Raw genomic sequence first — 56,276 nt, forward strand, 5'->3', positions numbered from 1 at the left:
CGCACCACGTCGGGGCCGGTGATGAACATCTGCGAGGTCTCACGGACCATGAACACGAAGTCCGTCAGGGCCGGGCTGTAGGCGGCGCCGCCCGCGCACGGGCCGAGCATCACCGAGATCTGCGGGATCACCCCCGACGCCCGGGTGTTGCGCTGGAAGATGCCGCCGTAGCCGGCCAGCGCCGAGACGCCCTCCTGGATCCGCGCCCCGGCGCCGTCGTTGAGGGAGACCAACGGGGCCCCGGCGGCGATGGCCATGTCCATGATCTTGTGGATCTTCGTGGCGTGGGCCTCGCCCAGCGCCCCGCCGAAGATCCGGAAGTCGTGGGCGTAGACGAACACGGTCCGCCCGTGCACGGTGCCCCAGCCGGTGATCACACCGTCGGTGTAGGGCTTCTTGGCCTCCAGGCCGAACCCGGTGGCCCGGTGCCGCCGCAGCGGCTCCACCTCCCGGAAGGACCCCTCGTCCAGCAGCAGCCCGATCCGCTCACGCGCGGTCAGCTTGCCCTTGGCGTGCTGCGCCTCGGTCGCCCGCTCACTCGGGCCACGCCGGGCCTGCTCACGGATGGCGTGCAGCTCGGCGACCCGCCCGGCAGCGGCCGGCGGCCCGTCGGCCGTGGACACGGTTGCGGTCATGTGCGTACTCCCCCTGTCGGGTGCGGTGTGTGGGCCGTGGCGCGGGCGCGGACGGTGTCCAGGAGCGCGGCCTGTTCCAGGCACTGCGCGGCATCCGGCGACCCGGCGGTGCCGGAGCGGACGGCGCGGACGAACGCCCGGACGGTGGCGGCCACCTGGTCGTGCGGGGCGAGGGTCAGGTCGCGCGGGCCGCGGGCGTCGGTGATCCACAGGGTGGGCTTGTGGTCGGCGGGCGGAGTGAAGGCCGACTCGACGCGGATCGACCCTGCGCTGCCCCACAGCTCGTACGCGGAGCCGTAGGCGTGGTCCATGCCGAACGCCAGCTGGCCCAGCACACCGTCCGGGGAGCGGAGCAGTACCGCGCCGGAGGTTTCCACGGCCGCGCCGGGCGCGTGGTCGAGAGCCGAGCCGATGATCTCCAGGCCGCTGCCCAGGAAGTGCAGGGCGGCGCGCACGGGGTAGTAGCCGATGTCCAGGAGCGCGCCGCCGCCGAGCGCGGGGTTGTGCCGGATGTTGCCGGGCGGCAGGGCGGGGACGGTGAAGGCCGCGCTGAACGCCCGCAGCCGGCCGATCGCGTTGCTCGCGACCAGTTCGCGCACCACCGCGTGCTGCGGGTGGTGGAGGAACATCACGTTCTCCATCAGCACCAGGCCCGAGGTGCGGGCCAGTTCGAGCAGCGCCGCGGTGGCGGGGAGGTCGGTGGTGAGGGGCTTCTCGGCCAGTACGTGCTTGCCCGCGCGCAGGGCGCGGCCGGCCCAGGTGGCGTGCAGGGAGATGGGCAGGGGCACGTACACGGCGTCGATGTCGGGCCGTTCCAGTACGGCGTCGTAGCTCTCGACGGCGGCGCAGCCGTACCGGGCGGCCACCTCCCGCGCCCGCCCGCCGTCGCGGCTGGCCACCGCGGTCAGCTCGACGTCCGGGTCGGCCGCCATGGCGGGCAGCACCCGGCGGCGGGCGATGTCGGCGGTGCCGAGGACGGCGGTGCGCAGGGGGCGTTCAGTCATGCGGGTGGTGTCCCATGGCGTTGAGGCAGGCGAGGAGGGTGCGGGCCTGCACGTTCACGTAGTGGCCGTGTTTGACGAGGGCGGTGAGCTGGCCGACGGTGACCCACTGGTAGCCGGCCGGCGGGTCGAGCGGCGCCTCGTCGGGTGCCGCCTCGACGACGAGGTAGCGGTTCTCGGCGTTCAGGAAGCGGCCACCCTCCTCGGAGTGGACGGCGTCGTAGCGGATACGGCCGGGGGCGGCGGACAGGACCAGGTCGAGGAAGGGCGGCCGGGTGTCCAAACCCGCGAAGTTCTCCGGTGAGCACTGGACGGTGGGGGCCAGTTCGACGGTGTCCAGGAAGCCGCCTTCGACCTTGGCGTGGGCGAGCACGTGCAGCACCCCGCCGATCGGCCGGGCCAAGAACGCCGCGATACCGCGGCTGCGGGGCTCGATCAGCGGCTGGGTCCAGCCGGTGACCTCGCGGTTGCCGGCCTGTACCTCGACGGCGACGACGTCGAACCAGCGGCCGTCGTCCTTGCCGATGCGGTGGGTGTCGCGCGTCCAGCCGGGCAGCGCGCCGAGCGGGACCCGTTCGGCCCTGACGTCGTAGCGGGAGCGCTCGGCGGTGAACCAGGACAGCAGGTCCACGTCGCTGTGCAGGGCGCCGGCGCGGGGGTCGCGGGAGCGGGCCAGTGCCCGGCCGAAGGCGTCCGCCGCGGGGCCCGCGGGCGGCGGCTCGTAGGCGGGCAGGCAGGCCAGCACCGTGCGCGAGTCCATGTTGACGAGGTTGTCCCGGTGCAGCAACGCGGAGATCTGGCCGAGGGTGAGCCAGCAGAAGTCCTCGTCGGCGGGCACCTCGCCGTCCACCTCGACGATCATGTTGCGGTTGCTCTTCTGGTGGAACCACGAGCCGTGCTCGGACTGCAGGACGTCGGCGAGCACCCGGCCGCGGCCGGGCCCGGTGAAGTACCGGATGTACTTCACGTCGGTGCCCTGGTGGACCTTGGTGTAGTTGCTGCGGGTGGCCTGGACGGTGGGGGAGAGCTGGAGCACATTGCGGTTGCCCGGCTCCATCTTGGCCTGCATCAGAAAGTGCAGTACCCCGTCGAACTCCTTGGCCAGGATGCCGAGGATGCCGACCTCGGGCTGCTTGATGATGGGCTGGTACCACTCCTTGTGCGGCCCGTCGTCGACCGTGACGTGCAGCCCCTGCACGCTGAAGAAGCGCCCGCTGGCGTGCACCAGGTTCCCGGTGCCGGGCTCGAAGGACCAGCCGCGCAGCGCGGCGAAGGGGATGCGCCCGACGTGGAAGCGGCCCGCCGTCCCGCGCCCGGCGAACCAGCGGTGGAACTCCTCGGTGGACAGCCGGCCGCTGACCGCGGCGGCGGAGCGCCCGATCCGGCGGGCGGCCGATTCCGGCTCGCGGGGCCCCAGGACCGGCAGCGGCTCCGTGCGCTCCGCAAGATGCGTCGACATGTACGGTCTCTCCTCGTCAGGGTGCGTGGTCAAAGGGGGCGCGGCGGCGGTCAGCCCCGCGCGGCGACGAACTCGCGGACCGAGGCGGCCATGTAGTCGGTCATCTCGTCGGTCAGGCCCGGGTAGACGCCGATCCAGAAGGTCTGTTCGGTGATCACGTCGGAGTTGTGGAGGTCGCCGACGATGCGGTGCGGCACGTCCACGTACGCGGGCTGGCGGGTGAGGTTGCCCGCGAACAGGTTGCGGGTGCCGATCCTGCGGTCCTCCAGGAAGTTCACCAGCTCCCGGCGGGTGAAGGGCGCCTCGGGGTCGACGGTCAGCACGAAGCCGAACCAGCTGGGCTCGCTGCCCAGCGTCGCCTCCGGCAGGATCAGCCACGGCACGCCGTCCAGCGCCTCGCGCAGCCGCTGCCAGTTGTGGCGCCGGGCCGCGGTGAAGTCGTCCACCTTGGCCAGCTGGGTCAGGCCCAGCGCGGCCTGCAGGTCGGTGGCCTTCAGGTTGTAGCCGACGTGCGAGTAGATGTACTTGTGGTCGTAGCCGGCGGGCAGCGTGCCCAGCTGGTACTGGAACCGCTTGAAGCAGCGGTCGCTCTCGCCGGGCTCGCACCAGCAGTCGCGGCCCCAGTCGCGCAGCGACTCCACGACCCGCGCGAGCGCCAGGTTGGACGTCAGGACGCAGCCGCCCTCGCCCATCGTCAGATGGTGCGCCGGGTAGAAGCTCACCGTGGTCAGGTCGCCGAAGGTGCCGGTGAGCTGCCCGTTGTAGGTGGAGCCGACCGCGTCGCAGTTGTCCTCGACGAGGAAGAGGTCGTGCTCCTCGCAGATCTGCGCCACCTCGGCGGCCTCGAAGGGGTTGCCCAGCGCGTGGGCCACCATCACGGCCCGGGTGCGCGGCCCGACGGCGGCCTTGATGCGGTCCGCCGTCGTGTTGTACGTCTTCAGGTCGACGTCCACGAAGACCGGCACCAGGCCGTTCTGGAGGATCGGGTTGACGGTGGTGGGGAAGCCCGCCGCCACCGTGATCACCTCGTCGCCGGGGCGCAGCCTGCGGTCCTCCAGGTGCGGCGAGGTGAGCGCCGTCATGGCCAGCAGGTTGGCCGACGATCCCGAGTTGACCAGGTGGGCCTTACGGCGCTTCATGTAGCGGGCGAAGCGGGTCTCGAACCGCCGCGAGTCACGGCCGGCCGCGATCCGCATGTCCAGCGCCGCCTCGACCAGGGCCACCCGGTCCTCCGGGCCGAGCACCGCGCCCGACGGCCAGATCTCGCTGACGCCCGGCTCGAACGCCCGGTCCGGCTCCGCCGCCAGGTGGTAGTCCCGCACCTGGTCGAGAATCCGCGCCTTGATATCGCTCATCTTTTGTGCCTCCATGGTCAGTCCGGCACGAAGCCCGTCACACCGTTCCCGATGGGGACATGCTGGCCGCGCCGACTTGAACGGCACTGGACAACGGGTCGCAGCGCACCGCGGCACGGGCCTCGGCCAGCAGGTCGCGCAGCGAGTCGTCCAGGCCGCGGCGCGGCCGCCACCCCAGCAGGCGGCCGGCGAGGGCGATGTCCATGCGCTGCCACTCCGCCTCCGGGGGGCGCCCGCCGGGGGACGGCACCTCGGTGATCTCGGCGCCCCGGCCCGCCAGTTCGGTCAGCCGGGTGACCAGGGCGCGCACCGGCACGGCCCGGCCCCCGCCGATGTTGACGACCCGCCCGGTGGCGGTGGAGCCGGCCGCGGCCAGGACGGCGTCGGCGACGTCCCGTACGTCCACGAAGTCGCGGTGGGCGAGCAGCGGGGCGAGCCGCAGGGGCCCCGGGGGTTCCTCGGCGAGGTGGCGGGCGACCGTGCCCAGCAGGCTCGCCGGAGGGGTGCCGGGCCCCGACACGTTCGAGACGCGCAATACCAGCCCGTCCACCGCACCTGCCGCGGCCGCGTCCAGCAGCGCCAGGCCGCCGGCCAGCTTGGAACGGCCGTACGGGGTCACCGGCGCGGTGGGGGTGTCCTCGGTGATGCCGCGGCGCGGACCGGGCCCGTACTCGTGCACCGACCCGAGCTGCACCAGCCGCGGCGGACGGGGCAGGCTCGCCACGGCGGTCACCAGACGGCGCACCAGGCCGTCGTTGGCGAGCGCCATTTCCTCGGCGCTCACCCCCCAGACCGCGCCCGCCGCGTTGACCACCACCCGGGCGCCGTGGCCGGCCAGCAGCCGGGCGATCCGCTCCGGCGCCGCCCGCACCAGGTCGAGGGTGACCGTGCGACACGGCGGTGGTACGGGCGGGTGGGTGCGGGCCACGCCGGTCACCGTCCATCCCGCACCCGCGAAGGCCGCGCAGAGGTGCCGCCCCACGAACCCGGTGGCACCGAGCACCACCACCGAAGGGGCCGCGCCACCGCGCCCGCCGTCTGCTGTCCGGTCGATCACCGACACCGTCCCGCCTCCTGGTCGTCTGCTGGAAGGGGCACTGTGGCCCGGGCCGCTCGCGGGCCGCTGGACGGGCGCTCACGCGGCGCTACCAGGATTCGAGCCGGGCCGCCTACGGTCCGGAAGCCATGAGGATCGAAGAGACCGCCGTACCGGACGCGTACCGCGTCACCCCGCAGCTGCTGCCGGATCCGCGCGGCACCTTCCACGAGTCGTACAGATACGACCTCCTCGCCGCGGCCACCGGCCACCACTTCGTGCCGCGCCAGGTCAACTACTCGGTCTCGGCGCGCAACACGGTGCGCGGACTGCACGGGGTGGCGATCCCGCCGGGTCAGGCCAAGCTGGTCAGCTGTGTGCGGGGGGTGCTGCTGGACGTCGTGGTGGACGTCCGCCTCGGGTCGCCGACCTTCGGCAAGCACGAGTGCACGGTGCTGGACGCGCGGGAGGGCCGGGCGGTGTACGTCGCGGAGGGGCTGGCGCACGGCTTCGTGGCGCTGGCCGACGACACCTGCATCAGCTACCTGTGTTCGACCGAGTACCGGCCGGGCACGCAGCTGGACCTGCGGGCCTTCGATCCGGAGCTGGGGCTGCCGTGGGCGAGCTGGCTGACCGGCGAACCGCTGCTCTCGGAGAAGGACGCCCAGGCCCCGACCGTCGCCGAGGCGGCGGAGCGTGGCCTGCTGCCGGAGTACGAGACGTGCTTGGAGCTGTACCGATCCAACGGAGACTGAACGCGCAGGAGTTGCGCAAGAAGGCCCGCCCCCGGTGTTGCCGGAGGCGGGCTCTGTCGCGTGCCGGGGTCCGGCTCAGCGAGCGCCGGTCTCTTCGGCGGCCTTGGCGGCCGGGCGCAGGCCCAGGGCCGTGAGGGCGGCCGCCGGGCCCGCCGGGGACGCGCCGCGGGCGGCGAGGTAGCCGTCCGGCCGCACCAGCAGCCAGCCGCCCGGCGCCACGCCGAGGCCGGCGGCGAGCCGGCCCTCCGGGTCGGCCAACGGTTCCGCACCGTCCACCGGGGCGCCGCCGACGGTACGTACCCGGACGCTGTCCCCGTACCGCCCGGCGATGTCCCGCGCGTCCCGCTCGGTGTCGGGTGGCAGCTTGCCGAAGGTGAGCAACAGCCACGCCGGGCGCCGGAGTTCGTCCGTGAGCTGCTGCCAGCCAGTGTCGGCCGCGTGGTCGGCGCCGTCCACCCGGCCGATCCGCTCGCCCGGGCACAGCGCGCCGTCCGCGACGCCCGGTCCGGCCGTGTACGCGAGCGGGCCCCCGGTGTACGACAGGCCCAGCGCCGACATCCCGCCCATGATCTTGCGCTGGATGCGGGACTTCAGCGGGCGCAGCGTGCGCAGCACGGTGAAGGCCGCGCGCAGTCCCGCCGCGGCCCGGCGGCTGCGCAGCTGCACCAGCATCGTGGCCATACGGGTGGTGCGCAGCAACTCCGCGCCCACCGGCACCCGTTCCTCGCTGTAGGTGTCGAGCAGGGCCTCCGCGGCCTCGCCGCGCAGCACGGCGGACAGCTTCCACGCGAGATTCACCGCGTCCTGCACGCCGGTGTTCAGGCCCTGCCCGGAGGCGGGGCTGTGCACATGTGCGGCGTCGCCCGCCAGCAGGACGCGGCCCTGGCGCATCGTGCTGATCATGCGCTGCTGGATGGTGAACACCGACACCCAGGTGGGCTCCTCGACCCGGGCCGGCCGGCCCGTACCGGTGGCGATCTTCGCGGCGAAGCGCCGGGCCACCATGGCGTCGTCCCCGCCGTACGAGGTCTCCGCGGTGTCCAGCAGCCGCCACTTGCCGGGCTCGGGGAACGGCACCATCATGACCGTCCCCGCGGGCGTGCGCATCCAGTGGATGCTGTCCTGCGGCAGGTCGCAGTCCACCTGGGCGTCCGCGATGAGCCAGGTCTCGCTGCTCTCGCCGGTCAGCTTCAGACCGAGCTGCTTGCGTACCGTGCTGTGGCCGCCGTCGCAGCCGACCAGCCGGTCCGCGGTCACGGTCTCGGTCCGGCCGTCCGGGTGGCGCAACCGGGCCCGGACGCCGCCCGTACCGAGGTCCTCGAAGTCCACCAGGCGCACGCCCCATTCGACCGTGACGCCGTGCCGGGCCGCCGCGGTGCGCAGCACCTCCTCGGTGACCGCCTGGTCGACCATCAGGGTGAAGGGGAAGCGGGTGGGCAGCCTGCTGTAGTCGGTGTCGAAGCGGATCAGACGGCGGCCGTTCTGGTGCAGTGTGAAGTGCTCGACGCGGCGGCCGCGCGGCAGCAGGTCGTCCAGCACCCCCATCTGGTCGTAGGTCTCCAGGGTGCGGGCGTGGGTGGCCAGCGCCCGGCTGGTGGTGGCCGGGCCGGGCGCCGCGTCCACCAGCCGGACCCGTACGCCGTGCCGGGCCAGTTCGTGGGCGGCGCTCAGGCCGACCGGCCCGGCGCCCACGACCAGGACCTGCGGTCCGGGCACCGTCTCGTCGGTCACGGTCATGCGCGGTGCTGCCTCTCGGTGTCGTGCCGGCCCCGCTGTCCGGCGCGGGACGGGGCGTCGTGCTGTTCCTGCGCGTCCCGTACCGCCTTCCACCAGCCCGGGTTGTCGCGGTACCAGGCGGCCGTGGCGGCCAGGCCGTCCTCGAAGGAGACCCGCGGCGCGTAGCCCAGCTCGGTGCGGATCTTGCTCTCGTCCAGGGAGTAGCGCAGGTCGTGGCCCTTGCGGTCGGCGACCCGCACGACGTGCGACCAGTCGCGTCCGGTCAGTTCCAGCAGCCGTTCGGTGATCTGCCGGTTGGTCTGCTCGTTGCCGCCCCCGACGTTGTAGATCCCGCCCGCCCGGCCGCGCGTCAGCACCAGCTGGATCGCCCGGCAGTGGTCGTCCACGTGCAGCCACTCGCGGATGTTGCCGCCGTCCCCGTACAGCGGGACCGTGCCGCCCTCCAGAAGGCTGGTGACGAAGCGGGGGATCAGCTTCTCGGGGTGCTGGTACGGGCCGTAGTTGTTGGAGCAGCGGGTGACGGAGACGTTCAGGCCGTGGGTGCGCCAGTAGGCGCGGGCCACCAGGTCCGAGCCCGCCTTGGACGCGGCGTAGGGGGAGTTGGGCAGCAGTGGCCACTCCTCCGTCCAGGAGCCCTCGTCGATCGAGCCGTACACTTCGTCCGTCGAGACGTGCACCACGCGCGGGACACCGGCGCGCAGGGCCGCCTCCATGACGTTCTGGGTGCCGCCCACGTTCGTCGCGACGAACTCGGCCGCGGACTCCAGGGAACGGTCCACGTGCGACTCGGCGGCGAAGTGCACCACCGCGTCGTGGCCGGGGAAGACGTCCAGCAGCAGCGGCAGGTCGCAGATGTCGCCCTGTACGAACGCGAGCCGGGGGTGGGCGGCCGGCAGGTTGTCGCGGTTGCCCGCGTAGGTCAGCTTGTCGAGGACGGTGACCTCGGCGTCCTCGTACTCCTCGTAGCCGCCCTCCAGCAGGGTGCGGACGTAGTGCGAACCGATGAACCCGGCGCCGCCGGTGACCAGGATCTTCACGCGGCGACCTCCACGCGGGTGTGGTCGCCGACCACCAGGCGGTGGTGGCGGTGGGCGACGGTGGTGCCGGTGACGGCGGCGGACCGGCCGAGCAGGGAGCCGTGCAGGCCCCGCACCCCGGAGACGGTCACGCCGTCCAGGGCGATGGAGTAATCGAGGTGGGTGCCGGTCAGGACGCAGTCCCGGCCGATGGAGGTGTGCGGTCCCACATGGCTGTTCTCCAGCACCGTGCCCGCGCCGATCACCGCCGGGCCTTCGACGAAGGACCGCCTGATCCGGGCCCCGGGCTCCACGACCACCGCTCCGATCAGGACGCTCTCGGCGTCCACGTCGCCCTCGACGCGGCGCTCCATGCCGTCCAGGAGCCGCTGGTTGCACTCCAGTACGTCCTCGACCTTGCCGGTGTCCTTCCAGTACCCGGCGTACTCCTGGGCCCGGACGGTGGCGCCGTGCGACACCAGCCACTGGATGGCGTCGGTGATCTCCAGCTCACCGCGCGCGCTCGGCTCGATGGCGTCGACCGCCTCGTGGATGACGGGCGTGAAGAAGTACACGCCGATCAGAGCCAGATTGGAGCGCGGCACCGGCGGCTTCTCCACCAGGCGTTCCACCACGCCGCCGGCGTCCACCTCGGCGACGCCGAAGGCGCGCGGGTCGGCGACCTGCTGGACCACGATCTGGGCGGCCGGGCGCAGGGCACGGAACTCGGCGGCGGCCTCGGCGATGCCCTGCGGCAGCATGTTGTCGCCGAGGTACATCACGAAGTCGTCGTCGCCGAGGAAGTCCCGGGCCAGGGTCACGCACTGGGCGAGGCCGGCCGGGCTCTCCTGCGGGATGTAGGTGATCGCGACGCCGAGCCGGGAGCCGTCGCCGAGGGCGTCGGCGATCTCCTTGGCGTGGTGGCCGACGATCACCGCGATCTCGGTCACGCCGAGATCGCGGATGTTCTCCAGCACCCGTTCCAGTACCGGCTTGTTGGCGATGGGGATGAGCTGCTTGGGCATGGAGTAGCTGAACGGGCGCAGACGGGTTCCCGTCCCGCCGGCCAGAACCAGAGCCTTCATGGGTCCTCTTCTGTGGTGTCGGTGATGTCTGTCGGGGCGGCCGCGGCGCGGCGGGTCAGGCCGCCAGTGCCTGCCGTGGAGCCGGGTGGCGGACGGCGAGCGCGTCCACCAGCGCGGCGAACCGCCCGGTGACGCCGTCCAGCCGGGCGCCGGTCTCCGGGGCGAGGCCGCCAGGACCCTGCCGGGACCGGTCGGCGTGTACGAAGAAGCTCTCCGCCACCGCCGCCGGGCGCATCGACATCAGGACCGGCCGCAGCCCGTAGTCGAGGGCCAGTACGTGCGCCGGCGAGCCGCCGGTGGCGAGCGGCAGCACCACCTTGCCCGCCAGCGCGTACTGCGGCAGGACGTCGAGGAACGCCTTGAGCAGCCCCGAGCAGCCGGCCTTGTAGACGGGTGTGGCCAGCACGACGGCGTCGGCGCCGGCGAGGCGCGCGGCGGCCGCGGCGAGCTGCGGGTCGGTGGTGTCACCGGCCAGCAGCGGCGCCGCCGGCAGGCCGCGCACGGCGAGGGTGTCCACTTGGTGGCCCCGCTCGCGCAGCCGCTCGGCGGTCAGGGTGAGCACCTGGTGGGTGAAGGAGACCGGCGACGGACTGCCGGAGACGGCCAGGATCGTCGGCATGGGACAACCTCCTGTGGGAAGCGGGGTTCAGCCGGCCGGCGTGCGAACGGCGGGCACCGGCGACGCGGCGGGGTGCGAGGCGGCACGGCGCACCTCGTCGAGCAGTTCCAGCGAGGCCAGCACCTGCCGCGGGTCGGGCACGAAGTCGACCAGGCAGGCGATCTCGTCGGCGCCGGCGGCGCGCACCCGGCGGGCGGTGGCGGTGCACTCCTCGACCGAGCCGATCAGCGCGTTGCCGGACAGATAGCGGTCCACGGCCAGCCCCGCCAGCTTGCGCCGGGCACTGTCGGCGGCGAGGAGCACGTCGCTGCCCTCCTTGTCGCCGCTCATCCGGCCGCCCGCGCCCACCGCACGGGCCTCCAGGTCGATGGCGGTCAGCAGGTACTCCTTGAGGCTGCCGCCGCCCACGCGGCGGGCCTCGTCGGGGTCCCCTGCGACATAGGTGTGCATCATCACCGTGACCTTGCCGGGCGTCTCCCAGCCGGCCTCCACGCGGGCCGCCCGGTACAGCGCGGTCTTCTCCGCGAGCGCGTCCACGTCCTGGTTCTCCAGGTGGGTGAGGATGTTGCAGCCCATACGGCCGGCCTCGCGGAAGGTGCCCTCGCTGCGGGACGCGGTCACCCACACCGGCAGCTCGTCCTGCACCGGGCGCGGGTAGAGCGGCAAGGTGGCCTCGGCGCCCAGAGGGTTGGTGCCGGTCCACTGCCCGGTGCGCCACGCCCGGCGGATGTCCGCCACGTCCCGGACCAGCTGCTCGCGCCGGTTCGCGTACTTCTCCGGAGCGAGCACGAAGTCGTTGACGTTCCAGCCGGAGCCCACCGAGATGGCGACGCGCCCGCCGGACAGGCCGTCCACCACCGCGAAGTCCTCGACGACGCGGGCGGCCGGATGCAGCGGGGTGACCACGCTGCCCGCCCGGATCTGGATCCGGGCGGTCACCGCGGCGATGGCCGCCGAGGTGACGGCCGGGTTGGGGAAGGCACCGCCGAAACGGTGGAAGTGCCGCTCGGGCGTCGAAACGAAGCCGAAGCCCAGCTCGTCGGCGCGGCGGGCCGCGTCCAGCATCAGCCGGTAGGTCTCGGCCGTCCGGTCGCCGACCGCGGCGAAGAAGAAGACACCGAGGTCCAGCGGCTTTTCGCCCGCGTCCGCACCCGGGGTCCGCCGGGATTGCGCGTTCATCCTGTGCTGCCTCCTTGCCCGTCGGACGTCGTCGCGGCGGGGTCGTCTGAGAGCCTGCGTCATAATCCCGGCCGGGGTTATGACGCAGGCTCTGAATCGGGCTTGCTGTCCGCGGTCACCATCGGGCGGCCGCCTCGCAGCCCGCTTGAGCCCGGGCAGGCCGCCGGGGGACCAGCGCGGCTCAAGTCCGGCTCCAGCGGCCCGCGGAAGAGTCGCCGGGGATCACACCGACCCGAGCCGACCGAGGTTGCTGGATGACGACTCAGACACTGGTGACGCCGGACACCGACACCGGCACGGTCCACGGACTGCTGGCCGCGGCCGTCGCGGCCCGGCCCGGCGCGCCCGCGGTGCGCGACGCCTCGGGCAGCTGGACCTACGCCGAACTGGACGCCTGGTCGCGCGCGTACGCCGACTGGCTCGACGCGCGCGGGCTGCGCCGCGGGGACCGGATCCTCGTACGTATGGGCAATGTCCGCGCGTTCACCGCGCTGTTCTTCGGTGCGCTGCGGCGGGGCATCGTCTTCGTGCCGGTCAACCCGGCGATGAAACGGTTCCACCTGGCGACCGTGGTGCCCGACTGCGAACCCGCGCTGCTCGTCGCGCACGACGCGCAGGACGCCGCCGTACTCCGCGAGCTGACCGACCGCCCCGTGCACACACCCGAAGAGGCCCACCGGGCCGCCGGGGACCTGTACGCGGCCGGGCAGGCCGGCCACGACGGCACCGGCGGCGGGGCACGGACCGACGACCCCGTCCTGCTGATCTACACCTCGGGCTCCACCTCGGCACCGAAGGCCGTGCTGAGCACCCATGCGCCCGTCGTGTTCGCCACCAGGGCGATCGCGGCCCGCCTGCGCTACCGCGCGGACGACGTCGTCCTGGTGGCCGTGCCGCTCTCCTTCGACTACGGGCTCTACCAGATCCTGCTGTCCGTGTCCGCCGGCGCCGAGGCCGTGCTGACCGAACCCGACCGGCACGTCCGGCTGCTCGGCACCCTGCACGACCACCGCGTCACCGTCGTGCCGCTGGTGCCCTCGCTCGGCGAGATGCTGCTGAAACTGGCCGCCCGCGACCGCAGGGAAGCGCCGCCCGTGCGCCTGTTCACCAACACCGGCGCGGCGCTCACCGCGCCGGTCATCGCCCACCTGCGCGCCGCCTTCCCGCACGCCGCGATCGCCCCGATGTTCGGCACCACCGAGTGCAAGCGGATCACCGTGCTGGAGCCCGACGGCGACCTGGCACGCCCGGGCTCGGTGGGCCGTGCCCTGGACGGCACCGAGGTGCTGATCCTCGACGACGACGGACGGGCGCTGCCGCCCGGCACGGTCGGCGAGATCGCGGTGCGCGGCCCGCACGTCATGTCCGGCTACTGGCGCGCTCCCGAGCAGACCGCGCTGCGCTTCCGGCCCGACCCGGCGACCGGCGGCGTCACCCTGCACACCGGCGACTACGGACATCTCGACGCCGACGGACACCTCTACTTCGAGGGCCGCCGCGACGACCTGTTCAAGCGCAAGGGCGTCCGGATGGGCACCCTGGAGATCGAGACGGCCGCCCTGGACATCCCCGGCGTCTCGGCCGCCGCGGCCCTCGCCCCGGACGGCGGCCACGACCTGACCCTGTACGCCGTGACGGACCTGGCGGCCGACGACGTGCTGGCGCAGCTCACCGAACGGCTGGAGGCCGCCAAGGTCCCCGCGGCCTGCCACCTGCTGCCCGCACTGCCGCTCACCCCGAACGGCAAGACCGACAAGCAGCGCCTGCGCCGCGAACAGGACGCCCGCCCCGCCGGCTGACCCACCCGTACACCCCCGCACACCCCCGCACACAGAAGGAGATCACCATGACCGCCGCAGACGTTCCGTGGGACGCCGGCTTCGAGGAGCTGCTGACCTCGGTGCTGCCGCGCCGGGCCGGCGCCGGCCCGCTCACCGGCGACCTCGACCTCAAGAAGGCCGGCCTGGACTCGATGGCCACCATCGAGCTGCTGGTCCGCCTGGAGGCCGGCTACCGCGTGGAGTTCCCCGAGGACGCCCTCACCGCCGCGACCTTCGCCACCCCGGCGGCGCTCTGGGCGGTCCTGACCGCGCAGCGCACCGCCACCGTCACCGCCTGACCCGTACCCCGACCGCACCCCTGTCTCTCCCGGAGGACCCCCATGAGCCACCTCTTCATCGGTCTCGGCATCACCGTCGTCGCCTGCCTGATCATGAAGTTCGGCGGTGACGCGCTGAAGAAGCGCCGCCGCTGAACGGCCCGTACAGCAGTGAGCCCCCGGCTTCCTTGAGTTCTAGTGGTCGTCGCAACACCCCAGCTCAGGGGACGCGATGGACTTCGAGATCCGGAAGAACCGGGGGCCCGGGGGCGGGCGCCAACTGGCCCGCGAGCGGGCCGCATACTTCCTGCTCATGGAGCAGGGGTACAGCACGCGGGAAGCCGCCCGGATAGTCGGCATCAACCTGCGCACCGGCAAGCGGTGGCGCAACGGCTGGCACTCGCCGCCAGGCGGCCGGAAGGCAGTTCCTCCGATCTACCCGGTGCCGGGACAGGCCCGGCGACGGGATCGGAGGAACTGCCTCCCGCGCCGTCGCAGTATCTCCAGGAGCACGACCGCATCCACATCGCCGACCGTCTCCGCGAGGGGGCCTCGATCCGGCAGATAGCCGTCGAGCTGGGCCGCAGCCCGTCCACCGTCAGCCGCGAAATACGCCGCAACCGGCACACTCTGCACAACGGCGGCTGGTACTACCGACCGAGCATCGCCCACAACAAGGCCAAGGCCCGCCGGTCCCGTCCGAAACCCGGAAAGATCGGCCGGAATCCCGAGCTGCGGGACTTCATCCAGGATCACCTCACGATGCGCTGGAGCCCCGAGCAGATCTGCCAAGTCCTGCGGGCACGTTTCCCCGACCGGCCGGAGATGCACGTGACCCACGAGACCGTTTACCAGGCCCTCTACGTCCAGGGCCGCGGAGAACTCCGCCGGGAACTGACCCGAGCGCTTCGCACCGGCCGGGCCCGCCGGCGCCCGCACCGCCAGGCCCACAAGCGTGCCTCCCGCGCCATCAAGGACATGGTCCTGATCAGCGAACGCCCCGCCGAAGCCGCCGACCGGGCCGTCCCCGGACACTGGGAGGGCGATCTCATCATCGGCAAGGACGGCCGTTCCGCCATCGGCACCCTCGTCGAGCGGTCCACCCGCTACCTGATGCTCGTGCACCTGCCGGTCGGCCACAGCGCCATCGCCACCCGCAACGCGCTCGCCACGACCGTCCAGACCCTTCCACGGCACCTCTGGCGATCCCTGACCTGGGACCAGGGCTCGGAGATGGCCGCCCACCGGGCGTTCACCGTTGCCACCGACATCCCGGTCTACTTCTGCGACCCGGCCAGCCCCTGGCAACGCGGCTCCAACGAGAACACCAACGGCCTGCTGCGGCAGTACTTCCCCAAGGGCACCGACCTGGCCGTTCACACCCCCGGGGACCTGGCGGGCGTCGCCGCCGAGCTGAACAGCCGGCCACGCAAAACGCTCGGCTGGCAAACCCCAGCCGAGCGTCTCGCTAAGCTCCTGGCGACAGCCAGTTGACCTCTGTGTTGCAACGACCCCTGGAATTCGCCTTCCGCCGGGGGCTCTGTCCGTCTGCGCCAAAGGTCAGCCGGCGGCCAAACGCTCCAGGTCCGCCACGACGCGGGCCGGGCTCGGCATCGCCGCCATGTCGCGGCGCAGCTCTCCGGCGCCGCGGAGGTAGCGCGGGTCGTCCAGCACGTCCCGTACGGCTTCGCGGACGCGGGCCGGGTCGTTCTGCGGCGCGGCCTCGGCGAGGACACGCGCCGCACCGGCCTGCTCCAGATGCCCGGCCGAGGCGAACTGGTCGACCAGCTGCGGCAGGACGACCTGCGGCAGCCCGAAGGCACAGGCCGTCATGGTGGTGTTGGCGCCACCGTGGTGCACGACGGCGTGGCAGTCGCGCAGGATGAGGTTGAGCGGTACGGGCTCCACGACCCGTACGTTGCCCGGCACGTCGCCGAAGCCCGCGTGGAACTCCGGAGCCGCGGTGACCACGGCCGCCACGTCCGCCAGCCCCTCGAAGGCCGCGATGATCGAGCGGAACAGGCCGGTCCCGTTGAGCACGAGCGTCTGGCGGCCCAGGCAGACCGCCACCCGGCGCACCCCGTCGGCCGGGGGAACGCGCAGCCACGCGGGCGCGCTGCCGGCGCCGTTGAACGGAACGTACCCGATGGGTGCGCCCGGCGTCGCGCTCGGGTGGCGCAGCGCGGGCGGGCACGGGTCGAGCAGCAGGTCGGGGTCGGGCAGTCCGGCCAGGCCGAGCCGGGTGGCGGCCCCGTGCAGGAAGTGGCGGGCGGACGTGCGGGACGGGCCGCTGAGCGGATCGACGCCCCAGCGGTGCTGGACGGACGGGACGCCGAGGACTCCGGCGACGATCTGCCCGGCCAGCTCCATCTGCTCGGAGACGATCAGGTCGGGCCGCCAGTCGCGGGCGAACTCCAGGTAGGCGCCGAGCAGGTAACGGGCGTGGGTCTCCCACAGCTTGGCGCTGCCCGCCATCTTCTCCGGCGGGGTCGGGCCCATCAGCTCCAGCGGGCGCTTGCCGGGCGGCAGATGGCGCAGCAGGACGTCCAGGCCGTGGAAGCGGTCGCCGATGTCGACGGCGGAGATCCCGGCCGCCCGTGCCGCGTCGGTGACGTCAGGCTGCGCCGCGACCGTCACTTCGTGCCCCGCCCCCTGGAGCGCCCAGGCCAGCGGCACCATCGGGGTGAAGTGGGTCGGAAAGGGGGTGCTCAGCATCAGTACGCGCATGGTCTTCTTCCTGGAGGGGGGTGAGGGGCGGGACGGTGCCGGTGGGCGGGTCTTCCGCGTCCGTGGTGTCGTTGACGTTGACGTCCTTCATCAGCAGGGCCGTCAGCAGCGCTGCCAGCAGCAGTCCGGCCGAGGTCAGCAGCACGGTTGCGGTGGCGTGCGCGAAGGCATCGGTGACCAGGCGGCGGTGGGCCGGGTCGAGACCGGCGAGCCGGGCCGCGGCGGTGTCCGGGTCGCGGACCCCGGACTCACGGGCCGCCGCGGCGAACCGCGTGCTCAGGACGACGCCGAGCACCGTGCCGCCGATGGTGGTGCCCAGCATGGTGGCGAACCGGGACGTGGTGGTGACCACGCCCAACTGGTCCGTGGGCGCCGCCGACTGGGTCATGAACAGCGCGATCTGCGTGACGCCGCCCAGGCCCGCGCCGAGCAGCAGGAGCAGCGCGTCGAGCAGCCACGTGGGGGCGTCGGCCGCGGTGAGCCCGAGGGCGGCGGTGGATGCGGCCGCGGTGGCGGTGGTGGCGACCAGGACGGCCTTGCAGCGGCCGGTACGGGCGACCACCTTGCCCCAGCCCAGGAAGACCAGGACGACGCCGACGGCGAGCGGTATCAGGTGCAGGCCGACCGCGTCGAGGTCCACACCCCGCACGATGTTCAGGTGGTTGACGAGGAACACCGGCAGCGACAGCAGCGCGAAACCGCCGGTGAACTGGAGGATCGCGGCGGGTCTGAACACCCGGTCCTTGAAGAGTGCCGGCGGCATCAGCGGCTCCGCGGCCTTCAGCTGGCGCGCGACGAACGCCCCGGCCATCATCACGCCGCCGTAGAAGTACGGCAGGACCGGCCCGGAGAAGGAGTTCTGCTCGCCGTACGTCTTGACGCCCAGCAGCAGGGCGCAGGTGGCAGCCGCGATGAGCACCGAGCCGGGGACGTCGACGCGCTGCCGGGTGCCCTGGACCGGCAGCCGCAGCGCCCAGGCGATCCCGGCCAGGGCGAGGCCCGCGACCGGCACGTTGAGCAGGAAGATGCCGCGCCAGGACAGCTCCTGGCTGATCGGGCCGCCGATCATCGGGCCCGCGATGATGCCGGCCGCGATGAGGATGCCGCCCGCGTTGGAGCGCCCGGCGCGGGACTTGGGCGGGTAGAGCGTCGCGATGACGATCAGCGTCATGCTCATCAGCCCGCCGCCGCCCAGGCCCTGCACCGCGCGGAAGGCGATCAGCTGGGTGAGGGACCCTGCGGTGGCGCACAGCGCGGACCCGGCGAGGAAGGTGGCGAGCGCGGCCAGGTAGATGCGGCGCGGCCCGAAGCTGTCGCTGAGCCTGCCGTACAGCGGCTGGGTGGCCGTGGCGGCGAGGAGGTAGGCGGTGATCAGCCAGGGGAAGCGCTCGATGCCGTGGGCCGGGTCGAGGTCGCGCACGATCGGCAGCACGGCGGAGGAGACGATCGAGCCGTCCAGCAGGGCCAGGCCCATGGTCCCCATCGCGCACACGACGAAAACCAGCACCTGGATGTCGCTCATGCCGTACGGGTTCGGCTTCTTCTCCTTGGCGGACCCGGCGGGTGCGGACCCCTGCGCGTCCCCGGCGGACTTGACGGGAGCTTGCGTGCTCATGCCTTCACCCCCTTCCGGGCGGCCAGCTGTTCCAGTACGGACACGGTCTCGGCCGCCGACGGCATCGCCGCGATCTCCGCGCGCAGCCGCCCGGCGGCGTCCCGGTACGCGGACCCGGTGAGCAGGGCGGTGAGGGCTTCGGCCACCCGGTCGCCGCTGTTCTGCGCCTCGGCGGTGTCCAGGGTGATCCCGGCACCGGCACCGGCGACCCGGTCGCCCGCGACGAACGCGTCACCGAGCTGCGGGAGCACGAGCTGCGGCACACCGAGGGCGGCCGCCCCCAGCGCGGACCCCGCCCCGCCGTGGTGCACCACGAGGTCGGCGCCGGGAAAGAGCAGGCCCGGCGCGGTACGCGAGGTGTACGTCATGCCCTCGGGCAGGGCGCCCACCTCGTCCCGGTGCCCGGGCGCCGCGGAGACGACCGCCTCCACCTGCCCGGCGGCGGCCAGCGCGTCGACGACCCGGCGGAGCAGCGGCGCGCCGCCGAGGTCGAGGGTGTGCCCGCCGAGCGCCACCGCGACCCGGCGCCCCGGGGGCGCGGTATACGCCCAGGGCGTGCCGTCGCCGGTGTGCGGCTCGGGGCGCACCGGCCGGGCGGGCGGCGCCTGGGTGTCCGTCAGGGCGGGCGGCGCCGGGTCGAGGACCAGGTCGGGAACGGGTACGGTGGCGAGGCCGAGCCGTGCGCACAGCGGGCCGAGCCACATCCGGGTCTGGCCGAGCATGAACGTACTCGTCGGATTCACGCCCCAGCGGTGCCAGACGCTCGGGATGCCGAGCACCGCGCCGACGACCGCGCCCGTGTAGTCCATGTGGTCGGACAGCACCAGGTCGGCGCCCCAATCGCGGGCGGTCTCCAGGTAGTCGGGCAGGACGTACGGGGCGTGGTTGCGCCACATCTGGGCGGCGCCGTCGATCTGCCGGGCAGGGGGACGGCCGGTGACCTCGATGGGCCGCAGCCCCGCAGGGCGGTTGCCCCGGCGCAGGTCGAAGGCGTGGAAGGGGTCGCCGACGGTGACGGTGGCGAGCCCCGCCCCGGCGGCCGGCCCGGTGATGTCGGGCTGCCCGGTGACGAGCACCTCGTGCCCGGCGCCGGCCAGCGCCCGTACCACGGGCAGCAGCGGCAGGAAGTGGGTCTCGACGGGGCTGCTGATGATCAGTACGCGCATCGGAGGTTCTCCAGGTCTCGGACTACGGCGGCGGGACTCGGCATGGCGGCCATGGACCCGGCCAAGGCCCGGGCACCCTTGGTGAAGCGCTCCCCGGCCAGCAGGGCGCCGACGGCCGCGGCCACCTGAGCCGGGTCGTTCTGCGCGCCGGCGGTGCCGAGAGCCAGCCCGGCCCCGGCGGCGGCCAGCAGGTCGCCGCCCTGGAACTGGTCGACGAGCTGCGGCATGACGAGCTGGGGCACCCCCGCACCGGCCACGGTGAGCAGGGTGTTGGCGCCGCCGTGCGAGATGACCGCGTCGCAGGTGTGCAGGAAGCCGCGCAGTGGCGTCGGCGGGACGAGGGTGACGTTGGCCGGGACGGTGCCGAGGTCGTCGAGGAACTCCTCCTGCACGGTCATGACGGCCTCGGCCTCCGGCAGCGCGCCGAACGCCTCGATGATGCCGCGGAACATCGGCAGGCCGCCGAGTGCGATGGTCTGGCGCCCCATCGAGACGCAGACCCGGGGCCGGTCGCCCCGTCGGCGCAGCCAACCGGGCACCGGGCCCGTCCCGTTGAAGGGCACGTGGCGGATCGGGGTGCCGGCCGGTGCGCCCGGCACCAGGAGTTCGGGCGGCGCCGGGTCGAGCAGCACGTCGGGCGAGGGCAGGCCGCCCTCGATGCCGAGCCGTTCGGCGGCGCCGCGCAGCAGGTCCTCCGCGGTGGCCCGCATCAGGTGGCTCATCGGGTCCACGCCCCAGCGGTGCGAGACCACGGGGATCTTCAGGGCGCCGCCGACCAGGCACGCGGCCCAGTCGAAGATCTCCGAGACCACCAGGTCGGGCCGGAACTGCCGGGCCACCTCCAGGTAGCGCGGCGCCAGATAGCGGGAGTGCAGCACCCACACCCGCGAGCCGATCAGGGTCATCTCGGGAGTGAGCGGGCCGACGACCTCGATGGGCCGCTTGCCGGGCGGCAGTGGCGGGGTCAGCAGGTCCTTGCCGTGGAACTCGCGGCCCACCGTGACGGTGTTCAGGCCCGCCGAGCGGGCCGCCGGGACGATGTCGGGCTGGCCGGCGACCAGCACCTCGTGCCCGGCGCCGCGCAGCGCCCAGGCCAGCGGCACCATGCAGGTGAAGTGGGTGGATTCGGGACTGCTCAGGATCAGTACGCGCATGCGGTGTCCTCGGACGGGATGGGTACGGTCGGGCTCTGGGCGTGCGCGGCGGGGCCCCGGCGGACGGCAGCGGCGTAGGCGCGCACGAGCCGCCCGGCGGTGGCGGCGGGCAGCCGGTCGGTACGCACGGAAGCGGTGACGACGAAGCCCTCCGGCACGGCCCGTACGTCCAGCTCCAGTTCGGTGAACATCGACGGACTGCCGATCCGCGACACCTCGCAGACACAGCCGGGGAGGTCGAGCCGGGGATCGGGGTCGTCCTGCATCAGGAAGCTGGGCATCGGGCGCAGCGCCTCGCCGCCGCCGGTCAGCACCAGGGTGCGGGCCAGCCGGGCGCCGCCGGTCTCCTGCGCGGCGAGCGCGGCGTCCACGTTCGCCACCGCCTGCTCCAGCAGGCCGCGGCCCGTGTCCTGGTGCGGCGGCCAGAAGCGCAGGTACAGCAGGTCCACGCGGCAGCTGACGGCGGTGGCCAGTACGCCGCTGCCCCGGCGGGCCACCGGCACCTTCACCGCGATGTCCTCCTGGCCGCTCAGCTCCCGCAGAACGTGCCCGAACAGCGCGGCGAGCACGGCGAACCGGGTGGTGCCGAGCGTGCGGGCGTAGGCGTCCCAGCGGGCGACGTCCGCGGCGGACACGACGGCCGAACGGGAATGGCCGGGACCGGCGTTGCGGTCGGTGTCGGTACGGCCCGGCAGCTCCAGGGGTTCCTGGAGTTCCAGGTGCTCCTGCCAGTACTCCTGCTGGGCCGCCAGGTCCACCCGCGCGAGCACCCGGCGGTGGTCGGCGCAGACCTCGGCGAGGGTCGCGGCGGGCGCCGGGAAGGCGGGAGCGCGGCCCGCGAGCCGCGCGGCGTAGGCCAGGCCGAGATCGGCGGCGAGCACCGTCTCGGACGCGCCGTCGAAAGCGACGTGGTGCACGACCAGGCCGAACAGGGTGCGTCCGGTGGCGGCGTCGCGCACCGCGGCGCACCGCCACACCCGCGCGTCGTGCACCGCCAGCGGCCGCAGGGCCGCCGCGAGCCAGGCGGCGACGGCGGCCGCCCCGTCCGGCGCGTCGGGCAGGCGGACCATCTCGGCGTCCGACGGGGCGTCCGGCACCACGGCGTAACCGGTCTCGTTGTCCCGGATCAAGTACCGCGCGTGCAGCGCCTGGTGGCGCCGGTGCACGTCACCGACGGCCCGTTCCAGCGCGCCGGGGTCGAGGGGCCCGTCGATCCACCAGGCCACCCGGCACAGCCCGCCGAGCCCTTCGGTGTCGTGGGCGCCCGCGAACAGGAATCCGGCCTGCTCGGGCGGCAGCGGCAGCTCGCCGGGTCCGAGGCCCGCGACGGGCCCGGTGCCGTCCGTGGCGGCCGGCGCGGTGGCGTCCAGCCATGCGGCGAGTCCGCGGACCGTCGGCGTACGGAAGACCTGGGAGGGCTGGACGGCGGCGCCCAGCGCGGAGTCGAGGTGCTGGCACAGCCGCGCGGCGTCCAGCGAACTGCCGCCCACTTCGAAGAAGGACACGTCGGCGGTGACCCGGCAGCCGTCCAGGACGGTACGGAACGCCTCGGCGACCACGGCCGCCGTGCCGTCGAAGTCCTCGTCCGGTTCCGTGGCGCGGTCCTGCTCGGCGCGGACGAGGGCGGCGAGCGCCTGGCGGTCGATCTTTCCGTTGGGCAACTGCGGGAAGGAGTCGAGGCGGTGGACGCGGCGCGGCACCAGGTACTCCGGGAGGCGCCCGGCGAGCCGGGCGCGCAGTGCGTCCGGGTCCGGACCCGCCGCGTCGCCGCGCGAGTAGAAGAGCGCGAGCCCCTGGTACGAGCCGTCGGGCCGGGGCACCGGCACCACCGCGGCACCGGTGACCGAGGGCACCCGTTCGGCCGTGCGCTCCACCTCGGCGGGCTCGATCCGGTGGCCGCGGACCTTGATCTGCCGGTCGGCCCGCCCGGAGTAGTGGTACACACCCGCGGCGGACCGGTGCCCCAGGTCGCCGGTGCGGTACAGACGCCGGCGCACACCGTCCACCTCGGCCGTCACGAACGCGGCGTCGGTCGGCGCGGGGTGGCCGAGGTAGCCCCGAGCCAGCCCGGGGCCGCCCAGGCACAGTTCGCCCGTCTCGCCGGGTGCGCACCGCCGCGTGCCGTCCAGGACCAGTACGTCGGTGTGCGGCAGGGCGGTGCCCAGGGGGATGCCCGCCGGGTCGTCGCAGTCCCCGGGCCGTACGGTGTGGGCGGTGACCAGCGCGCCGCACTCGACGGGCCCGTACACGTTGATCAGTTGAGTGCCCGGGTGAGCGGCGAGGAAGGCACGCATCCGCGGGGGCGCGGCCCGTTCGCCGCCGATGGCCACCCACGCCATCCCGGCGAAGGCACCGACGTCGGTGGTGACCAGCATGTTGAACAACTGGGTCGTCAGGAAGGCCGCGTTGACGCCTTCCTCGACGATCAGCGTGCGCAGGGTGCGCGGCACCAGCACCGGCTCGTCCAGCAGGACGGTCGTCCCGCCGGTCAGCAGCATGCTCCAGCAGTCCAGCGTGAAACCGTCCCAGGTGGGCGGCGCGGTCTGCGGCATCACCGTGCCGGGGCCGAGCCGGGCGAAGGCGGCGGTGTCGAAGAGGCGGACCGCGTTCTCGTGGGCGGCGACCACCCCCTTGGGTGCTCCGGTGGACCCCGAGGTGAAGAAGACCGAGCAGGCGTCGGCGCCGGTCACCTCGACCGGCGCCGGGCGCGCCCCGCGCGCGGCGGTGACGGCCAGGCTCTCGGCGGGCGGACACCACCTCGGCACCGGCCGGTCACCGCCGGCGGTGGTCACCAGCAGCCGGGCGCCCAGCCGCCCGATCTGCTCCGCGACCCGGTCGGCGGGCCAGCGCGGGTCCACGTACGAGTACGCGGCCCCGCACTTGAACAGCGCCAGCAGCACCACGATCAAAGGCGCCCCGCGCTCCATGAGCACCGGCACCAGATCGCCGTGGCGTACCCCGCGCGCTTGGAGGAGGGCCGCGTACCCGTCGGAAGCGGCGTCCAGCTCGCGGTAGCTGGTGGTGATCCCGCGGTGGGACAGGGCGGTCGCACCGGGGAAGCGGCGGGCCGCGTCCTGGAAGAGGCCGTGCATCGTGCTGCCCCGGGTGAACCGTGCCGCGTCCGCCGCGGGTTCGAGGAGTGCGGTCATCGTCGGTCTGCCTTCCGTGGTGTGGGGACGTCCGTGTGACCGGCCCGTACGCACTCCTCCAGGAAGTCCACGAGCCGGCCGGGGGCGGGCATGGCGGCGATCTCGTCCCGCAGCGACCGGGACCGCTCCCGGTAGGAGGGGCGGGTCAGCAGGTCGCGGACGGCGACGCCGACCGCGTCCCCGGTGGCGCCGGCGGGCAGCGCGCTGCCCGCGCCGGACTCCCTGACCAGGTGCGCCCAGTGCTCCTGGAAGGCGTTGCGGGGGAGCAGCAGCTGCGGCAGGCCGCGGGTGACGGCGATCAGGCCGCTGCCGACGCCGCCGTGGTGCACCAGCGCGTCACAGTGCGCCAGCAGCACGTCCAGCGGGAAGGACTCCACCATGCGGACGCCGTCCGGCAGCGGGCCCGTGGTGCGGGCCTGCTCGGCGGTGACCGCGAGGACCACCTCGGCGCCCTGCTCCCGCAGGGCGGCGACCACCTGGTCGCGGACCTCGTCGAGTGCGGTGGTGGTCACGCCGCCGGTCACACAGACCAGCGGCCGCCCGCCGGGTCGTTCCTCGCGCAACCGGCGCGGCACTTCGGCGGGCCCCGCGTACGGTACGTACCGCATGTCGGCGCGGCGCACCCCGTGCGGCGGGCGCAGGCCCGGCGGGCACGGGTCGATCCAGACCGAGGGGCCGACCAGCGGCGCGACGCCGAACCGCTCGAAGAGCCGGGCGTACGAGGGGCGCAGCTCGCTCTCCCGCTCGCAGTGCACCCCCAGCGACACACCCCAGGTGTGGCCCACGGCGGGCACCTTGAGGACGGCGGCGGCCACCTGCCCGGCGGCGGCCGCGGTGTCGTGCACCACGATGTCGGGGCGCCAGAAGCGGGCGAAGGCGACCAGGTCGTCGGTGAGGGTGTCGGCGACCGCGATCATCTTCTCGACCAGCGCCTCGGCCAGGTCGGTGTCGAGGGCCGCCATGGACGCGCCGGTGGCCTTCAGCCGCCCGGGCCCCAGGTCCAGCCGGCGGGCCGCCGCGGCGCCCGCCACGGCCTCGTCGCCGACCGGAACGGCCACCAGCCCGGCCCGGGTGACCGGTGCGGCGCACTGTGGCCGCACCGCCACCCGTACGTCGTGGCCCGCGAGCCGGCAGGCCCAGGCGAGCGGAATGATCCAGGGGACATGGGCCGGACCGTGGCCCACGAACAACACGCGCATGGAAGGTGCCTCACTCTTTCGCGTACGGCCGGTGGCAGCAAAAGGGTGCGGCCGGCCGCTCGAATGCGGCTCGCATCCGCCACGAACGCGAAGGTGCCCGTGGGGACACGTCCCCACGGGCACCGGTGGAACAGGTCAGGCGCGGCGGCCGCCCCTGCGGTAGGCGAACGCGGCGAACGCCGCGAGCAGCGCCGTCCACAGGGCGAGCACACCCAGCCCCGCGGCGCTCGGCGCGGTGTGGTCGGCCGCGTGCCAGGACAGCTCGGCGTAGCGGTAGACCGGCGTCTGCTTCGAAATCGGCTGGAGCCACTCGGGCAGCGTGTCGGTGGGCATCATCAGCCCGCCGAGCAGCGTCAGCGACAGATAGCAGACGGTGCCGGCGATCTGCGCGAGCTGGGCCTTGAACAGGTAGCCGATGCCGATGCCGAGCATGGCCAGCGGCGCGATGCCGACCCACAGCAGCAGGAAGATCTCCAGCCAGGTGCCGGGCCCGAGGTCGACGCCCCGGTAGAACTTGCCGATCAGGCCGATGACCACGATCGGCAGGATGCCCAGGCAGGTGGCGACCGCGCCGCGCGCCACCACGACCTGCACGGGGGAGAGCGGGGTCAGCCGCAGCTGCCGCAGCCAGCCCAGTGCCCGGTCCTCGGCGATGCCCGTGCCGTTGGTGATGACCACACCCAGCGCGCCGAAAGCCGCCGCGCCGACCATGGCCCGTACCAGCGACTCCTGGTCGGGTCCGCCGCCCGCGAGGGTGACGTAGAGGCCGACCGGCATGATGAGGCTCATCATCAGGTAGCCGCCGTTGCGGATCAGCCGCAGGACTTCCAGACGGATGTATCCGAGCATCAGTGGGTCCGTCCTTCCGGAGCGGGCTCGTGGCGCGACCGGTGGGTCAGCGCGATGAAGGCTTCCTCCAGGCCGACGCCGGAGACTTCGAGGTCGGTGAAGGCATCGGCGCGCGACAGCGCGTGCACGGTGCTGTCGGAGTCGTTGCTGCGCAGGTGGACGCGGCCGCCGTGGAACTCCACGGAGCTGACGCCCGGCAGCAGCGCGAAGTCGTCGCGGTGCCCGCCACGTGGCACGAAGCTGACCGTACGACCCTCGATCATGGATTTGATCTGCGCCGGGGTGCCGTCGGCCACCACCTGCCCGGCCGCGATCACCACGACGCGGTCGGCGCTCTCGTCGGCCTCCTCCAGATAGTGGGTGGAGAACAGGACGGTGTTGCCGCGCTCGGCGTAGCGCTGCATCGCCGCCCACAGCTCGCGCCGCGACTCCACGTCCAGCGCGGCGGTCGGCTCGTCCAGCACCACCAGGTCGGGGTCGCCGGCCAGCGCGAGGGCGAACCGCACCCGCTGGGCCTGGCCGCCGGAGAGCCGGTCCACCTTGCGGTCGGCGATCTTGGTGAGCTGGGCCAGCTCCAGGATCTCCGCCAGCGGCAGCGGCTTGCGGTAGGTCTGGCGTACGAAGCCGACCAGTTCCCGCACCGAGACCCGGGGAATCATCTTCCCCTCCTGGAGCATGGCGCCCAGATGGCCCGCGCGCATGGCCAGTTCGGGTCTCTTGCCGAAGACCTCGATGGTGCCCTGCTCCGGCGGAAAGAGCCCGAGCAGCATGTTGATCGTGGTGGACTTGCCCGCGCCGTTGGGGCCGAGGAGGGCGACCGTCTCGCCGCGCCGGATCGTCAGGTCGATGCCGTCGACGGCACGGACGGAGCCGTACTCCTTGACGACGCCCTTGAAGACGACCGCCGGCGGGCCGTGGTGTTCTGCCATGGGGGATGGCACCTGCTCCCTTTCCTGGGTGAGTGGGGTCATGTCAGATCAGCCCTTCGACGGTGCGGACCAGTTCGGCGGGGCCCGGCAGGGCCGCGATCTCCGCGCCGACCCCGTGCGCGGCGGTGCGGTACCGCTCGTCGGCGACCAGGCCCGCGAGGGCTTCGTGCACGAGCCGGGCAGCGTGCTGCTCGGGCTCGGAGGCGAGCGTGCGGCCCGCCCCGGACTCCGCCACCAGCCGCCCGGTGGTCTGCAGGAACGGCTTGTCGCCCGGCAGGACGAGCTGCGGCACGCCGGACGCGAACGACGTCATGCTGGTACCGCTGCCACCGTGGTGGACGGCGACGGCCGTGTGCCGCATCACCGGCCCGATCGGGAAGCGGTCGACGACCTTGACCGAGGACGGGATGCCGGACAGCGCCGGGTGGTACTCCGCGTCGATCGGGAAGAGCACGTCGAGGCCCTGCGCGGCGCAGGCGTCCAGCACATGCCGGAAACCCAGCGGCAGCTCACCGGTCTCCGCGAGTACCCGGCCGTGCCACATGCCCAGGCACAGCAGCACCCGCGGCCGCTCCGGCCGCCGGACCGCCCAGTCGGGCAGTTCGGCGGTGCCGCAGTAGGGGACGTAACGCGTCAACAGCCCCGGGACGTTGTCGCCGCCGGGCAGCAGCGAGGCGGGACTCGGGTCGATCACCAGCGCCGGATCGGGGAAATCCGCGGCGCCGTGGGACACGCTCAGGTCGTGCAGCTGCTCCTTGGCGCGGCGCAGCAGCGGGCTGGTGAAGTCGTCCGGGCCCCAGCGGTGGACGACGCCGGGCACACCGAGCGCACCGGCCACGACCAGGCCGCCGAACTCCACCGGGTCGGTGACGACGAGATCGGGCTCCCAGTCCCGGCCGAGCCGGACGAAGTCGTCGAGATAGCCGCCGAGCCGGGTGCGCCAGCGCTCGCCGACCGCGTCCCACTCGCTGTCCGCGCGGCGGTCCATCGCCGCCCGGTCCGGCATCCGCACCGCGCCCGGCCGGGTCAGCCGCTGCCGGATCGTGTCACCCGCGCCCACCAGGCGCGTGTCCAGCCCCGCGGCGGCGGCGAACCGCACCAGTGCGGCGTCGCCGGCCACCAGCACCTGGTGCCCGGCGGCGCGCAGGGCCCAGGTCAGCGGCACCATCGGCACGAGGTGGCTGGGGACCAGGGCCGTCAGCAGGACGCGCATGTCTCCTCCTGGGCCGCCGCGGCGGCGAGGTGTTCGAGGTCGGCGACCAGCTGCTCCACGGGCGGGCAGGCGAGGATCTCCCGCCGCACCACCGCCGCGCGCCGCCGGTACGAAGGGTCGGTGAGCAGCGCGCCGAGGGCGTCGGCGACGGTCTCGGCGGTGGCGCCGTGGCTCGGCAGGCTGATCGCCGAGCCGATCGCGGCACAGCGTCCGGCGGCGTGCGGCTGGTCGTCGTACATGGGGGTGACGAGCATCGGGGTGCCGCTGCGCAGGCCCTCGCGGATGCTGCTGTGACCGCCGTGGGTGACGAACACGTCGGCGGCCTCCAGCAGTACGTCCTGCGGAACCCACTCGGTGACCAGCCGCACATGCTCCGGCACCGGCCCGAAGTCCGCCGGGTCGCGGCCCACGCCGATCGAGACGACGGCGGAGCAGTCGGTGGCGGACAGCGCCTCGATCACGGCGTGCAGGAGGTCGTCCGAGCGCCATGGCATCGACGGCGCCATGGTGCCGATCGACGCGTACACCAGCGGCTTGTCCTCGGGCAGGGCGGCGAGCCAGGGCAGGGTCACATCGTCGCTGCGAAACGGGGTGGTCTGGCGGTAGTGGCGCAGGGTGCGCGGGGCCAGGTCGTCGCCGGTGCAGCGCGGCGGCAGCCAGCTGACCAGCAGGTGCTTGTAGGCGGTGTGGTCGTCCGGGTCGGCGGGGAGGCCGAGTTCGGCGCGCAGGGTGTTGAGCCGCTCGTGCACCACGGCGGGCGGCAGCAGATGGGTGGAGCCGCCGGCCACCGCGACGTGCGGGATGCCGAGGGCCTCGGCGGCCAGGTAGCCGCCCATCTCCTCCCCCTCGCGCACGATCAGATCGGGCTTCCAGTCCGCGGCGATCTCCAGGATGTCGCGGGCGGCCAGCAGCGCGGGCGGCCCGAGCACACAGTCGACCAGGCCGTCCTCGTACGCCTCCTGGTCGTCCTGGAAAAGCGGCAGCGCGATCGCCTCGACGCAGAACGGGTCGGTTGCCCAGTCGCATCCGGCGGGGAAGAACCGGAGGCCGTACTGCGCGCACTCCTCGCGCATGGACGCGTCGTCGGCGACGGCAACGGTGTGCCCGGCCCGTACGGCGGCCTGGGCTAGGGGGATCAGCAGCCGCAGATGCGATTTGCCCGCATGGGCGGTGAACAGGATGCGCACGACGGGTCTCCGAATGGGGTGGGGACGGCGAGCCGCCCGTTCGGTCAGGCCCGAGCGTGACCGCCCGCGCTTGAGTCCCCCTGGAGCCGCACTGGGCCGCGCGCTCCCCTGCCGGATTCGAGCACGGTTCGAGAGCCGGCCGTGAGGGTGGGCGCATGCCGTATGCCCGAAGTACCGCCGAACCCGGCGAGTAGGGGAGCAATTGGATGCGTTGGGACGAGATCTATGTCGCCGGTCTGGGCACCTGGCTGCCCGAACCCGTACCGGTGCGCGAAGCCGTCGAGGCGGGTGAGTGCGGGCCGGAGTGGATCGACGACTTCGGTTACGAGGCTGTCCGTATCGCCCGCGAGAGGCCGGGGGAGCCGTGGACGGCGCCGCCGGACATGGCGGTCGCCGCAGCCCGCCGGGCCCACGAGCGGTCCGGCCTCGACCGGTCCGCCTACTCCCTGCTGCTGCACGGCAGCACGTGGTTCCAGGGCCTGGACATCTGGCCGGCCGCCTCGTACATCGCGGGCAGGACCGTCGGCAGGACGGTGCCCGCACTCGACGTGCAGCAGCGCTGCAACATCGGCATCAGCGCCCTGGACCTGGCCGCCTGCCATCTGAAGGCCGGATACGGCACGGGCGGCGCAGTCATGGTCACCACCGCCGACCGGTTCGGCGGGCCCGGCGCCGACCGCTGGCGCCTGCGCCACGGCAACGCGTACGCCGACGGCGGCACCGCCGTGGTCCTCTCGGCCACGGACGGCTTCGCCCGCCTGCTGGCCACCGCCACCGTCGCCGACAACGGCCTGGAGCCGATGGCCCGCGGCGACGAGCCGTTCGGCCCCGTCTCGCGCGCCGCCGACCGGCAGATCGACCTGACCGCGCGCGGCGACGCCCACAAGGCGGTGAGCGACGAGACCCGCACCAACATCCGCTTCGGCAAGGCGATGAACGAGGCCAAGCAGGCCGTGCTCGACGACGCGGGCCTGTCCATGGACGACATCGCGTCCGTCGTCATCCCCGCCACCGGACGGATCGACGGCCCCTTCCAGATCCACCACCTGCTCGGCGTCGACGCGTCCGAGACCACCTGGGAGTTCGCCCGCCGCAGTGGCCACGTCGGCGCCGGCGACTGGGCCGCCGGCCTGGAGAACCTGCTGCTCACCGGCGCCCTCGGGCCCGGCGACCACGTGATGCTCTTCGGCGGCGGCGCCGGCTACACCCTGACCGCCGCCGTCCTGGAGATCTCCCGGATCCCCGGCTGGGCCACCGGGCCCGCCGCGGCCTGAACCCGTCCACCGCAAGGAGTTGGCACAGCCCATGGAGATCGTCGGCAGGGGGTTCCTGGCCGGGCACCTGGCGGGCATCAGCGACCACCACCCCGATGTGGTGGCGCTCGCCGCCGGTGTGTCGGCCGCCGGAGACATCCCGCCCGAGCAGTACACCCGGGAGTCCGCGCGCCTGTACGAGGTGCTGCGGTACTGCGAGAAGCACCACAGGCGCCTGGTGTTCTTCTCGACGGCGTCCGCCGGCATGTACTCGGTGCCCGGCGCCTCGCCGGGCCGCGAGGACGGCCCGGTCTACCCGGCCACCCCGTACGGACGGCACAAGCTCGCCCTGGAGGCGGTGGTCAAGTCCTCCGACGTGGAGTACCTGATCCTGCGCCTCTCGCACGTCGTCGGGCGCCACCAGCCCGCCCACCAGCTGCTGCCCGCCCTGGTGCGGCAGCTGGTCGCGGGCCGGCTGCGGGTGTACCGGGGCGCGCAGCGCGACCTCATCGACGTCGAGGACGTCGTCAAGATCGTGCACACGCTGCTCGTCGACGGCCGCACCCGCGACGTCGTCAACGTCGCCTCCGGACACGCCCCGCACATCGAGGACATCGTCGCCCACATGGAGAACCTGCTCGGCACCCGTGCCGAGAAGACCTACGTGGCGGCGTCCGGCGCCCAGCCCGTCTCCATCGACAAGCTCTGCCGGCTCGTCCCGCCGGTGTACGGGCTCGGCTTCGGCCCGGACTACCACCGCGGCGTCCTCGACAAATACGTACCCGCCTACGCGGCCGGGGCCGGGCAGCGGCTCCTGTCCCGCTGACCGGCCCCACCCGTTCCCCATCCCACCGATACCCCCTGTCCCACCGATACCCCCTGCCCCACCGATACCCCCTGCCCCACCGATACCCCCTGCCCCACCGATACCCCCTGTCCCATCAATGAGAGGCACCGTCATGACCGAGACCACCCCGGCCGCCGACGCCCCCGTCGTCGCCGTCGCCCACTTCGTCCTCAAGGACAAGCACAAGGCCAAGGGCACCGAGTTCGAGAAGGCGTACGCCAAGTACCGCAAGACCGTCGCCACCAAGGACGGGCTGCTGCGCACCGCCCTGCTGCGCGGCATCGGCGCGCCCGACACGTTCGTCATCCTGACCTGGTGGCGGGACGCCGACGCGCACCGCACGGTGGTCGGCGACTGGCAGTTCTTCACCGCGGTCAGCAGCCGCTTCGTCTACCTGGCCGCGATCACCAGCGTGCACGGCCGGGTGCTCGCCGGACAGGCCGCGGCGGACGGCCTCGGCGGCGGCGCGGCGCCGGGGCCGGAGGCGGCGGTCGCGCTGACCACCTTCACGCTCAAGGACGGAGCCGACCGGCAGGCGTTCGAGAGCTCCTTCCTCGGCCACCTCTCCTTCGTGAAGGGCCACGACGGCTTCCTGGACCACCAGCTGGTGCACTCGGACCGCGAGGCCGGCGCGTACGTCAACATCGGCTGGTGGAGCGGGGCCGAGGCGTACCGTCCGGTGCTCGGCAGCCCGGAGATGGCGGCCGACGCCCAGGCCATGGCGGCCCACGCCGACGTCCGGGGCGGCCTGTTCGGCGTCGTGGTGGACTCGGCGCGTGCCGAGGCCGTCGCGGTCTGACCACAGATGAAGGCGGGCCGGGTCGAAGGACCCGGCCCGCCTTCCGGGTGTCCGCGGTCAGCCGGTGAACAGGTGCTCCGCCACCTGGACGGAGGGGTTGCCGAACGCGACGGTCCGCAGGATCTTGCGGTAGACGGGCGTGTGCTTCACCACGGCCGCCAGCCGCGGCCGGATGCGGTCGACGAGCCCGCCGGACCCCAGCATCGTCCTGCTCTGCATCTCCTGGAGCCGCATCACGGCCGCGATGTCCGGCGCCCGCCGCTCCTCGAACCGGGACAGGAACGCCGCGCTCGTCCTGCCCTGCGCCACGGCCTCCACCAGCAGCGGGTGCAGCACGACCGCGTCCTGTACGGCGAGGTTGATGCCCTGCGCGCCGATCGGGCTGTGGGTGTGCGCGGCGTCGCCCATCAGCACCAGCCCGTCGGCCGCCCAGCGCTCGGCGCGCCCGGAGAAGACGTCCAGCAGGGTCAGGTCGCGCAGTGCGGTGATCTGCTCACCGATCAGGCCGGCGTACTCCGGTACCGCGCGCGCCAGTCGGTCCTTGACGTGGTCCAGGCCGTGCCGGACGACGTCCCGGTAGCCCTGGTGCGGCAGCGTCCAGCCGACCTGCACCCGGTCCGGCCAGGACCCGTACACCAGCACCGGGCTGCCGCCCTCGCTCCGCAGCACCCGCACGTCCCGCGACCGCGGCGGCCCGGCGTCCGCCGGCGGCGTCAGCTTGAACCACAGGACGTCCTGGTCGAACGCCTCGGTGCGTCCTGCTCCGATGCCCGCCAGCCGGCGGACCTTGGAGAACCGGCCGTCGGCGCCCACGACGACGCGCGCGGGCACGGTCAGGTCGTCCGCCGTGACACCGGTGACCTGGCCCCGCCCGTCGCGCAGCAGACCGTTGACGCGGTGGCCCTCGAAGTACCGGAAGCCCTCGAACGCGTCGCACCGCAGGCGCAGCGCGGCCAGCAGATGGGGCTGCGGCAGGGACAGCAGGTGGTCGTACGGTGCGGGCAGGGCCCGGTAGTCGACGTCCAGCAGTACCCGGTCCCGCTCCAGCAGCCGGAACCTGGAGTGCTCGTGGCCGCCCGCCGCCCGCGCCCCGGCGAGCACCCCGAGCCGGTCGAGGACGGCCATCGCGCCCGGCTGCAGGATCTCACCGCGGAAGTCCCGGTCCTGCGACCGGGACTTCTCCACGACGGTCACCCGCAGGCCGGACCTGAGCAGCAGAAGGGCCAGCGTCAGGCCACCGGGACCGGCGCCGACCACGCACACGTCGGCCCGCTCCTGCGACGCGGTCACCGCTGCCCGGCCAGTGCCAGCGCGGCGCGTACCCCGGCGCCGGCCAGTGCGCGCACCCGGTCGCGGTGGTCCCCGGCGACCGCGAGCACGTCCGCCGTGACCCGGGTTCCGCCCGGTTCCTCGGCCAGCCGCCAGCGGAGCCGGTAGAGCTGCGCGGGCTCCGGCGGTGTCAGGAACTTCTGTACGAGGGTGTGCTCCTCGTGCGCGATCTGCACGGTCGGCGTGCCTTCCACGGTGCCGAACCAGGCACTGTCCGTGCCGTCGCGCCGCGGCAGCGCGTCCAGCAGCCGCGCGCGGACCGCGGCGGCCGGGCCGGGGAGCAGCACGCTGTCCTGGGCCCGTACGACATCGTCCGTCAGCGTTTCGGGGTGCTCCGTCCGGTCTTTGAGGGTGCGCATCTGGAGCGCTCCGTGCCGGTCCAGTTCCCCGGCGGTCTCGGCCGGGTCGGCGTCGGTGGTGAACCAGTGCCCGGACACCACCCGGCAGCCGCCGTCAGGGCGGGGCAGGAAGTCCCAGGTGCCGCCCAGCTGCCGGATCGGCCCCACCGATCCCTGCTGCTCGAACTCCATGCGCAGCGCCACCGGGTCCACGGTGCGCCGTGACGTCCACACGCGCAGCCCGCCCTCGGGCCCCGGCCGCACCGCCCAGAACTTCACCTCGTCGTGCGGGCCCTGCCGGGACAGCACTTCGGTGTGGGCGATCCAGGGGTAGAGCACCGGCCAGCCGCCGACGTCGGTCAGGGCCCGGTGGACGGCGGCGGCCGGGGCGTCGATCCCGACCTCGGCACGGGTGCGGTGGACGGGGGAAGAAGCAACGGTTGTGCTCACAGCGGTACCTCTCAGGTGGTGGCGGTACGGGCGGGCGTCCTGGCCCGGAGCATCCGGCTCAGGGTCAGCTCGGGGTCGCGGACCACGACGGGGCCCAGCGCGTCGTCGATGCGGCGCAGCAGCCCGGGGTCGAGCACGGCGTCGGCCGCCGCGAGGTTGCGGGCGATCTGGCCGGGCGACGAGGCGCCGATGACGGCGCCGGTGACCCGGGTGCCTCGCAGCACCCAGGCGAGGGCGAGCTGGGCCGGTGTCAGCCCGGCCTCGCCGGCGAGCGCCGCCACCCGGGCGACGGCCTCCAGGACGTCGTCCGCCAGGAACCGCCAGCGCCCGATGGACACGTCACCGCCCTTGGCGGCGACGGCCCGGGACCCGGCGGGCGGCCGCTGCCCCGGGCGGTACTTCCCGGTCAGCACGCCACCCGCCAGCGGGGACCAGACGAGCTGCCCGATGCCGAGCCGCTCGCAGGCCGGGGCCACCTCGGCCTCGACGACCCGCCACAGCATCGAGTACTGCGGCTGGTTGGAGACCAGCGGCACGCCCAGGTCGCGGGCGAGCGCGGCGGCGCGTTCGAGCTCGTCGGCTGCCCACTCCGAGACGCCGACGTAGCGGACCTTGCCCGCGGCGACCGCGTCGGCGAAGGCCCGCATGGTGTCCTCCAGCGGGGTGCTGTCGTCGTAGAGGTGGGCCTGGTAGAGGTCGATGTGCCCGGTGCCGAGGCGCCGCAGCGACCGGTCCAGGCTGCCGGCGATCCGCGCCGGCGACAGCGCGCCCGGGCCGCTGCCCGGGCCGCCCCTGCCGACCTTGGTGCAGACCACGACGGAGTCCCGGTCGACCCCGGCCAGGGCCGCGCCGAGCAGTTCCTCGGCGCGGCCGTCCGCGTAGGCGTCGGCGGTGTCGAACGTGGTGATGCCCGCGTCGAGGGCGGCCCGTACGCAGGCGGTGGCGGCCCGGTCGTCCAGCTGGTTGCCCGCGGTCAGCGAGTTCCCGAACGCGATCCGGCTCACCAGCGGCCCGTTGGTGCCGAGACGGCGGTACTCCATGGGACAGTCCTTCCCGGCGCCGTCAGGCGCCGGCCGGCGCGAGGGGCACACCGTCGCCCGCGACGTGCGTGGCGGGCACGGCCCGCACCTCGGCGAGCGCGGTGACGGCGGCGTACTCGGGCAGGGAGCGTGCCGCCTCCCGGTCGGCGGTGCCGCGCCAGCGGGTGGCGGCGGTGTAGCCACCGGGCCGGGCGAACAGCGACCTCGCCAGCTCGGCGCCGACGAAGCCCTCGGCAGCCGCTGCCGCCTCGGCGTACGCGCGGTAGGCGGCCTCGAACGCGGCGGTGTCACCGGTGACCGTGACGTACTCGACGAGCAGCGCGTCCCCGGGCCCGGCCGCGGCGCCGGTCCGGCGCAGGAGTTCCGCCGACGGGTCGGCGTCGACGTCCACGATGCGGTGGAACTCGGCGGCGTGCTCCTGGAAGACCGGGTGGGCCAGTACCTGCTGGAAGTCCTCGGCCGACGACCAGCGGCCGAGGTTGACGTACACCTCGGGCCGGTCCGCCGAGCGGACCGCCTGGTGGGTGACGAACCCGGGCCGGGCGCGCATCCACTCCACGTGGGAGAGGAAGCGGCGCTCGAACTCCTCGGCACCGGCCGGGTCCTTGAGCGTGAAGGTGTTGACGACGGTGAAGGTCATGGATCCTCTTTCGGTATGCGGGGCGCCGCCCGTCAAGCGGGCTGACGCTCCGTCAGTTGTGGTGCCAGCAGGCGACGCTGGATCTTTCCGTTGCCGGAGCGCGGAATGGCGTCGACGGTGATCGCGTCCCGTACGTGCTGGTAGTACGGGAGCCGGTCGTTCGCGGCGGACACGACGGACGCCAGCGTTGCGGCACCGTCCGCCGCCCCCTTGGCGAGCACCACCAGGGCGCCCGCCACCGCGCCGTGCGCGGCGTCCGGCACCTCGACCACCACGGCGTCCGCGACCAGCGGGTGGTCCAGCAGGACGCGTTCCACGTCCGACGGCGCGACCAGGAAGTTGTCGCACTTGAACACGTCCCCCAGCCGGTCGACCAGGAAGAGGCGGCCGTCCTCGGCGATCCGCCCGACGTCCCCGGTGCTCAGCCAGCCGTCCGGCTCCAGCCCCGTCCCGTCCGGGCCGCCCGCGTACCCCCGCATCACCTGCGGCCCGCGCAGTTGCACCTCACCGGCGGTCCCGGAAGGCAGCACGGCGCGGGTGTCGACGTCCACGACCCGGCACCGCGTCCCGGCCACCGGCCGGCCCACGGAACCCGGAACCGGGTCGGCGGGATCGTCGCAGTGCGTCAGCGGCGAGGTTTCCGCGAGGCCGTAGCCCTGGAAGACGGGGACGCCCAGACGCCGCGACAGCGTGCGCGCGGCCGTGGCGGGAAGGCCCGATCCGCCCGACGCGACATGCCGCAGCGCAGGCACCGCGACACTCTCCAGTTCCGGGTGGGCCGCCAGCCGGGACAGCCGCACCGGCAGGCTGTAAAGGATCGTGGCGCCCTCCCGCGCGGCGGTGGTGAGCGCGGTGTACGGGTCCGGCGCCGGGCACAGCACCTGGACCGCACCGGCGGCGACCGCCGAATTCAGGTGCATCGGGTGGTAGGTGGGCAGGTGGTTGAGGGTGACCGACCCGCCGTCGAGCAGGTGGGCGCCGGCGACCTGGGCCGCGTTGACGGTGACGTTGCGGTGGGTGAGCCGGACCGCCTTCGGACGGCCGGTGGTGCCACTGGTGAACTGCAGGACGGCGGTGTCCTGCGGACCGGTGCCCGGGTCGGGCACGGGCCCCTCGGTGCCGTACGCGCTCAGCCGCCCCTCGGCCCCGTACACCACCACCTCGCGCAGCGCGGGCAGCCGGTCGCGCACCCGCTCCAGCCGCTCGCCCAGCGCCGCGTCGACGAAGGCCACCCGGGCGCCGCCGAGCGTCAGCACGTGCAGCAGGTCCTCCTCGCGCAGCAGCGGGTTGACGACGGCGGCGGTCAGCCCCGCCCGCGCCGCCGCGTAGTACGCCACGGCGAAATCGGGGTGCAGCACGGACGCCACCGCGACCACGTCACCCGGCTCCGTACACCCGCGCAAGGCAGCCGCGGCGGCGGTCACCCGGGCGTCGAGCGTGCCGTAGTCCACGGTCAGGCCGCCGCCGACGACGGCCCGGCGCCCGGGGTGGGCGGCGGCGGACCGGGCGAGCAGCCCGTCCAGCCGGTCCGGTACCTCGGGTATGCCCCCGGCCGGCTCAGCCACGGCGGGCCTCCGCGTGATCCCGGGCCAGCTTCAGGGTGTTGGTGCTGTTGGTGCTCAGCGCCCGGTGCACGTACTCCCGCGCGTCGGCGACGGTCCGGCCCGCGCCGAGCACCTTCTCGACCGCGGACGGCTTGAGGGTGACGGTGTGCCGCGAGGTCACGTCCACGCCGTCCCCGGCGGGCTCGATGGTCCAGCGCCCGGTGTGGGCGGTCATCAGCGCGGGGACCGTGGTCTGCTTGTAGACGATGCGGTCCCGGCCGAAGACCACCCGCACCGACTCGGTGGTGTGCACCGAACCGTCCGCGGCGCTGGTGTCCATGGCCATCACCTGCACGCCCGGCTCGTCCTCGGTGAGGTCCAGGCGGGCCACGTGCGGCAGCCGCTCGGGCCACAGGTCGGCCCGGTTGAGGAAGTCGAAGACATCGGCGCCGTCGGCCGCCATGTGCACCGTGTCGTCGAACGTGAAAACCAGCTCGTCCAGCTCACCGGCCGCCTCGGCCAGCTCCTTGATGCCGTCCAGCTCCGCCGCGCTGTTGCGGTCCACCGCGGCGGTGATCCACTCGACGCCCGCCGGGTCGTCGCCGACCGCTTCGAAGTCGTGGTGCAGTTCGAGCAGGCACGCCGCGTCCCCGGCCGGAGTGACGACCCAGGCGCCGCCCATCGCGGCCACCGGCGGCTGCGAGACCTCCTGGCGGAAGTCGACCCGCAGGCCGGCCGCGTCCAGGGTGCGGCGCGACGTCCAGCTCTTGACCTCGCCGTTGGCGGTGGCCCAGATGCGGATGCGCTCGGTGTCCGCCGTCCGCTCCAGGTGCTCGACGTGCACGTTGGGCGCGAAGTACTGCGGCCAGGTGGTGACGTCGGCGACGATCCCGTACACGGTCTCGGCGGGCGCGGCGACGGTGATGCTGTGCAGGGTGCGGTGCTTTCCGGGCACTGACACGTGACAAGTCCTCTTCTGCTGTACGGCGGTGGGTCGGGGGGAGGGGCGGGCGGCGGTCAGAAGTTGCCCAGACCGCCGCAGACGTTGAGCGCCTGCGCCGTGATGGAGGCGGCGGTGTCGGTGGCCAGATAGCCCACCAGGCCCGCGACCTCCTCGGGCGTGGAGTAGCGGCCGAGCGGGATCTTCGCCTGGAACTTGGTCAGTACGGCGTCCTCGGACGTGCCGTACGCCGCGGCGTACCCCTCGCGGACCCGCTGCGCCATCGGCGTCTCGACGTACCCGGGGCAGACCGCGTTGACGGTGATGCCGGTCGGCGCCAGCTCGTTGCCGAGCGCCTTGGTGAAGCCGACGACACCGTGCTTCGACGCCGAGTACGGGGCGCCGAGCACGACGCCCTGCTTGCCCGCCGTGGAGGCGATGTTGACGACGCGGCCCCAGCCGCGCTCCCGCATGCCGCCCTCGTTGAGCACCTCGCGGGTGAGGAGGAAGACGCTGGTCAGGTTGGTGGCGATCACGTCGTGCCACAGCTCGTCGGGCACGTCGGCGGTGACGCCGCCGCCGCTGCGGCCCGCGTTGTTGACCAGCACGTCGATCCGCCCGTACGCCGCCAGCGCGGCCGCCACCAGCTCCTTGACCGACTCGGGGCCGCGCACGTCGGCCGTGGTGCCGGCGGCCTCCAGCCCCTCTTCGCGCAGCTGCTCGACCGTCAGCTCCACCGACTCGGCGCTTCGCGCACAGACGAACACCGCGTGCCCGGCCGTGGCCAGGGCCCGCGCCGCCGCCAGACCGATGCCGCTGGTACCGCCGGTGATCAGCGCGACCCGGCGCTCCGCGGCGCCCCCGTGTGCCGCGGCGTCCTCGGTGCGCACGGCGTTCGCGGTCTTCGACATCTCGACTCTTTTCGCTAGGGCGGCCGGTCTCTGCGGACCGGCAGGTACGCGCCCCACGGTGCCCAGTCGCGCTCGAACCGGTATCGAGCACCGGTGGACGCCCGCGCCGGTCCGCCGGTCCAGGCGCCCACCAGCGCCTTTCAAGTCCCGGCGGCAACAGTGGCCGAGCAGCAGGAACCACAGGAGAGGACCACCCCATGACCGTCACCGCGCCGGCCTGGACCACCGTGCCCGCCGAGCTGTACCAGGAGATCCAGCAGTTCTACGCGCAGCAGATGCACCTGCTCGACGACGGCCGGGTCGCGGAGTGGGCCGGCACGTTCACCCCCGAAGGCGTTTTCGCCGCCAACGCCCAGCCCGCCCCGGCCGTCGGCCGTGACGCCATCACCGAAGCCGCCGCCAAGGCCACCGAGGCGTACGCCGCGGCCGGCGTCCAGCGCCGCCACTGGCTGGGCATGGTCGCGGTGACCGGCGGCACCGGGGACACGGTCACCGCCCGCTGCTACGCGCTGGTCATCGAGACCCCGCGCGGCGGCCGCCCGGAGATCAAGGCGAGCACCCTCTGCGAGGACGAACTCGTCCGCGCCGGGGGCACGTGGCAGGTACGCGACCGCCGCATCACGCGGGACGACCTGATCTGACCCGCAGCGGCCGCCACGGCCGCCCCAGTCCAGTGCCCGCACGCAATCCCCCGGCGTGCGGGCACTTCCCTGTGTTCCGGCGCAGCGGCACATGGTCATGCCGCCGGCCGGTCTGCTCGAAGGCGCGGATACCGGTCGTGCGGCGCCGAACGGTGCGGCCCCGGCGAGGACCGGTGCGCGGACAGCAGACGGCTGCCGGGTCCCGACCGGGACCCGGCAGCCGACTGCTGTTGCGGTTCAGGCGGCCTGGGCGGGCGCCTCCGCGTCCAGGCAGGCGTTGATGAACTCCAGCAGCAGGCGCGGCGTCGACGCCTCGGCGACCGTGTCGTCGGGCAGCTGGATGCCGTAGTCGCGCTCGATCACACCGGTCGTCTGGAGCACCGCCAGCGAGTCGTACCCCAGGTCGTCGAACGGCACGTCCAGTACGTCACCGTCCAGGTCGACCCCCTCGTCGACGCCCGCGCACTCGCGCAGCAGCGTGGTCAGTTCCTTCAGCGTCATGGTCGTCGCCTCTCTCACAATCGTCCTCGTGGTCGTGCTCACAGTCCCGCTCGCCCTCACGCGGTGGCGGCCGGTGAGCCGTCTTCGGCGGTCACCACGGCGGCGGCGTTGAAGCCGCCGGTGCCGCGGGCCAGCACCAGGGCGGTGCGCAGCCGGCCGCGCCGGGCCTGCGTCACCAGGTCGAGCCCGTCGGCTTCGACCGGGTCGGTGACGTTGACGGTCGGCGGTACGACCTGGTCGCGCAGCGACAGCAGCGCCGCCGCCAGGTCGAGCGAGGCACCGCCGGCCGACAACCGCCCCGTCATGGTCTTCGGCGCCGTCACCGGTACCCCGCGCGGGCCGAACAGCGCGCCGAGCGCGGCGGCTTCCTGCCGGTCCAGCTCGGGCACGCCGGACGCGTCCGCGAACACCACGTCCACGTCCCCGGGCGTCAGACCCGCCTCGTTCAGGGCCAGTTCGGCGCAGCGCCCCAGCCCCGGCTCGCCGCCCCGGCCGGGCGCCGGGTCGAAGGTCGCCGCGTACCCGGCCAGGTGCCCGTACACGCGGGCACCGCGCTCGCGGGCCGCCCCGGCGTCCTCCAGGACCAGGATGGCGCCGCCCTCACCGGCGACGTACCCGGCGGCCCGGGTGTCGAACGGCAGGAACGCGCGGGCCGGGTCGGCGACGGTGCTCATCCGCCCGCCGGCCAGCTGCGCCGTCCAGCCCCAGGGGCAGATCGCGCCGTCCACCCCGCCGGTGACGATCAGGCGGCTGCCCTTGCGCAGCTGGCGCCGCGCCTGGGCGACCGCGTCCAGGCCGCCCGCCTGCTCGGTGACCAGTACCCCGCTCGGCCCGCGCAGCTTGTGCCGGATGGAGATCTGGCCGGTGTTGACCGCGTAGAACCAGGCGTACGACTGGTACGCGCTGACGTGCTGCCCGCCCTTGGCGCACAGCGCCTGCAACTCCCGCTGCCCGAACTCGAAGCCGCCGGCGGACGCGGCGGTCACCACACCGGCGGAGTACTCCGGCAGCTCGGCGGGGTCGGCGCCGCTGTCCTCCAGCGCCTCCTTCGCGGCGGTCAGCGCCAGCCGCGTCATGTGGTCGGTCTGCGGCAGCAGCCGGCTCGGGATGTGCTCGGCCGCGTCGAATCCGGGCACCTCGCCCGCCAGCCGCGCCGGGTAGCCGGTGGCGTCGAAGCGGGAGACGGGCCGGATGCCGCTCTCGCCCGCGAGGGTGGCCCGCCACCACGCCTCGGTGCCCAGGCCGTTGGGGGCGGTCACCCCGATGCCGGTGAACACCGCCGTGGGGCGCGCGGCCCCGGGGCGCACGTCCGCGGTGCGTTCGGCCGTCCGCGTCGTCATGCCGTCCTCCGCTCGGGCTCGGTGAGCACGATCGCGCTCTGGAATCCGCCGAAACCGCTGCCCACGCTCAGCACCGTGCCGATCTCCCGCTCGCGCGCCGTGACGGGCGTGTAGTCGAGGTCGCACTTGGGGTCCGGCTCGTGGAGGTTGGCGGTGGGCGGCACCACGCCGTGCTCGATGGCGAGCGCGGACGCGGCGATCTCCAGCGATCCGATGGCGCCCAGCGAGTGGCCGATCATCGACTTGATCGAGGACACCGGGGTCGCGTACGCGTGGTCGCCGAGGCTGCGCTTGAACGCGGCGGTCTCGTGCCGGTCGTTCTGCAGCGTGCCGGAGCCGTGCGCGTTGATGTAGTCGATGTCGGTGGCGGGCACCCGGGCCTCGGCCAGCGCGGCGGTGATGGCCTCCGCCATCTCCGCGCCGTCGGCCCGCAGCCCCGTCATGTTGTACGCGTTGCTGCGCGAGGCGAACCCGGCGATCTCCGCGTAGATGTGCGCGCCGCGGGCCAGCGCGCGGTCCCGGTCCTCCAGGACGAAGACGGCCGATCCCTCGCCGAGCACGAAGCCGTTACGGGTCCGGTCGAACGGCCGCGACGCGGTCTCCGGCTCGTCGTTGCGCGCCGACGTCGCCTTGATCGCGTCGAAGCAGGCGACGGAGATCGGCGAGATCGGCGCCTCCGTGGCGCCGGTGATCATGACGTCGGCGCTGCCCTCGCGGATCAGCTCCACCGCGTGGCCCACCGAGTCCAGCCCGGAGGTGCAGCCCGTGGAGACCACCGCGGTCGGCCCCTGCGCGCCGAACTCCCAGGCCACCTCGGCCGCGAAGGAGCTGGGCACGAAGTAGTCGTACAGGTGCGGCACCGCCCGCTCGTGATCGACCAGCCACTCGGCGCCGTGGTCGCTGACCGCCGCGTACTCGGTGTCCAGACCGGTCGTGGCGCCCACCGCGCTGCCGATGGCCACGCCCGTACGGAACGGGTCGGCGCTCTCCCACGCGATGCCGCTGTCGGCGACCGCCTCCCGCGCCGCCACCAGCGCGAACTGGGCGGCCCTGTCGAGCCGTCCGGCCTGCTCGGCGGTCAGCCCCTCGGCCACCGGATCGAAGTCGACCTCGGCGGCGATCCGCGAGCGGAACGCCGAGGCGTCGAAGAGCGTCACGGCCCGGGTGGCGGTCCGGCCCGCGGTCAGCAGGGACCAGTACGCCTTGGTGCCGACACCTCCCGGGGCGACCACCCCGATTCCGGTGATCACTACGCGGCGGCTCACCCGGCCTCCTCGGCGCGACGGTCCTGGGGGAGTGCCCCGGGAGAATGCAGCATGGCTGCGTCACCTCTCTGTTCGGTCCGCTGTTGCGACCAGCGTCGCCTGGTCCTCTTGATGCCCGCTCGACTCGGGTTGGACCGGCGCTCGCGTCTCGCCGGCCACCGTGCGCAGCAGCTCGGGCACGGTCTGCCCGCGGACGAAGTAGTGGCCGCCCGGCAGGGCTTCGAGCCGGAACCCGGCGCTGGAGTAGTCGGCCCACTCGGCCATCTCCGGCAGCGGCGCGACCGGGTCGTCCCGGCCCGCCAGCGCCGTCAACGGGGTCCGTACGGGGGCCCGCGCGTTGACGCGGCACAGCGCCTCGCCGAGCCGCAGGTCGTCGCGGAGCGCGGGCATCACGTGCCGCTGCCACAGGGACGCGTCGCGGCCGACCGCCTCGGGCGGCGCCGCCCCGTAGCGCACCAGTACCTCCAGCAGCTCCCGGTCGGGGAGCCCGGCGCCGCGCAGCAGCGGGTTGCGCAGGTGCGGCGGCGGTACGGCGCCGATGACCACCCGTTCCGGCGGTGGCTGCCCGTCCTCCTCCAGCGCCCTGGTCAGGGCGTGCGCGACCAGTCCGCCGAGGCTGTGCCCGTACAGCAGGTACGGCCGCTCGCCGAGCAGCGGTGTGATCAACGCGCGGAGTTCGGCCAGCAGTTCGCCGGGATCGGTGATCCGGCGCTCCTTCGCCCGGGGGCCGCGGCCCGGCAGCAGGACCGGTACGACCTCGGCGGCGTCGCCCAGCACCCGCTGCCAGCGGGCGAAGGAGGAGACCCCGGCTCCCGCGTGGTGGAAGCAGAACAGCCAGGGAGCGGGGCCCAGGGAGCGGGCCGGGGCCGCGGGGTGGGCGGGGCTCACTCGTCGATCAGGGCGACGGCCCGGGTCCAGCCCGCTCCCGCACCGGTGATCTTCACGGGGAAGCACGCCACCCGGAACCCGTGCGCGGGCAGGGCGTCCAACTGCGCCAGCCGCTCCACCTGGCAGTACTCGCGGCGGCGCCCCGCGAAGTGCGCCGGCCACAGCACCGACCGGTCGCCGGTCTCCCGGAAGGTGCGGATCATGTGCCCGAAGGGGGCGTCCAGGCTCCAGGCGTCGGTGCCGATGACCCGTACGCCCAGGTCGAGCAGGTAGTCGGTGGCGGGCCCGTCGAGGCCCGCGAAGTCGGTGAAGTACCGCTGGGTGCCCGCGTGCCGGGACGCGCCGGTGTGCAGCAGCACGATGTCCAGCGGCCGCACGTCGTGGCCGGTCGCCGCCAGCGCCTCGGCGACCCGGTCGGCGCCGATGACGCCGGTGCCCGCGTCGCGGACGTCCAGCACCACGGCGGGCCGCAGGAACCAGTCCAGCGGCATCTCGTCGATGTGCCGCGGCCGGCCGTACGCGCCGTGCGAGCCGTAGTGCGACGGCGCGTCCACGTGCGTGCCGGTGTGGCTGGTCAGGGTGAGTGTGTCCAGCGACAGCAGTTCGCCGCCGGGCAGGTCGGCCGGGTCGAAGTCCAGGCCGAAGTGTTCCTTCATCTCCGCCGCCATGTGCACGGCGCCCTCGGCGGGCGTCATGATCTCGTGGACGACCGGGTCCGGCTCCCAGCCGGACGCGTCCACGGGCGACGACAGGTCGATGACTCGCAAGATAACCCCCAGGTGTCGGTCGGGCCGCGGTCCGCGGACGGCGGAGGGACCCTGCCGGGCACTGTGCGGGTACGCCCTGGAGAGCCGATCGAGCCGCGCCCGCGCCGGAACCCGCCCCTGTGGGAGGCCGGAGCCCACGTCGGAACCACGGCCGGGCGGCGGGCGCCGTGCCGGGGCTCGGAGACGGGCTCCAAGGGCGGGGTCCGCGCGGTGGGCGCGGCGGGGGTGCCGGGGTGCGCGGCGGGCCGTCAGGCGGCGAACAGGTCCAGGGCCGAACGCCGTCCGTCGGACGCGAAGTCCAGCGCCGGGTCGCCGGCGAGCACCGCGCGGTGCAGCTGCCGCAGGCGCACCGACGGGTCGAGCCCCAGCTCGTCGGCGAGCCCGCGGCGCAGGTTCTGGTAGACGTCCAGCGCCTGCCACTGCCGGCCGGAACGGTAGAGCGCCACCATGCACTGCGCGTGCAGCCCCTCGTGCAGCGGATGCCGCGCCGTCAGGGACGTCAGCTCCGCCAGCAGCTGCATGTGCCGCCCCAGCCGCAGGTCGGCGTCGATGCGCTGCTCCAGCACGCCGAGCCGGCTCTCCTCCAGCCGCACCAGCTCGATTTCGAGCAGCGGGCCGAGCCGTACGTCCACCAGCGCGGGGCCGCGCCACGTGGCGAGCGCCTCGCGGTAGAGCGCGGCGGCGGCCTCGTCGTCGCCCCGGTCCGCGGCGTTGCGGCCGTCGGACACCAGCCGGTCGTACGCGTGCACGTCCACCGAGCCGGGCCGGACGTCCAGCAGGTACCCGCCGTGCCGGGTCGCCAGCACGTCCCGGGCGGTGCGCGCACTGTCCGGGCCCAGGGCCGCGCCGATGAGACGGCGCAGCTGGAGGATGTACGTCTGAAGCGTGGTGAGCGCGCTGCGCGGCATCCCGTCGCCCCAGATCTCCTCCATCAGCGTCGGCACGGGCAGGACCTGGTTGGCGTTGACCGACAGCAGCGCCAGGATCTGCCGGGGCTTGCCGGCGCTCGGGACGATCGACGTGCCACCCGTCTCGGCCACCAGGGGGCCGAGCACCTTGATCTCCATTAGGGGTTCCTCCGGTGTCGGTTCGGCCGGTTGTTCCGATGGTTTCGGACCCGGCTTCAACTACTCGGTGAACCTCCCACCGTGGGGCTGTTTCCGGCCAGTGCCGGGCTCCTGAACCCGGCATGTGGCTCTACCGGCGCCGGGTATGAAACCTTCATGTGCATCCCATGATCACGGCACTGGGGGCGGTCCGGCCGCCGCGGCAGAGTTCTCCACGTCGGCCCGACCGGAATGCGAGCGCCGACCGCTACAGCCCCCCACCCGACCTCCGAGCAAGGGATGACGACCATGCAGACGCACACGACCTCCACCGCCGCGGGCCACGACGACCTGGTGATCGAGGAGTTCGGGCGGCAGGCGTTCACCGGTCCCGCCACCCGCCTGTGCCTGGCCTCCCACGTCGCCCCGGTGGCCGTGCCGGCTGCCGAGCCCGCCGGGTACGCCGCCTGATGGCCGTCGCCGAGACCGCTGCCCCGCTGCTGGGGTTCAAACCGCACCTGAGGGTCGAACAGGTGCCGGGTGAAGCGGTGTACCTCATCTCCGACCAGCGGGTGACCGCGTTGCACGGCGAACAGATCGCCCGCCTCGCGCCCCTGCTCGACGGCACCAGACCGCTGGACCTGATCACCCGCGAAGCGGCGGACGCACTGCCCGGCGGACAGGCTGCACGCCTGGTGTCCCGGCTGACCGGCGCCGGACTGCTGTACGGCCGCAGCCGACCGGCCGTGTCACCGCAGGAGGCCGCCGAGCAGGCGTACTGGGAAGCGGCCGGTGTGGACGGCGCGGAGGCGGCGTCCGCGCGTGCCGGCGCAACGGTCCGCGCTCTCGCGGTCGGCAGCGCCGACGCGGGGGAACTGTCCGCCTGCCTGGCAGCCACCGGCCTCGCCACCGCCGCGCCGGACGCCGGTGCCACGGCCGCCGACCTGACCGTGGTCCTTTGCGACGACTACCTCGACCCCGCACTCGCCGTGGTGGACGCCGAACTGCGGGCCGCGGACCGCCGTTGGCTCCCGGTGAAGACCGAGGGCACCGAACAGTGGATCGGCCCGTTCTTCGGCGGCCCCGACGGCCCGTGCTGGTCCTGCCTGGCCGAACGCCTCTGGCGCGCCCGGCCGGTAGAGGCCCACGTCCAGCGCGTACTGGACCGGTCAGGACCCGTGCCGCGCCCCGCCTGCGCACTGCCCGCAGCCCGGCTCGCCGCGCTGCAACTGGCCTCCCTGGAAGCCGCCAAGTGGCTCTCCGGCTACCGCCATTCCAGCCAGCAGGCGCTGCACACCCTGGACGGGCTGACCCTGTCCGGCGCACTCCACCCGGTACGGCGCCGGCCCCAGTGCGCGTCCTGCGGCGACCCCGGCATGACGGCCGCACAGGTGCAGGCCCCGGTGGCGCTCCGCCCGCGCCTCAAGCGCGACACGTCGGGCGGCGGCCACCGCGCCCTCACGCCTGGTCAACTCCTCGACCAGTACGGTCACTTGCTCGATCCGCTCACCGGCCTGGTCCGCGACGTCCGCCGCGACCCGCGGGGCCCGGAGTTCTTCAACTCCTTCACCGCGGGCACCAACCCGGCGGCCGGCTTCCAAGGACTCGGTGCGGTACGGGCCGGACTGCGCGCCACCTGCGGCGGCAAGGGCACGACCGCGGCACAGGCCAGAGTCGGCGCGTTCGCCGAAGCCCTGGAACGCCACTCCGGGCACTACGAAGGAGGCGAGGCGACCGTACGCGGCAGCTACCGTGCCCTGGCCGCCGACGCGGTCCACCCCGACTCCGTGCAGCTCTACGACCCGCGCCAGTACGCGGACCGGGACGGGTGGAACGCCGCGCACGCGCCCTTCCAGCACGTCTGCGACCCGTTCGACGAGGAAGCGGAGACCGACTGGACGCCGGTGTGGTCGGTGACCGCGCGGCGGCAGCGGCTCCTGCCGACCGCGCTGCTGTACTACGGCGCACCCCAGCCGCCCGGCGGGTTCTCCTGCCTGGCCACCTCCAACGGCACCGCCGCCGGCGGAACACCGGAGGACGCCGTGCTCCAGGGCTTCCTGGAACTGGTCGAACGCGACGCGCTCGCCCTGTGGTGGTACAACCGCACCCGCCAGCCCGGCGTGGACCTCGACGCGTTCGACGACCCGTGGATCACCGAACTGCGCCGGGTGCACGCCACGCTGCACCGCACGGTGTGGGTGCTCGATCTCACCGCCGACCTCGGCATACCCGTGATGGCGGCGGTCTCCCGCCGTACGGACCCGGGAACCGAGGACATCATGTTCGGGTTCGGCGCGCACTTCGATCCGCGGATCGCGCTGCGCCGCGCGCTGACCGAGCTGAACCAGATGATGCCGCACGTGGTGGACGCACGCGGGGGTGCGTTCCGAGCCGCGGCCGACGATCTCGACCTGGCGGACTGGCTGCGCACGGCGACGGTCGCCGCCCACCCGTACCTGCTCCCCGGTGACGCTCCCGCCACCGGCCCGCGCACCCATCTCCACACACCGCGCGACGACCTGTACGAGGACATCACGGCGGCCGTGGAACTGCTGCGGGCCAAGGACATGGAGCTGCTCGTGGTGGACCAGACCCGGCCCGACGTGGGACTGCCGGTGGTCAAGGTCGTGGTGCCGGGCCTGCGGCCGCACTGGGCCCGGTTCGCCCCCGGCCGTCTCTTCGACGTCCCCGTCGCGCTCGGCCGGCTGGCCGCGCCGACCCGCTACGAAGACCTCAACCCCGTACCGATCTTTCTCTGAAAGCCCCTCCCGCTCCCCCCACCGTGGAAGGACCCCCATGCGTATCGATCGCCTGGCGGCGCCGGAACTCGCCGAGTTCTGGTCGCTGCGCGAGGACGTCACCGTCGATTTCGGCGAGCGTACGGTCCTACGGACGCCCTGGGGGGAGCTGGCGGCGGACAGACCCGGCCCGCACCTGCGCGAGGCGCTGCGCCGGATGCTGCTGGGGCCGGTCTCGCTGGGCAACGTGGTGCCCGGGTTCCCGGGCTTCGACGTGCCCGAGGACCGGTGGAACGACGCGTCGCGGGAGCTGCTGGCGGCACTGGCACAGCTGCAGCACGTGGTGGCCCGGCACCTGACCGTCGGTGCCGCGCCGCTGCTGAGCGTGGTGCCGCTGACCCGGCACGCCCGCTTCCGCCCCGCCGCGGCGGCACCGGGACGCGGGGCCCGGCTGCGGGACGACGTGTTACTGCGGCCCTCGGGGCCGGATCAGGTGCTGCTGTCGGAGAATTCCCACCACCGTGTCGAGCTGCACGGTCCCGACGCGGACCAGCTGCTCGCACATCTGCGCAGCGGGCACGACGCTCCCGCCGTGCCCGGTACGACGCCACTGCCGCCCGCCGCCGTGCGGGCGGCACGCAGTTTTGCCGACGCCGCCGGGATGCTGGCACCCGGCGGCGTCTGAGGCGTCTTCCGCCCGCGCGGAGATCCGCTACGGCTGTTGGCGTTCGATCCGGATTCCTTATGATCCGGGATAGCAAGAGTGCTTCAACCGAGCACTGCGGAAAATGGGGGACATGTGACGACTTGTGCAGTCGTTGGACCGGGCGGTGACATCGCAGAAGCGGACAGACGGACGCTGCCGCCCCGCAAGGCGGTCGTCATCACCGCCGTGGTGCTGGTCGGCTTCTTCGTGATCGACGGCTCCTTCGTCTGGGCGGAGAACCCGCCCGAGTGGGAGCGCGTCGGCGCGGTGCTCGGTTTCGCCCTGACCATGGCGTTGCAGCTCAGCCACTCCTTTCCGCGGCTGCTGCCCCGGCTGACCCGGCACCGGTACGCGACCTGGGGCCTGCAGGCCCTGCTCGCGTACGCGCCGCTGAGCGTGTTCGGGGACGCCTGGGGCGGCATGATCTCCTTCCTCAGCGCCTCGGCCGTGCTGGTCTTCCCGGCCGCCGTCGGATGGTCGCTGTTCGGCGTGACGGTGCTCAGCAACTGGGCCATGTTCCGGTACCTGGGATACGACGCCAACACCACCGCCTACAACATGATCGAGGCGGTACTCATCCCGCTGATCGTCATCGGACTGTCCCGGATGTCCGAGATGATCGGCCAGCTGCACCACTCCCGCGCGGAACTCTCCCGCCTCGCCGTCGCCGGCGAGCGCCTGCGCTTCGCCAAGGACCTGCACGACGTACTGGGCTTCAGCCTGTCCGCCGTCACGCTCAAGTGCGAACTGGCCTACCGCCTGCTCGCCGACGCGCCGGACAAGGCGCACGCCGAACTCACCGACGTCCTCCACACGTCCAGGAAGGCCCTCGCCGACGTCCGCTCGGTCAGCCGCGGCTACCGCGAGATGTCGCTCACCGGCGAGGCCGAGGCCGCCGTCTCGACGCTCTCGGCCGCCGGCATCCGCACCCGGATGACATGCGACTGCGCCGACCTGCCCGGGGCCGTGGACAGCGCGCTGGCCGCCGTGCTGCGCGAGGGCCTGACCAACCTGCTCCGGCACAGCAAGGCCGAACGCTGCGTGATCAGCGCCGCCCGCCGGGACGGCGCGGTGCTGCTCACGGTGGCCAACGACGGCGCCGGACGAGCCGGCCGGTCCGCGAAGACCGGCCAGGACGGCGGGCTCGCCGCCCTCGACAGCCGCATCAGGTCCCTCGGCGGCTCCCTCACCCGGGACTGCGACGACGGCTGGTTCCGGCTTCGCACGAGGGTGCCTCTCGATGAGACCGTGCCGCTCCAGGAGGCCGTCCCGGACACCGCGGACGGCGCCCGCACGAAGAGCCGGCTCACGGACGCGGCCGGCGAGCCCGCCCGGACGCGGCGCCGGCGGTCCGGCCACCCCGACCTGGTGCCGCGCGCCGCGAGCGCCATCACGCTGGCGGTGCTGGTCGGCTACTTCCTGGCGTGCTCGGTGATGGCGATGTCCTACCGGCCGTCCGCGCCGGTGCTGGCCGCCATGGGGGTGGTCCTGTCCGCCGGACTCGTGGCGCAGCTCGTGCAGTCCTTCCACTGGCGATCCGCCCGTGCCGCGCGCTGGCCCGCCCACCTGCGCTACGGACTGCTCGGCCTCCAGGCGCTGATCCAGTTCGTGCCCTACCGCTTCTTCGGCCCGACCTGGCTGGGGCTGCCCGGCTTCCTGGCCGGGGGCGCGCTGCTGGCGCTGCCCGCGGTCGCGGCCTGGCCGGTGATCTTCGTGGTGACCGCGTGCAGTGACGCGACCCTGTACGCGGTGGGCAGCTCGCTGACGGACATCGTCTACCAGTCCGCCTACACCGTCATCTGCGGCCTCGTCGTCTTCGGTCTCTCCCGGATGGCGCAGCTCGCCACCGAGCTGCACTGGTCACGGGCCGAGATCGCCCGGCTGGCGGTGACCACCGAGCGGCTGCGGTTCGCCCGGGACCTGCACGACCTGCTGGGGTTCAGCCTGTCGGCGATCACGCTCAAGTGCGAACTGGTGCGGCGGCTCGCGCGGCAGAAGCCGGAGCGGGCACGGACGGAGCTGTCCGAGGTGCTGCAGGTCGCCCGGCAGGCGCTCGCCGACGTCCGTACGGTGGCCGGCGGGCTGCGGCGGATGAGCCTGACGGCGGAGGCGGAGAACGCCACGGCCATGCTGGCGGGGGCGGGGATAGCCGCCACCGTGGAGCTGGAGTGCGGGGACCTGCCCGGCGACGTGGACACCGTCCTGGCGACCACGCTGCGCGAGGGGCTGACCAACATGCTGCGGCACAGCAAGGCGGAGCGGTGCCGGATCACCGCGCGGCGGGCGGCCGGCGCGGTGCGGCTCACGCTGGTCAACGACGGCGCGGGCGGGACGAAGGAGACCGCGCCCGCGGCGCGTGCCGACGGCGGCAGCGGCATCGGGAACCTGGCCAGCCGTGTGCAGGCGGTCAACGGGCGTTTGACGGCCGGGCCGCGTCCTGATGGGTGGTTCGAGCTGACGGCCGAGGTGGAACTGGCCGCGGCCTGAGGGCGGCGCGGCGCGGCCGACGCAGGGCCGCGCCGCCGGTGCGGCCCCCTGCACCCGTCACACCGGGTGCAGCCAGCCCGCCTCACGGGCGATACGGATCGCGTCCACGCGGTTGCGGGCGTTGAGCTTGGTGACCGCCGCGGTCAGGTAGTTGCGCACGGTGCCGGACGAGAGGTGCAGCTGCCCGGCGATGTGGGCCGCTTCCATGCCTTCGGAGGCGAGCTGGAGCACTTCCCGTTCCCGCTCGGTCAGCGGCGAGGGGCCGGAGTCCAGGGTGGCCAGGGCGAGCTGCGGGTCGATCACCCGCTCGCCCTTGGCGACCTGCCGGATCGCGGCGCACAGGCTGTCCGGGTCGGAGTCCTTGGGGAGGAAGCCGGAGACATGGGCGGCCAGCGCCCGTCTGAGGTTCCCCGGTCTGCCGAGGCTGGTGAGGATCAGGGTGCGGCACTCGGGGACGCTGGTGTGCAGCGCGGCGGCCGCGGTGATGCCGTCGGTGCCGGGCAGGTCGATGTCCAGGACGGCCACGTCGGGGCGTACCGCCACCGTGGTGGGCACGATGTCGTCACCGCTGGAGAGCTCGGCGACGACTTCGAGGTCGGGTTCCAGCTCGATCAGGGACACCAGCGCCTTGCGCAGCATGTGCATGTCCTCGGCGATCAAAACTCGCACCATCACGTTCCCCCGTTGCGTTCGAACTTGCCTGAGTCGGCATCAAATCCGCCGGACTTCATGACAAATGCTACCGGCCTGCACCAAACCGTCGTTCTCCACCGACGCCCCGGGCGCATCGGCCGTCCCGCAGGCCCCCACGGGCCGCGCGGACCGGTCCGCGCACGCCTGTCCCGGCGCCGCGCCCCGGCCGCTCGTGCGCCCGTCCACCGCGCCCCGACCGGCCCTTGAGTCGGCCCGCTCACACTCCCTGCCACCCCGGCTGCGTCCGCCACCGGGAACGAAGGAAGAGGTGACGCGTACATGAATGAACATCGCGCTCCGGAAGGTGTCGTCTGACATGGCCCGCCGGACGACACCGGGCAGCCGGCGCGGCCTGCTCGGGCGCCTGCTGCGCCACGTGGGCGAGGGGTTCGTGGCCCTCGGCAGCGCCGAACTGCCACCGTTCGCGCGCCCCGGCCCGGCGCGGCCGCGCTCCCTCGACAGCGGCTTCCATCTGACGCTGCCGGACGGCGCGGACGGACCGCCCCCCGGCCACCCGGAGCGGCTGCGCCCGGACATCCCGCTCAGCGGCCAGGAGCTGCAACTCCTGCACGAGCTGCTGAATCGGACCCCGGGGCACGGACGGTGATCTTACGGGCGCCCCCGCACTGCCGGGCTTCAAGTACGGGTCAAGGGGCGGCATGGAAAGTGGAAAGCCGGACCCGCCGGGCGAGCGGCGGCCGGCCGCGCCACGGCACCGCCCACCGCACCGCGGGCCCTGGTACGGGTCCGGTACGGGACCGCTCCCCGCGCGGCGAACCCCGCCCGCTGTACACCTCGGCGGCCCCACGCCGCGGAAAGAGACCGAGTGCATGCTTCCCACCTGTGACACCCGCCCACCGGACGACACCGCATCCCGGGCCACAGACCTGGAGTACGCGTTCGGCGACCCGTGCGACCCGGCCAACCCGCTCGGGTTCAAGGCCCTGCTCACCGCCGACGGCGACGGGGAGCTGCCGCGCGCAGCCGAACGGCTGCTCGACGGAGCGGGCTTCGGTGCCGAGATGGTGCCGGCCGGGCTCGGCGGGCGGCTGCACGACGCGGCCGGGCTGATGCGGATGCTGCGGCCGGTCTTCCGCCGCGACGTCTCCCTCGGGTTCGGCTACGGGATCACCTCGCTGTTCGCGGCGGCCCCGGTGTTCGCCGCGGGCACGCCCGCCCAGCGGGCAACCGTCGCCCGCCTGCTGACCGGGGGCGGGCGCGCGGCCATCGTGCACCGCTCGCTCGCCCACGGCACCGCGTTGCTGCGCGGCGAACTCACCGCCATGGAGTACTCCGGCGGCTATCTGCTCCAGGGCCGCAAGGACGTCGTCCTCAACGCCGAACGGGCCGGCGCCGTCGTCGCGTACGTCAGGACCGACCCGGCCCCCGGCCCCGCCGCCCACTCCGTCTTCCTGCTCGACCCTGACCGGCTGCCCCCGGACGGGCTGCGGCTGCTGCCCCGCCGCCCCACCACCGGACTGCGTGGCTGCCGGTTCGCCGGATACGACTTCACGGACTGCCCCGTACCGGCGGACTCGCTGGTCGGCGAGCCGGGCGCGGGCGTACGGCTCGCCCTGCGCACCTTCCAGCTCAACCGCACCCTGATCACCGGCGCGGTGCTCGCGTCCGTGGACACGGTGCTGCGGGCCGCCGTCCGCGCCACCCTCGCCTCCGGCGGCCCGCGCGGGCGTCAACGGCCCGTACTGGCAGGCGTGTTCGCCGGACTGCTGGCGGGTGACAGCATGGCCGCCGCCGTGCTCCGCGCCCTCTCCCTGCTGCCCGGCAGCGCACACCTGGCAGCGGCCGGCCTGAAATACCTCGTACCGGACCTGCTCAGGGACGACCTGGAAGAGCTGGCCACTGTCCTCGGTGCCGGCGGCTACAGCCGGGACACCGACCAGGGAATGCTGACCAAGCTGCTGCGCGACCTGCCCACCGCCGGTCTCGGGCACGCCGGCACGGCCGCCTGCCAGGCGGTGGTCATCCCCCAACTGCCGCTGCTGGCCCGCCGGTCCTGGGGCATGGAAGCGGAGCCGCCGGACGCGCTGTTCACCGCCGGGCCGCTGCCCGCACTGGACCTCGCGCGCCTGGAGGTGGCGGGCGGAGGAGACTTCCTGATCGCCGCGCTGAAGGCGGCCGCGGCCCGGCTGTCCGATGCCGGTGCCCCGGGCCCGTACGACGGCACCCTGCGCTCCATGGCGTCCGCCTTCCAGGACGCCCTGCGTGAACTGCGGGACAGCTGCCTGGCCTTGGAGCCCGGCGATCGAACGGCGCTGGCGAGCCCGGCGCTGTGCGCACTCGCCGACCGGCACGCGGTCCTGTCCGCTGTCGGCGCGGCCCTGGCCACCTGGGAACGGCACCGGCACACCGGCTCGTTCCTCGCCGACCCCGCCTGGCTGGTCCTCGCCCTCCACCGGTACGGCCGCCGACTCGGCCTCAACCCGCCCCCGCTGCCCGGCCCGTGCGTCGAACGGGTGGCGGAGGAACTGCTGGCGCGCTTCCGCGCCGGCCGCAGCTTCGACCTCCACGACACTCCGCTGGCGGAAGCAGGTACCCCGTGAACCGTCCGGGCATCGCGGAACCCCTCCTGATGCCGGGCCCCGGCAGTCCCTGGAGCCGGGTCCGCCAGTCCATGGCCTGGCACGGCCATGTCGTCGTCCAGGCCAACTGGCGTGACTGGCTGCCCGCCGCCTTCACCGACCCCGAACTGCGCCCGCTGCTCGGCGCCCGCGACTGGCGGCGCCTGCGCACCCTGCGCGACCCCGAGACACGCGACCGCTTCGCCGCCTCCCGGCTGCTGGTGAAGTACACCGCGGGCGCGGCCCTCCAGGCGGCGCCCGACACCGTCGAACTCGCCTACAAGGCCGGCGGACGGCCGTATCTGCGCGGCTGCGACCAGATCGAGGTGAGCCTGAGCCACACCGGCGACCTGCTGGTGGTGGGCCTCAACCGGCGCGGCCGGATCGGCGTCGACACCGAACGGGCCGACCGCCGCATCCAGTACTCGGCCATCCACCGCCACCTGTGCACCCCGGACGAACGCCGCAGACTCGCCGGGCTGCCGCAGGCCGAACAGCAGCACCGGGTGCTGCGCACCTGGACGCTGAAGGAGGCGTACACCAAGGCCCTCGGCCAGGGCATGCGGATGGGCTTCACCCAGTTCGGCTTCGACACCGGCGCCACCAGCCTGCTCACCCCGCAGGGCGCCCCCGCCTCACACGGCGAGTGGACGTTCGCGACCTTCGTGCTGGACGGCGGCTACCTCGTGGCGGTGGCCTGCCATGACGCGGGCCTGGACCAGGAGGGGGACACGGCGGTGGGCACCATGCTGGACGAAGGGTTCCTGGGGGAGGTGGTCGACCTGGTCGGCAGGGCGGAGCGGTGAGAGGAAGTGAGGCCGCGCCGTCACCCGCTCAAGTTGTCGCCGAGCGTTCCCGCCGTACAACGCTCAACCCGCCGCCCGGTGGTGAGGTCACCGCCAGGCAGGCGGGATGGTGCCGAGCTGCTCAAGGACATCCCAGCCCGCCGGGCGGGCCGCGGGGTCGGTCCACGGAGCTCCGAGACCGACCCAGTATCCGCGGCGGGTACGGATGGCCTGCATCGTCTCCCAAGATCCGGGGCGCCCCAGGTCGTCGATGCCGGACTCGCTGCCGCAGGACGGGCATACCGTCTCGGTGGGCACGCCGTCACGCCAGAACGACGGCCCGGCCAGACCACAGACCCGGCACACGGTCTCCGTACCCAGCGACCCGGACGCGACCCGTTCAAGGACGCGCCGCTCCCGGTCGACCGGGGGTGGCGGCGGGGTACGCCAGGGCGCGGGGATGTTCATCACCTGCTGGAGCACGTCCCAGTCCCGCGGCCTGCTGCGCGGAGACCACCACTCGGCGCCATGGCCGATCCACCACCCCCGGAAGTCGTGCAGGCCCCGCACACCGTCCCACGAGCCG

The 56,276-nt window shown here is 73.8% G+C and carries 49 protein-coding genes and 1 pseudogene (1 of these 50 running past the window's edge); 15 read left to right on the forward strand and 35 right to left on the reverse strand.

Translation table 11 applies throughout. The annotated features are described in order from the left end of the window. The 5 genes from ACFV57_RS27975 to ACFV57_RS27995 all read right to left on the reverse strand — a co-directional run. Positions 1 to 635, reverse strand: a 635-nt coding sequence (locus ACFV57_RS27975) for a carboxyl transferase domain-containing protein (protein ID WP_385237969.1), incomplete at its 3' end; no start/stop codon positions are given. After that, complete coding sequence (locus tag ACFV57_RS27980) at positions 632 to 1,639, reverse strand: Gfo/Idh/MocA family protein (RefSeq protein ID WP_385237971.1); 1,008 nt, start codon at positions 1,637 to 1,639, stop codon at positions 632 to 634. The genes ACFV57_RS27980 and ACFV57_RS27975, both read right to left, overlap by 4 nt. Then, positions 1,632 to 3,095, reverse strand: a complete 1,464-nt coding sequence (locus ACFV57_RS27985) for an NDP-hexose 2,3-dehydratase family protein (protein ID WP_385237973.1) — start codon at positions 3,093 to 3,095, stop codon at positions 1,632 to 1,634. The genes ACFV57_RS27980 and ACFV57_RS27985 overlap by 8 nt, the downstream gene beginning before the upstream one ends. A gap of 50 nt (positions 3,096 to 3,145) precedes the next feature. Further along, positions 3,146 to 4,450 carry a lipopolysaccharide biosynthesis protein RfbH gene (gene rfbH, locus ACFV57_RS27990; RefSeq protein ID WP_385237975.1) on the reverse strand — a complete coding sequence of 435 codons (1,305 nt, stop codon included), beginning with the start codon at positions 4,448 to 4,450 and terminating at the stop codon, positions 3,146 to 3,148. Between the two features lie 37 nt (positions 4,451 to 4,487). Then, positions 4,488 to 5,513, reverse strand: a complete 1,026-nt coding sequence (locus tag ACFV57_RS27995) for an NAD-dependent epimerase/dehydratase family protein (RefSeq protein WP_385237977.1) — start codon at positions 5,511 to 5,513, stop codon at positions 4,488 to 4,490. 122 nt (positions 5,514 to 5,635) lie between these two features. Between ACFV57_RS27995 and ACFV57_RS28000 the strand changes: the two genes are divergently transcribed. After that, positions 5,636 to 6,241: a dTDP-4-dehydrorhamnose 3,5-epimerase family protein gene (locus ACFV57_RS28000; RefSeq protein ID WP_385237979.1), complete on the forward strand. Its 606-nt coding sequence runs from the start codon at positions 5,636 to 5,638 to the stop codon at positions 6,239 to 6,241. Positions 6,242 to 6,316: 75 nt separating this feature from the next. Here the strand turns inward: ACFV57_RS28000 and ACFV57_RS28005 are convergent, their stop codons facing one another. The 5 genes from ACFV57_RS28005 to ACFV57_RS28025 are packed head-to-tail and all read right to left on the reverse strand — an operon-like array spanning position 6,317 to position 11,877. After that, entirely contained in the window at positions 6,317 to 7,978 is a 1,662-nt protein-coding gene (locus ACFV57_RS28005; protein ID WP_385237981.1) for an FAD-dependent oxidoreductase, read from the reverse strand. Beyond that, positions 7,975 to 9,015, reverse strand: a complete 1,041-nt coding sequence (rfbB, locus tag ACFV57_RS28010) for a dTDP-glucose 4,6-dehydratase (protein WP_385237983.1) — start codon at positions 9,013 to 9,015, stop codon at positions 7,975 to 7,977. The genes ACFV57_RS28005 and rfbB overlap by 4 nt, the downstream gene beginning before the upstream one ends. Next, the gene (locus ACFV57_RS28015) at positions 9,012 to 10,079 is read right to left on the reverse strand and encodes a glucose-1-phosphate thymidylyltransferase (RefSeq protein WP_385237985.1); all 1,068 of its coding nucleotides are present in this window, start codon (positions 10,077 to 10,079) and stop codon (positions 9,012 to 9,014) included. The genes rfbB and ACFV57_RS28015 overlap by 4 nt, the downstream gene beginning before the upstream one ends. 55 nt (positions 10,080 to 10,134) lie before the next feature. After that, positions 10,135 to 10,698 (reverse strand): NADPH-dependent FMN reductase, encoded by a 564-nt coding sequence (gene ssuE, locus ACFV57_RS28020; protein ID WP_385237987.1) that lies wholly within the window; start codon positions 10,696 to 10,698, stop codon positions 10,135 to 10,137. 27 nt (positions 10,699 to 10,725) lie between these two features. After that, a complete protein-coding gene (locus ACFV57_RS28025) occupies positions 10,726 to 11,877 on the reverse strand; it encodes a MupA/Atu3671 family FMN-dependent luciferase-like monooxygenase (RefSeq protein WP_385237989.1) in 1,152 nt (383 codons plus the stop codon). Positions 11,878 to 12,131: 254 nt separating this feature from the next. On the opposite strand from ACFV57_RS28025, the gene ACFV57_RS28030 reads away from it, so the two are divergent. The 3 genes and pseudogenes from ACFV57_RS28030 (at position 12,132) to ACFV57_RS28040 (ending at position 15,469) form a co-directional block, all read left to right on the forward strand. Then, positions 12,132 to 13,676 (forward strand): class I adenylate-forming enzyme family protein, encoded by a 1,545-nt coding sequence (locus tag ACFV57_RS28030; protein WP_385237991.1) that lies wholly within the window; start codon positions 12,132 to 12,134, stop codon positions 13,674 to 13,676. A gap of 47 nt (positions 13,677 to 13,723) precedes the next feature. After that, complete coding sequence (locus tag ACFV57_RS28035; protein ID WP_385237993.1) at positions 13,724 to 13,996, forward strand: phosphopantetheine-binding protein; 273 nt, start codon at positions 13,724 to 13,726, stop codon at positions 13,994 to 13,996. 292 nt (positions 13,997 to 14,288) lie between these two features. Next, positions 14,289 to 15,469, forward strand: a pseudogene (locus tag ACFV57_RS28040) (IS30 family transposase). 66 nt (positions 15,470 to 15,535) lie between these two features. Here the strand turns inward: ACFV57_RS28040 and ACFV57_RS28045 are convergent. From ACFV57_RS28045 to ACFV57_RS28090, 10 genes are all read right to left on the reverse strand, one after another. Next, a complete protein-coding gene (locus ACFV57_RS28045) occupies positions 15,536 to 16,702 on the reverse strand; it encodes a nucleotide disphospho-sugar-binding domain-containing protein (RefSeq protein ID WP_385237995.1) in 1,167 nt (388 codons plus the stop codon). Continuing rightward, entirely contained in the window at positions 16,590 to 18,317 is a 1,728-nt protein-coding gene (locus tag ACFV57_RS28050) for an MFS transporter (protein WP_385237997.1), read from the reverse strand. The genes ACFV57_RS28045 and ACFV57_RS28050 overlap by 113 nt, the downstream gene beginning before the upstream one ends. Further along, positions 18,314 to 19,483: a nucleotide disphospho-sugar-binding domain-containing protein gene (locus ACFV57_RS28055; protein ID WP_385237999.1), complete on the reverse strand. Its 1,170-nt coding sequence runs from the start codon at positions 19,481 to 19,483 to the stop codon at positions 18,314 to 18,316. The genes ACFV57_RS28050 and ACFV57_RS28055 overlap by 4 nt, the downstream gene beginning before the upstream one ends. Beyond that, positions 19,471 to 20,637 carry a nucleotide disphospho-sugar-binding domain-containing protein gene (locus ACFV57_RS28060; RefSeq protein WP_385238001.1) on the reverse strand — a complete coding sequence of 389 codons (1,167 nt, stop codon included), beginning with the start codon at positions 20,635 to 20,637 and terminating at the stop codon, positions 19,471 to 19,473. The genes ACFV57_RS28055 and ACFV57_RS28060 overlap by 13 nt, the downstream gene beginning before the upstream one ends. Then, on the reverse strand, positions 20,625 to 23,786 hold the full coding sequence (locus tag ACFV57_RS28065) for an AMP-binding protein (protein WP_385238003.1): 3,162 nt from the start codon (positions 23,784 to 23,786) through the stop codon (positions 20,625 to 20,627). The genes ACFV57_RS28060 and ACFV57_RS28065 overlap by 13 nt, the downstream gene beginning before the upstream one ends. Continuing rightward, a complete protein-coding gene (locus ACFV57_RS28070) occupies positions 23,783 to 24,985 on the reverse strand; it encodes a nucleotide disphospho-sugar-binding domain-containing protein (protein WP_385238005.1) in 1,203 nt (400 codons plus the stop codon). Before ACFV57_RS28070 ends, ACFV57_RS28065 begins: the two co-directional genes overlap by 4 nt. Positions 24,986 to 25,120: 135 nt before the next feature. Further along, positions 25,121 to 25,834: an ABC transporter permease gene (locus tag ACFV57_RS28075; RefSeq protein ID WP_385238007.1), complete on the reverse strand. Its 714-nt coding sequence runs from the start codon at positions 25,832 to 25,834 to the stop codon at positions 25,121 to 25,123. Further along, a complete protein-coding gene (locus ACFV57_RS28080; protein WP_385238009.1) occupies positions 25,834 to 26,763 on the reverse strand; it encodes an ABC transporter ATP-binding protein in 930 nt (309 codons plus the stop codon). The genes ACFV57_RS28075 and ACFV57_RS28080 overlap by 1 nt, the downstream gene beginning before the upstream one ends. A gap of 43 nt (positions 26,764 to 26,806) precedes the next feature. After that, the gene (locus ACFV57_RS28085) at positions 26,807 to 27,976 is read right to left on the reverse strand and encodes a nucleotide disphospho-sugar-binding domain-containing protein (protein ID WP_385238011.1); all 1,170 of its coding nucleotides are present in this window, start codon (positions 27,974 to 27,976) and stop codon (positions 26,807 to 26,809) included. Continuing rightward, a complete protein-coding gene (locus ACFV57_RS28090) occupies positions 27,961 to 29,163 on the reverse strand; it encodes a glycosyltransferase (protein ID WP_385238013.1) in 1,203 nt (400 codons plus the stop codon). Before ACFV57_RS28090 ends, ACFV57_RS28085 begins: the two co-directional genes overlap by 16 nt. 206 nt (positions 29,164 to 29,369) lie before the next feature. Here ACFV57_RS28090 and ACFV57_RS28095 point away from each other — a divergent pair, with 206 nt between their 5' ends. The 3 genes from ACFV57_RS28095 (at position 29,370) to ACFV57_RS28105 (ending at position 32,062) form a co-directional block, all read left to right on the forward strand. Next, complete coding sequence (locus ACFV57_RS28095) at positions 29,370 to 30,437, forward strand: ketoacyl-ACP synthase III family protein (RefSeq protein WP_385238015.1); 1,068 nt, start codon at positions 29,370 to 29,372, stop codon at positions 30,435 to 30,437. A gap of 31 nt (positions 30,438 to 30,468) precedes the next feature. Then, complete coding sequence (locus ACFV57_RS28100) at positions 30,469 to 31,242, forward strand: NAD-dependent epimerase/dehydratase family protein (RefSeq protein WP_385238017.1); 774 nt, start codon at positions 30,469 to 30,471, stop codon at positions 31,240 to 31,242. A gap of 133 nt (positions 31,243 to 31,375) precedes the next feature. After that, on the forward strand, positions 31,376 to 32,062 hold the full coding sequence (locus ACFV57_RS28105; protein WP_385238019.1) for an antibiotic biosynthesis monooxygenase: 687 nt from the start codon (positions 31,376 to 31,378) through the stop codon (positions 32,060 to 32,062). Positions 32,063 to 32,119: 57 nt separating this feature from the next. Here the strand turns inward: ACFV57_RS28105 and ACFV57_RS28110 are convergent, their stop codons facing one another. From ACFV57_RS28110 to fabG, 7 genes are read right to left on the reverse strand one after another with little or no spacing between them, the layout of a single operon-like run. Continuing rightward, positions 32,120 to 33,352, reverse strand: a complete 1,233-nt coding sequence (locus ACFV57_RS28110) for an FAD-dependent monooxygenase (RefSeq protein ID WP_385238021.1) — start codon at positions 33,350 to 33,352, stop codon at positions 32,120 to 32,122. Then, on the reverse strand, positions 33,349 to 34,179 hold the full coding sequence (locus tag ACFV57_RS28115) for an SRPBCC family protein (protein WP_385238023.1): 831 nt from the start codon (positions 34,177 to 34,179) through the stop codon (positions 33,349 to 33,351). Before ACFV57_RS28115 ends, ACFV57_RS28110 begins: the two co-directional genes overlap by 4 nt. Positions 34,180 to 34,190: 11 nt before the next feature. Next, positions 34,191 to 35,219, reverse strand: a complete 1,029-nt coding sequence (locus tag ACFV57_RS28120) for an aldo/keto reductase (protein WP_385238025.1) — start codon at positions 35,217 to 35,219, stop codon at positions 34,191 to 34,193. Between the two features lie 22 nt (positions 35,220 to 35,241). Further along, positions 35,242 to 35,859, reverse strand: a complete 618-nt coding sequence (locus tag ACFV57_RS28125) for an antibiotic biosynthesis monooxygenase family protein (protein WP_385238027.1) — start codon at positions 35,857 to 35,859, stop codon at positions 35,242 to 35,244. A 32-nt stretch (positions 35,860 to 35,891) separates the two neighbouring features. Continuing rightward, positions 35,892 to 37,424: a class I adenylate-forming enzyme family protein gene (locus ACFV57_RS28130; RefSeq protein ID WP_385238029.1), complete on the reverse strand. Its 1,533-nt coding sequence runs from the start codon at positions 37,422 to 37,424 to the stop codon at positions 35,892 to 35,894. Then, a complete protein-coding gene (locus tag ACFV57_RS28135) occupies positions 37,417 to 38,364 on the reverse strand; it encodes an aromatase/cyclase (protein ID WP_385238030.1) in 948 nt (315 codons plus the stop codon). The genes ACFV57_RS28130 and ACFV57_RS28135 overlap by 8 nt, the downstream gene beginning before the upstream one ends. Before the next feature lie 56 nt (positions 38,365 to 38,420). After that, complete coding sequence (gene fabG / locus ACFV57_RS28140) at positions 38,421 to 39,254, reverse strand: 3-oxoacyl-ACP reductase FabG (RefSeq protein ID WP_385238031.1); 834 nt, start codon at positions 39,252 to 39,254, stop codon at positions 38,421 to 38,423. Positions 39,255 to 39,451: 197 nt separating this feature from the next. On the opposite strand from fabG, the gene ACFV57_RS28145 reads away from it, so the two are divergent. Then, positions 39,452 to 39,895, forward strand: a complete 444-nt coding sequence (locus tag ACFV57_RS28145) for a nuclear transport factor 2 family protein (protein ID WP_385238032.1) — start codon at positions 39,452 to 39,454, stop codon at positions 39,893 to 39,895. Between the two features lie 237 nt (positions 39,896 to 40,132). On the opposite strand, the gene ACFV57_RS28150 is transcribed toward ACFV57_RS28145, so the two are convergent. The 6 genes from ACFV57_RS28150 to ACFV57_RS28175 form a co-directional block, all read right to left on the reverse strand. Continuing rightward, positions 40,133 to 40,396 carry an acyl carrier protein gene (locus tag ACFV57_RS28150; protein ID WP_385238033.1) on the reverse strand — a complete coding sequence of 88 codons (264 nt, stop codon included), beginning with the start codon at positions 40,394 to 40,396 and terminating at the stop codon, positions 40,133 to 40,135. 56 nt (positions 40,397 to 40,452) lie between these two features. Continuing rightward, complete coding sequence (locus ACFV57_RS28155; RefSeq protein WP_385238035.1) at positions 40,453 to 41,736, reverse strand: ketosynthase chain-length factor; 1,284 nt, start codon at positions 41,734 to 41,736, stop codon at positions 40,453 to 40,455. Continuing rightward, on the reverse strand, positions 41,733 to 43,001 hold the full coding sequence (locus tag ACFV57_RS28160) for a beta-ketoacyl-[acyl-carrier-protein] synthase family protein (protein ID WP_385238037.1): 1,269 nt from the start codon (positions 42,999 to 43,001) through the stop codon (positions 41,733 to 41,735). Before ACFV57_RS28160 ends, ACFV57_RS28155 begins: the two co-directional genes overlap by 4 nt. 60 nt (positions 43,002 to 43,061) lie before the next feature. After that, positions 43,062 to 43,889, reverse strand: a complete 828-nt coding sequence (locus tag ACFV57_RS28165; protein WP_385238039.1) for a thioesterase II family protein — start codon at positions 43,887 to 43,889, stop codon at positions 43,062 to 43,064. Then, complete coding sequence (locus ACFV57_RS28170) at positions 43,886 to 44,656, reverse strand: cyclase family protein (protein WP_385238041.1); 771 nt, start codon at positions 44,654 to 44,656, stop codon at positions 43,886 to 43,888. Before ACFV57_RS28170 ends, ACFV57_RS28165 begins: the two co-directional genes overlap by 4 nt. 248 nt (positions 44,657 to 44,904) lie before the next feature. Continuing rightward, complete coding sequence (locus ACFV57_RS28175; RefSeq protein WP_385238043.1) at positions 44,905 to 45,723, reverse strand: BTAD domain-containing putative transcriptional regulator; 819 nt, start codon at positions 45,721 to 45,723, stop codon at positions 44,905 to 44,907. 288 nt (positions 45,724 to 46,011) lie between these two features. On the opposite strand from ACFV57_RS28175, the gene ACFV57_RS28180 reads away from it, so the two are divergent. The 4 genes from ACFV57_RS28180 to ACFV57_RS28195 all read left to right on the forward strand — a co-directional run bounded on the left by ACFV57_RS28180 (position 46,012) and on the right by ACFV57_RS28195 (position 51,633). After that, a complete protein-coding gene (locus ACFV57_RS28180; protein WP_385238045.1) occupies positions 46,012 to 46,173 on the forward strand; it encodes a hypothetical protein in 162 nt (53 codons plus the stop codon). Next, positions 46,173 to 48,461 carry a TOMM precursor leader peptide-binding protein gene (locus ACFV57_RS28185; RefSeq protein ID WP_385238047.1) on the forward strand — a complete coding sequence of 763 codons (2,289 nt, stop codon included), beginning with the start codon at positions 46,173 to 46,175 and terminating at the stop codon, positions 48,459 to 48,461. The genes ACFV57_RS28180 and ACFV57_RS28185 overlap by 1 nt, the downstream gene beginning before the upstream one ends. A gap of 37 nt (positions 48,462 to 48,498) precedes the next feature. Beyond that, positions 48,499 to 49,125 (forward strand): hypothetical protein, encoded by a 627-nt coding sequence (locus tag ACFV57_RS28190; protein WP_385238049.1) that lies wholly within the window; start codon positions 48,499 to 48,501, stop codon positions 49,123 to 49,125. A gap of 114 nt (positions 49,126 to 49,239) precedes the next feature. Beyond that, positions 49,240 to 51,633 carry a sensor histidine kinase gene (locus tag ACFV57_RS28195; protein WP_385238051.1) on the forward strand — a complete coding sequence of 798 codons (2,394 nt, stop codon included), beginning with the start codon at positions 49,240 to 49,242 and terminating at the stop codon, positions 51,631 to 51,633. Positions 51,634 to 51,690: 57 nt separating this feature from the next. On the opposite strand, the gene ACFV57_RS28200 is transcribed toward ACFV57_RS28195, so the two are convergent. Next, positions 51,691 to 52,305 carry a response regulator transcription factor gene (locus ACFV57_RS28200; RefSeq protein ID WP_360137222.1) on the reverse strand — a complete coding sequence of 205 codons (615 nt, stop codon included), beginning with the start codon at positions 52,303 to 52,305 and terminating at the stop codon, positions 51,691 to 51,693. Positions 52,306 to 52,642: 337 nt separating this feature from the next. Between ACFV57_RS28200 and ACFV57_RS28205 the strand changes: the two genes are divergently transcribed. The 3 genes from ACFV57_RS28205 (at position 52,643) to ACFV57_RS28215 (ending at position 55,711) form a co-directional block, all read left to right on the forward strand. Further along, the gene (locus ACFV57_RS28205) at positions 52,643 to 52,933 is read left to right on the forward strand and encodes a DUF6059 family protein (protein ID WP_385238053.1); all 291 of its coding nucleotides are present in this window, start codon (positions 52,643 to 52,645) and stop codon (positions 52,931 to 52,933) included. A 223-nt stretch (positions 52,934 to 53,156) separates the two neighbouring features. Beyond that, positions 53,157 to 54,887, forward strand: a complete 1,731-nt coding sequence (locus ACFV57_RS28210; RefSeq protein WP_385238055.1) for an acyl-CoA dehydrogenase — start codon at positions 53,157 to 53,159, stop codon at positions 54,885 to 54,887. Beyond that, complete coding sequence (locus tag ACFV57_RS28215; protein ID WP_385238057.1) at positions 54,884 to 55,711, forward strand: 4'-phosphopantetheinyl transferase family protein; 828 nt, start codon at positions 54,884 to 54,886, stop codon at positions 55,709 to 55,711. The genes ACFV57_RS28210 and ACFV57_RS28215 overlap by 4 nt, the downstream gene beginning before the upstream one ends. Before the next feature lie 87 nt (positions 55,712 to 55,798). On the opposite strand, the gene ACFV57_RS28220 is transcribed toward ACFV57_RS28215, so the two are convergent. Then, a protein-coding gene (locus tag ACFV57_RS28220) for a hypothetical protein (RefSeq protein WP_385238059.1) crosses the window boundary here: on the reverse strand, positions 55,799 to 56,276 show its 3' portion. Its footprint extends 161 nt past the window's final position; the window shows 478 of its 639 coding nt (coding positions 162-639); its start codon lies beyond the right edge, outside the window; its stop codon occupies positions 55,799 to 55,801.

Source organism: Streptomyces sp. NPDC059788, assembly GCF_042732265.1.
In the GTDB taxonomy this organism is placed as follows: domain Bacteria; phylum Actinomycetota; class Actinomycetes; order Streptomycetales; family Streptomycetaceae; genus Streptomyces.

Coding starts and splice junctions, on each gene's coding strand:
- ACFV57_RS27980 (WP_385237971.1), bottom strand. CDS start 1,639: ATGACTGAACGCCCCCTGCGCACCGCCGTCCTCGGCACCGCCGACATC.
- ACFV57_RS27985 (WP_385237973.1), bottom strand. CDS start 3,095: ATGTCGACGCATCTTGCGGAGCGCACGGAGCCGCTGCCGGTCCTGGGG.
- rfbH (WP_385237975.1), bottom strand. CDS start 4,450: ATGAGCGATATCAAGGCGCGGATTCTCGACCAGGTGCGGGACTACCAC.
- ACFV57_RS28000 (WP_385237979.1), top strand. CDS start 5,636: ATGAGGATCGAAGAGACCGCCGTACCGGACGCGTACCGCGTCACCCCG.
- ACFV57_RS28005 (WP_385237981.1), bottom strand. CDS start 7,978: ATGACCGTGACCGACGAGACGGTGCCCGGACCGCAGGTCCTGGTCGTG.
- ACFV57_RS28015 (WP_385237985.1), bottom strand. CDS start 10,079: ATGAAGGCTCTGGTTCTGGCCGGCGGGACGGGAACCCGTCTGCGCCCG.
- ssuE (WP_385237987.1), bottom strand. CDS start 10,698: ATGCCGACGATCCTGGCCGTCTCCGGCAGTCCGTCGCCGGTCTCCTTC.
- ACFV57_RS28025 (WP_385237989.1), bottom strand. CDS start 11,877: ATGAACGCGCAATCCCGGCGGACCCCGGGTGCGGACGCGGGCGAAAAG.
- ACFV57_RS28030 (WP_385237991.1), top strand. CDS start 12,132: ATGACGACTCAGACACTGGTGACGCCGGACACCGACACCGGCACGGTC.
- ACFV57_RS28035 (WP_385237993.1), top strand. CDS start 13,724: ATGACCGCCGCAGACGTTCCGTGGGACGCCGGCTTCGAGGAGCTGCTG.
- ACFV57_RS28045 (WP_385237995.1), bottom strand. CDS start 16,702: ATGCGCGTACTGATGCTGAGCACCCCCTTTCCGACCCACTTCACCCCG.
- ACFV57_RS28050 (WP_385237997.1), bottom strand. CDS start 18,317: ATGAGCACGCAAGCTCCCGTCAAGTCCGCCGGGGACGCGCAGGGGTCC.
- ACFV57_RS28055 (WP_385237999.1), bottom strand. CDS start 19,483: ATGCGCGTACTGATCATCAGCAGCCCCGTCGAGACCCACTTCCTGCCG.
- ACFV57_RS28060 (WP_385238001.1), bottom strand. CDS start 20,637: ATGCGCGTACTGATCCTGAGCAGTCCCGAATCCACCCACTTCACCTGC.
- ACFV57_RS28065 (WP_385238003.1), bottom strand. CDS start 23,786: ATGACCGCACTCCTCGAACCCGCGGCGGACGCGGCACGGTTCACCCGG.
- ACFV57_RS28070 (WP_385238005.1), bottom strand. CDS start 24,985: ATGCGCGTGTTGTTCGTGGGCCACGGTCCGGCCCATGTCCCCTGGATC.
- ACFV57_RS28075 (WP_385238007.1), bottom strand. CDS start 25,834: ATGCTCGGATACATCCGTCTGGAAGTCCTGCGGCTGATCCGCAACGGC.
- ACFV57_RS28080 (WP_385238009.1), bottom strand. CDS start 26,763: ATGGCAGAACACCACGGCCCGCCGGCGGTCGTCTTCAAGGGCGTCGTC.
- ACFV57_RS28085 (WP_385238011.1), bottom strand. CDS start 27,976: ATGCGCGTCCTGCTGACGGCCCTGGTCCCCAGCCACCTCGTGCCGATG.
- ACFV57_RS28095 (WP_385238015.1), top strand. CDS start 29,370: ATGCGTTGGGACGAGATCTATGTCGCCGGTCTGGGCACCTGGCTGCCC.
- ACFV57_RS28100 (WP_385238017.1), top strand. CDS start 30,469: ATGGAGATCGTCGGCAGGGGGTTCCTGGCCGGGCACCTGGCGGGCATC.
- ACFV57_RS28105 (WP_385238019.1), top strand. CDS start 31,376: ATGACCGAGACCACCCCGGCCGCCGACGCCCCCGTCGTCGCCGTCGCC.
- ACFV57_RS28120 (WP_385238025.1), bottom strand. CDS start 35,219: ATGGAGTACCGCCGTCTCGGCACCAACGGGCCGCTGGTGAGCCGGATC.
- ACFV57_RS28125 (WP_385238027.1), bottom strand. CDS start 35,859: ATGACCTTCACCGTCGTCAACACCTTCACGCTCAAGGACCCGGCCGGT.
- fabG (WP_385238031.1), bottom strand. CDS start 39,254: ATGTCGAAGACCGCGAACGCCGTGCGCACCGAGGACGCCGCGGCACAC.
- ACFV57_RS28145 (WP_385238032.1), top strand. CDS start 39,452: ATGACCGTCACCGCGCCGGCCTGGACCACCGTGCCCGCCGAGCTGTAC.
- ACFV57_RS28150 (WP_385238033.1), bottom strand. CDS start 40,396: ATGACGCTGAAGGAACTGACCACGCTGCTGCGCGAGTGCGCGGGCGTC.
- ACFV57_RS28155 (WP_385238035.1), bottom strand. CDS start 41,736: ATGACGACGCGGACGGCCGAACGCACCGCGGACGTGCGCCCCGGGGCC.
- ACFV57_RS28175 (WP_385238043.1), bottom strand. CDS start 45,723: ATGGAGATCAAGGTGCTCGGCCCCCTGGTGGCCGAGACGGGTGGCACG.
- ACFV57_RS28180 (WP_385238045.1), top strand. CDS start 46,012: ATGCAGACGCACACGACCTCCACCGCCGCGGGCCACGACGACCTGGTG.
- ACFV57_RS28185 (WP_385238047.1), top strand. CDS start 46,173: ATGGCCGTCGCCGAGACCGCTGCCCCGCTGCTGGGGTTCAAACCGCAC.
- ACFV57_RS28190 (WP_385238049.1), top strand. CDS start 48,499: ATGCGTATCGATCGCCTGGCGGCGCCGGAACTCGCCGAGTTCTGGTCG.
- ACFV57_RS28200 (WP_360137222.1), bottom strand. CDS start 52,305: ATGGTGCGAGTTTTGATCGCCGAGGACATGCACATGCTGCGCAAGGCG.
- ACFV57_RS28205 (WP_385238053.1), top strand. CDS start 52,643: ATGGCCCGCCGGACGACACCGGGCAGCCGGCGCGGCCTGCTCGGGCGC.
- ACFV57_RS28210 (WP_385238055.1), top strand. CDS start 53,157: ATGCTTCCCACCTGTGACACCCGCCCACCGGACGACACCGCATCCCGG.